Origin of the sequence: Streptomyces aculeolatus (genome assembly GCF_020400605.1) — a bacterium.
Lineage (GTDB): Bacteria > Actinomycetota > Actinomycetes > Streptomycetales > Streptomycetaceae > Streptomyces > Streptomyces aculeolatus.
In genome coordinates this window covers 56,674-112,997 of record NZ_JAINRD010000018.1, presented here as the reverse complement: position 1 = coordinate 112,997, position 56,324 = coordinate 56,674, and the positions used below count along the sequence as shown (strand labels likewise).

Below are 56,324 nucleotides of genomic sequence, written 5' to 3'. Positions count from 1 at the left end.
GGCGCCGGTCTCCACCTTCAGGTCGTCCGTCAGAGCCGCGGCGAACTCAATCTCGTGCTGCGGCCGCCCGGACGATGCCGGCGGGGTGGTTCCGTTCATGAGTATTCCGACAGCGAATCTGCACGGTTTCGGGAGACCGTCCAGCGAGCCGTGATCAGTGTTCACGCCGTCGCCGACTCGTCCGCCGTCAGCCGTCTGCGATCTCCAGGTCGACGAGCACACCGGACTCGGAGCGGTAGTGGTCGCCTGCGGCGGGTGCGCGCTTGCCGTACGGCGCCCTGCTGTCGAACCACTTCGGGCAGGCCGGCACCTCCCGGAGCCAGCGCTCCCCCGGCACCCGTACATACGCGGCCTCCGCCGGATCGAAGCGATAGCCGCTGGTCACCATCTGGATGCGGCGCACCGTGCCCGTGGTCGGCGGCAGCTCTCGCGGGCCGGGGCCGTGCCGGTCCACCTCCAGCAGCCCCGTCAGCCGCACCGGATTCGTGTCGACTGCCGTGCCCGCTGGCACCTCCCCCGGCCACAACGCCGCCAGACTGCCAGAGCGGATCACCCAGCAGATGCCCTCCATCTCCACATCCCGCCGTTCGACCGGCCCTTCGACCGTGCTCAAGTCCGTGTCCGCCGACTCCGGCTCCCGGAGGGACAGAGGCCAGGACACCTCATCGCCCACGGCGAAGGGATCCCCACAGCACTCCATCTCCCAATCCGCGTACATCACTTTCCACAGCGCCATCCCCCAAGTCTGCCGTCCCCGCCCGCGCGCACCCCGGAAACGCCGCCCCCAGCGGTGGCGTTCCCCTGGCGGAAGGTGTGGCATCATGCCGACGCGGCCGCACTGCGCTGCAGCGGCTGCCTGCTGATCGCCGAGGGCATGCCCGGGCACGTTCACCGCGACTGCTGGCTGATCGGGTTGGGCCGGCCGTCGCAGGCCCGGCAGAACGGCAGGCCGGCGCCGTCGCCGTCCGCCTCGCCCCGCTTGCGGCACAACGTGCTCACCGCCGGGCCCTCCCCGATGAGACGGGCGTAGTGCCGCACCCGGCCGCCGGGGAGTGCCACGACCAGCGGGTAGCGGGCGTTCTCGTGGTAGACCGGGTAGTTCGTGGCCACCATGGCTCCTCGACGGAAAGGCAAGTCAGGGGTCTGGGCGGAGTTGTCACGGCCCCTCCTTGCGTGTGCGGTCTTCGATCATTCTCCTGCGGTCCCGACAGCGAGGCATCCGGATTCACCTGGGCTCCCTGTGCCGCCGCAACTCCTCGGGCTGCTCGTACTGATCGCTGGGTGAGGTGCCGGTGGTGGCTGTGGAGGAGGTCCGCCGGCGGCGGCTCGGCCGTGCCCGGAGTGGCGGGGTCGTTCCGCGGGTAGGTGTCGGCAGGCATCGGGCGGGGTCTGTGAGGGGAGCGGATGACGTCCTCCGCACGCGACGGCGACAACGACGCGCTGCCGCAGCCGGATGGCGCCAGGACGGTGGATGACCTGGTGTCCCGGTTGCGGGAGTTACGCGCCTGGGCAGGTGTGTCGGAGCGCGAGGTGCACCGGCGGGTCTGCCGCGCCCGAGCCGATCGCCGGGTGCCCGAGGTGCCCGCCTTCGACACCGTGCACCGGTGCTTCCAGCCGGGCCGCCGACGGCTCGACGCGGACTTGCTGGCCGACGTGGCCGAGGCCCTGATGGTCGGGGGAGCCGCCCGGTGGCGGGCGGCCTACGCGCGGGTGGTCGGCGGGTCGGCTGACGCCGGGGTGGCCACGGTGGCGGGTGCGCCGCCCGACGACCTGCCCGGGTTCACCGGTCGTGCGGCCGAGTTGGCCGCGTTGCTGGCGCCGGGCGCGGCCCCGCGTGTGACGGTGGTGGAGGGGATGGCGGGGATTGGTAAGACCACCCTCGCCGTGCGTGCCGTACACCTGCTGCTGCGGCGCGAACGGTTCGGCGCGGTGCTCTGGGTCAACCTCCGCGGGCACGCTCCCGACCTGCCGCCGGCCGCCCCGGAGGCAGTGCTCGAAGGGTTCCTGCGGCGGTTGGGGATGTCCGCGGACCGCATCCGGCTGCTGGACGCGTCCGGATGCGTACGGGAGTTCCGCCGCCGGGCCGCCCGGCTGCGCACCCTGGTGGTGCTGGACGACGCGGGATCGGCGGCGCAGGTGGCGCCGCTGCTCCTCGGCGAGGGCTGCCGGACCCTGATCACCAGCCGCCACCGGCTGACCGGACTCACCGGCGTCGAGCGGCTGCCGCTTGAGGTGTTCAGCCCTCGCGAGTCGCTGGACCTGCTGCGCAGGACCGCAGGCGCGGAGCGGGTGGACGCCGACCCGGCGACCGCCGCGCTGATCGCCGGCTCGGTCGGCCACCTACCGCTGGCGCTCGGGGTAGTGGCCGGGCGGATCCGGGACAGGTTCGGCTGGACCCTCACCGACCACCTGGAACTCCTCACCGGGCAGCGGACCCGGCTGCGCTGCGAGGACAGCGTCGAGCTTGCGCTCCGGCTCTCCTACGAGAGCCTGGCGCCCGGCTGCCGGCGACTGTTCCGGCTGCTGGCCTGCCACCCAGGCCCCGACGTGGACTCCTGGACCGCCGCGGCGCTCACCGGGACCGGCCGGTCGGCTGCCGCGGCCGGGCTTGCCGCCCTGCACGCCGCCCACCTCCTGCGCCAACCGACACCCGGGCGATACGAGTTCCACGACCTGGTACGCCTCTACGCGACGGCCCGCGCCCACGACGAGGAACCGGCGCGAACCCGAAGAGCCTCGTTCGACCGGCTGCTGGCCTACCACCGGCACGCCGCTGCGCGAGCGATGGCCGTTCTGGCGCCCTACGAGCGCCACCGCCGTCCGGCGCCTGGTCCCGGTGGCCCAGACCTGCCCCCGCTGCCCGATCGACGGGCCGCCGCGGCATGGATGGACAGCGAACGGGACGGCCTCCTCGCCGCCGCCGTAGCCGCCGCCGAACGGAGTGGCGCGCAGCAAGGCGGCGCGCAAAGGGTCGGCGCCGGTCACGCAGGGGTGCTCTCCGGGCTGCTTGCCCGGTACCTCGACACCGCCGGCCACTATCGCCAGGCCGAGGCGCTGCACGGCCTGGCCGCCCGGGACCCGGACCCCGCCACCCGGGCCGTCGCGCTGGCCCGGCTCGGGGCGGTGCACTGGCGGTTGGGCCGCTTCCCTCGGGCCGAGGCCAGCTTCCGCCAGGCGCTGAAGGGTTTCCGCACACTGGGCGACCGGGCGGGCGAAGGCTGGGCACTGGGCAACCTCGGCGAGGTGCTTCAGCACCAAGGCCGATACCCAGAGGCCCGCCATCACTACACGTCGGCGCTGGCGATCGCCCGGGAGCTGGCCGCGTCACACGGCGGGCGGGAGCGGCTCGGTGCGCACGGGGTGCTGTATGAGCCGCTGGGCCGCTTCGCGGAGACGTTCGAGACCGGCGCCGAGATTCTGGCCATGAACCGGGAGATCCTGACGGTCGCGCGGACGGTGGGCGATCGGATCAGCGAGGCCAACGTGCTGGGCAGCATCGGCTCCATCGAACGGCACACCGGGCGTTACCCGGCGGCTCTGACCGCCATCCACCAGGCGCTTGAGGTGGTCCGGGAGATCGGCCACCGCAACGCCGAAGTGACGCTGCTCAACGAACTGGGCACCACACTGCGGGTCTCCAGCGGGGCAGCGCAGGCACAGCAGGCGCTGGAATGCCACCGGCTGGCCGCTGACCGTGCCGCGGAACTGGGCGACCGGTACCAGCAGGCGCGGGCCCTGGAGGAGACCGGCCACTGCCACCGGCTGCTGGCCCAGCCGGACGCGGCCCGCGCCTCTTGGCAACGGGCCCTGGAACTGTTCGGCGAACTCGGCACCCCCGAGACCGCCGCGCTCGGCACGCTGCTGTCCGAGGAAGCCGGCACGACCGCAGCGGGACCCCGTCATCCTGCGGCCCGGGGCGAACGGCGCGACCCATGACCAGGCGCCCAGCCATGGCCGCGCCTCACTCAGGGCGTCGCCAAAGCCGGGACGACCGCGCAGTTCCCCAGCCCGGACACCATCGATTTCGGCGCCGGGTCGAACCGCTCTCCCGCGGATGAACCCCGCGGGAGAGCGGTCGGGTGGCTGATTAGGGATGGGTGTAGATTCGGCACTTGAGGTGCCTGGCATCCCCGTCGTCAAGACAGACCCCGACCGTCGCAGCCCCACCAGGTATATCAGCTGGGATCGTCAGTTCGACGGGCTTCACCCCGTCGCACAGGGTGCTGGTGCTCCTGGCGCCCAACGGGTGGCCACCGGAGTCGTATGTCTCAATAAACACCCTCCGGCAGCCGCTGCTGGGGATGGCACGCCACGTTCCCGTGAAGCCGACCGACCTGTAGTACCAGGTCAGAGTGCCACGGACGTAAGTGTTCCCGTACGTGACATCGACAGGGCTAGTCGGGTAGGCGGCGGGAGCAGCAGGTGCCGCGGGGGCCGATGCGGCGAGAGCGGCAGGTACCGCGGTGACTGATGCGGACGCCGAGCTTTGGGCGTGGGCCGTCGTTCCAGTCGCCGCGGTCAGGGCCATCACGAGAGCGCCCACGCCGATGCCGGCACTTCTGATCGCTTTCATCTTTCCTCCCCATGCTGCCTGGACCCCCGGCTGAGATGATCCTGGCAGCCGGCCACCGGGCCGTCGTGCGCCCCGGTCAATGTCGGTCAATCGGCTTCGCCCCGCACCGGGCGCCTCACTCTGGTCACACCGGCGATCATCTCCCGCTGCCGAAGACGAACCTGTGCACGGCAGTGGCAGCCTCCCCGGCGTAACAGGCACGCGATATCGGCGGCGTCGAACCCGGCGCGCTGTGCTGGACAGCGGTCCACCGCCGACACTCGCCAGTCTCTAGCCATGGTTGGCGAAAGCGTCGAGGAGATCGCGCTGCTTCGCCCGCGGTTTCTGCAAGCATCTGCCTGATCGTCGCCACCGCTCGCCTGGCTGCGGGCGATACATCGTCGCCAGTGGGCAGCATCTTCGCCATGACGGTGAAGCCACCGTGCTTATCCCGGCCGAGGAACGCCGTCAGCCACCATCTGGCGCGCAGACTCGATCATGGCATCCGGCGAGGCTCCCAGATTGCATCCTGGCAGGATGTCAGGGGATTGCTGCAGGTAGCAGTCCCCGAGGCGAAGCAGGATTGTGCCGCTTCCTGAGGGCCGCCCCGTTGCCAGGCGACGGCATGCTTCCCCGCCCCGGGCGGCGGTGAGTGCGACGGGTCGGGAGCCGGGCGGGGCCGAGCCCCTGTGCTTCGACTGGGGCAGGCGTGTCCGGGTGCTCCGGCTGCGCGCCGGCCGGAACAATCGGTTCGTGATTCACGTGCGTACTCCGATCGCGACCGACGGCCGACTCGACACGGCCGCCAAGCACCCGGGCCTCAGTGACCCCGACTACCTTCTGCGGCGTCGGAGCATCGCCTCGCTGGCTCGCGGGCACCGGGTCGGTGACCCCTCACCACGAGTGGACTACACCGAGGCCGAGCACCGGACCTGGCGGACCGTCCACCAGCGGCTCTGGGAAGCCCAACATGAGCATGCCTGCCGTGCCGCCCTCGACGCCCGTGAACAGGCGCCCGTTCCAGCGGACCGCATCCCGCAGCATGCCGAGGTCGGGCAGCACTTGCGGAGGTTGACGGGCTTCGACTTCACCCTCGCGGGCGGTGTGGTCGGCAACAAGAGGTTCCTAGGGTCGATGGCCGACGGGTACTTCCACGCCGTGCAGTTCGTACGCCACCCGGCCGTACCGATGTTCACCCCCGAACCGGACGTCACCCATGACGTCTTCGGCCACGGGACCCACCTGGCCTCGCCGGCCTTCGCCGACGTGTACTGGTTCACCCTGGAGTATGGAGTCCTCGACGAGGGAGGGGCACCCAAGGCGTACGGGGCGGCTCTGCTCTCCTCGTACGGGGAGATCTGCCGCCTGAGACAGGCTCGGATCCGCCCGCTGGACATCCGCGCGATGCTGGCCACCGACTACGACATCTCCGGCTACCAGCCGGTGCTCTTCAGCGCCCGCAGCCTGGACGAGTCACCGACACTCCGGCCGGCTTCCTGTCGGCACTCAACGACGAGAGCGCGCCGCACTTCGGACTGGCCGCGGAGTCCTGAGAGCCGGGACTGGCCGGAGGCGGCGCCGGCCGTTCAACCGAAGAAGCGGAGCGTCTCCGTCATGGCTCAGGGGCGTTGGGCACAGCCTGACGCGTACGAAGCGGATCTTCGCTGCTGTCGCCCTCGCGGCCGGTGTCGGCGCCGCCGCCCCCTCTGCCGCCGCGCCTTCGCATATAAGTACAAACCAGTACAGGCGGGCCTGCAACTCGCTGCACCGACTCGCCGCCTGAGCCGTCCGTGGCGGAAGACATGGACCGTCGGGCAGCGCCGGTTCCGCCTGGACTGGACGAGAAATCGCAGTACGCCGACCGCGTCGCTGCAGCACTGGCGGATGCGGTGCGGCTTGGGCGGGATGACGGGGCCGAGGCCAAATCTCGGCCGCAGGGCCCTGCGCGCCGCGGGACGCCCCAAGACTCCCCATCATCTCCGCACCGCCGCGAACCGAAGCCGCCGAGAAGCCCGACCTCCTGCGCGTTCTCGCCTACGAGCAAGTCGCATCACCAGGACCCCTGATCAGCCAAGGAGGCATGGCCGGTCGATACTATGACTAAACAACCGAATCTATAGAATCCTGATTATTTAGAACATTCACGAGTTCGGTGCCCCGCCAGCGATCGTGGAGATGACCGTCTGCCGGATGGCCCTGCTCAGACACGCACGAAGGTAGGACCACCCCCATGCCTGAGACGATCGCCGGGATCACCGTCCCGGACACCGCCCTTGTCCGCGACGCGACCTCGCTGGTCCGCGGCGCCGCCGACGACACGATCTACCACCACTCCCGCCGCGTCTTCTTCTGGGGGATGCTCAAATCGAAGACCCGCGGCACCGATGTGGACCCCGAACTCGCCTACGTCGGCGGACTCTTCCACGACCTCGGGCTGACCGGCGCCTACCGCACCACGGACAGGCGCTTCGAGCTCGACGGTGCGCGGGCGGCCTACGGGTTCCTCCGGGACCACGGCCGCTCCGAGAAGGAAGCGCGCGACGTGTGGCTGGCGATCGCGCTGCACACCACGCCCGAGGTCCCGATGCACCTCGCCCCCGAGACCGCTGTCGTCACCCTCGGTGTCGAGACCGATGTCCTCGGATTCGGCCTCGATGAGATCACTGACCGGCAGCGCGCCGAGGTCGTCGCCGCGCACCCGCGTCCCGGCTTCAAGAACAAGATCATCCGCGCCTTCTACGACGGCATGGCCGACCGTCCCTCGACGACCTTCGGCACCATGAACGACGACGTCCTCGCACACTTCGACCCCTCGTTCCAGCGCGAGAACTTCGTGCAGATCATCCAGAACAACGCGTGGCCCGAGTGATGTCGCGATCTTCTACCCGCATCCGCGAAGAATCCGTCGGAAGGGGGCACGTAGCGCTTACTCGTGCGCATGATGCGCTCCGTGGTCGGTGGCGATCTCCGCGAACAGTCCGCGGGCCCTACTGAAGGGGATGCGACGTGGACGGTCGCGAGGACAGCGCCCCGGCGCAGGCGGCGGCGGCACGCCTCGACCAGGTACTTGACCAGGTCACGCATGCCGCGGGGGCGCATGTGGGTGGGCTGTACATCCAGATCCCGGGGGCGCTGCGGATGACGACGGTCACCGGCGTGTCCCGGAATCTGGCCCGGCCGTGGTCGCGTGTGTCCCTGGCCGCGCCGGTGCCGGTGGCCGAGGCCGCCCGTTCACAAGGCCCGGTGTGGCTTCCCGACCAGCAGGAACTGGCTCGACGGTTCCCCCGCACCGCGCTGGCCTTCCCGTACGCGGTGGCCATGTACGTTGTCCCGCTGGTGGCCGACGGGACCAGCCGGGGCGCCGTGTTGCTGCTGTGGCCGGACACCGGCTCCGCCCGGCCGTCCGATGACGACCTGGCGCAGGTCCGCACGGCGGCACAGCGGATGGCCGGGATGCTGAAGGAGGCCGCCGATCAGGGGCACCCGGTGCAACCGCGGCACGAGCCGCTTGCCGTCCAGCCGCCGCCCGCCCGCTACCAGGAGCCCGGCGCCGCCCTCACCGAACGCCTCGCCGAGGGCTTGGTCGCACTCGACTTGCGCGGCCAGATCACCTTCCTCAACACAACGGCTGCCGAACTGCTCGGCCACGACCGCTCCGAGCTGCTCCACCGCGAACCCTGGGAAGTGCTTCCGTGGCTGGGCGACCCCGCTCATGAGAACGCCTACCTCTCCGCGCTCTTCAGCCGCCTGCCCACCGGCTTTTCCACCCGACGGCCCGGCGGACCCCGGCTGTCCTTTCGGCTCTACCCGGATGCCACCGGTGTGACCGTACGGATCACGCCGCAGGACAGGCGTGAGAACGGATCCGAGCGGAGGCAGCCGGCCGACGAAGCGCCTCCCGGCGTCCCCGCACGCGCCGGCACCCTCTTCCACCTGCTGCACCTTGCCTCCGCCCTCACCGAAGCGACGAGCGTCCAAGAGGTATGGGAGTCGCTGGTCGAGCAGATGATGCCGGTCCTCGACACCCAGGGCCTCGCCCTGCTGATCGCCGACGAGGGCCGGCTGCGGGTGCTCGGCTCCCGCGGCTTCCCCCCGGGAATGGATGAATACTTCGACGGCACGCCGCTGGCCGCACAGACCGAGGGCGCACGGACCATCGCAACCGGCGTCCCCGGCTTCCACCCGACCAACACCGAACTGGTCCGCGCCTACCCGGAGCACCAGCACTATCGGGACATGGAGGCATTCGCCTTCCTGCCGCTGACCCTCTCCAGCAACACCTTCGGCTGCTGGGTACTCGGCTACGACAGACCACGGCAGTTCCCCCCGGACGAGCGCGCCGAACTCACCACACTGACCGGGATGATCGCGCAGGCCCTGGACCGCGCCCGGCTCTACGACGAGAACGCCCGGGTGGCCCGGGGGCTGCAGGACGGACTCCTGCCCAGCAGCCTGCCCCGCGTGGCGGGCCTGGAGGCCGCGGCGCGGTACCAGCCCGCGACGCACGCGCTGGACGTCGGCGGCGACTTCTACGACCTGATCGACCTCGGCGGCGGCCAAGTCGGTGCCGTGATCGGCGACGTTCAGGGGCACAGCGTCCAGGCAGCCGCCCTCATGGGACAGATCCGCACCTCCATGCACACCCAGGCCCGGGTGGGCGCCCGCCCCGAAGAGGTACTCGCCCACACCAACCGGATGCTCATGGAACTGAGCGGCAGGATGTTCTGCAGCTGCCTGTACGCCCACATCGACATGCCGGGAAGGCGTGCCCTGCTGGCGTCCGCCGGCCACCTGCCGCCGATCCTCCGCCACGCCGACCACCGCACCGAGGCCCTCGACCTGCCGCCCGGACTGCTGCTCGGCATCGAGGAGGACGTCCGCTTCGAAACGGTCGAGGTGCCCCTGCCACCCGGCGCGATGCTCGCGCTCTACACCGACGGCCTCGTGGAGCGGCCCGGCAAGGACCTGGGCACCTCTATCGACAGGCTCGCGGAAACGCTCGCCCAGGCCGGCGGCGAGCCGCTGGACGTGCTCGCGGACAGGATCGTGAAACGGGCGAAGGAGACGGTCGCCGCGGAAAACAACGACGACATCGCCCTCTTCCTCGTCTCCCGCACTCCCGCAGAAGGCCCTGGGTGACCTCCCCCTCATCCCGACTTCAAGAACAAGATCACCCGGGGCCCCTCCCCGAATACGGCAGAGCACATGAGCACCCGTCACCGTCCGCCCTCAACGAGGTCTCGAAAGGCGTCGAGCCGACCCCGGCCGCTGCACAGCTGATCGTTGCCCGTCCGGACGGCACCCCTCTATCCGGGCCGGCGCCGCGGGCGCACGCGGTTGTGCAGAGGAGGCCATGGGGCCAGGTTCCGCAGCCGATCTCCGTAGCTGTTTTTGATCCCCGGGTCTGACTAGGGCTTCTGCGCGGGCTTAGCGTCGCTGCCCGCGATCGTCCTGGTGAAGGTCACCTTGTCGCGCCAGGGCCAGGGCCAGGGCCAGGGTGCGAACGCCCAGACGAAGTGGAGGATGCCGATCACCACCAGGACGAGCGTGAGCAGGCATGGGACTGCGGTGCGGATCATCGGGGTCCTGCCTTCTTCGTCGGGCGGCGGCGCGCGCGGGACGCGGTGGCATCCGTACGGACATCCGCACACCGCGGCGTTTCGGCGGCCCTCTCAGCGCACGAGCCGCCGTGCGGCGGCGTTCGCCTGCCACTCGCGGCCTATGGAGCGCATCAGCGCCGGGTACACGCCGACGTAGCGAAAGGGTTTGATCCCGGCCATGTAGACGGCGCCGAGCAACCCGTTCGGCTTGACCAGGACGGCCATCCGGCCGCGGTAGCCGCCGGAGCCGTCGGGGACCCAGCCGATGTGCATCACCGCGTGCACGGTCTTGTTGCCCATCTCGGCGGCCCACTCGTCGTCCCTCAGGTAGAGGGAGGTGAAAGGGGACGTGCCGAGGTCGGGGCCCCGGGGGCCCTCGCGGAGGTCCGCCGGCAGCCGGTCGCGTAGGGAAGCCGTCCGAGCGCCCGGGCCGGTGGCAGCCTTGTCCCAGCCGAGCAGCGCCCCGAGCTTCCACCGGACGGCGAAGAGCACGCGGGAGACGAAGTCGTCTCCCTTCACTCCGGAGCTGATTCCTTCGGCGATCTGCCGCACCAGCCACACGAGATCGTCAGCTCCACCGGGAGTCGGCAGGGCCCACACGTCCTCGACCGTGAAGTCCCCGGCGATCTCGTGGATCCGCCACGGGCGGGAGGTGTGCACGGAAGTCGGCAGCCTCATGGTCACCACTGCTCCCCGGCAGACAGGCACCCGCATGGGAAAGCGGCGATGTCGAAGGACATCTCACCCACTCCCTTCATCTATACGGTAGCGTATAGATCCGAGGTTAGCCCATTTATACGCGACCGTATATTCATGGAGAGGTGAGGTGGGACACATCGTGGCCACGGCGCGCACGCCACGCGAGCGGTGGATCGAGGAAGGGCTGCGGGCGCTGGCCGCCGGCGGGCCGGACGCCGTCCGTGTCGAGGCGCTCGCCAAGCGGCTCGGCGTCACGAAGGGCGGGTTCTACGGGTTCTTCGCCGACCGCGGCGCGCTGCTGGAGGCGATGCTGGACACCTGGGAACGGGAGAGCACCGACGAGGTCGTCGAACGCGTCGAACTGGAGGGCGGCGACCCGAAGACCAAGATCCACCGGGCGGGCATGCTCACCTTCTCCGACGACCGCCTGCGCCCCATCGACCTCGCCGTCCGGGACTGGGCCCGCCGCGACGAAGCGGTCGCCGAGCGCCTGCGGCGGGTCGACAACGTACGCATGGACCTGCTGCGCGAGATGATCGGCACCTTCTGCCCGGACCCCGACGAGGTCGAGGCCCGCAGCCTGCTCGCCTTCTGCGTGGCCATCGGCGCGAACTTCCTCGCCGCCGACCACGGCCACCGCACCCGTGCCGACGTCCTCGCCCGAGCCGCCGACCTCCTTCTCGACCGCCCGCCCGGGACGAGCTGAGCCGCCCGGGGCGCCGGGCGGCGGCGGTCCGGCGCCGACTGCGTAACGCGCCCGAAAAGAGCGCGGGCTAGCGTGGCCGGACTCCGGGCCGGGACGGCCCCGGAGGACAGGAGCCGGAAGGGCGGTGGGACGCGTGCGACTGACTCCCCGGGAACAGGAACGGCTGCTCATCCACGTGGCCGCGGACGTCGCCGAGAAGCGGCGGGCGCGCGGGCTGCGGCTCAACCACCCGGAGGCGGTCGCGCTCATCACTTCCCATGTACTCGAAGGCGCCCGCGACGGCCGCAGCGTCGCCGAGCTCATGGCCTCGGGCCGTACGGTGCTCACCCGCGACGACGTCATGGACGGCATCCCCGAGATGCTGCGCGACGTGCAGGTGGAGGCGACCTTTCCGGACGGCACCAAGCTCGTCACCGTCCACGACCCCATCGCCTGACGGGAGACCGGCCGTGATCCCAGGAGAGATCCGCTACGGCGCCGGGGCCGTGCGCCTGAACGAGGGCGCGGACGTCATCCGGCTCACTGTGCTCAACGCCGCCGACCGGCCCGTCCAGGTCGGCTCCCACTACCACTTCGCCGAGGCCAACCCGGGCCTGGAGTTCGACCGCGCCGCCGCCCGCGGCAGACGCCTCGGCATCGCCGCGGGCACCGCCGTGCGCTTCGAGCCCGGCATGCCAGTGGAGGTCGAGCTGGTCCCACTCGCCGGCCGGCGCGTCGTGCCGGGGCTGCGCGGCGAGACGGGCGGGGCGCTCGATGGCTGAGCTGTCCCGCGCCGCGTACGCGGACCTCTTCGGACCCACCGCCGGCGACCGCATCCGGCTCGCCGACACCGACCTGCTGATCGAGATCGAGGAGGACCGCGCCGGCGGCCCGGGGCGCGCGGGCGACGAAGCCGTCTTCGGGGGCGGCAAGGTCATCCGCGAGTCCATGGGCGTCTCCCGCGCCACCCGGGCCGACGGCACGCCCGACACCGTGATTACCGGCGCCGTCGTCCTCGACCACTGGGGCGTCGTCAAGGCCGACGTCGGCATCCGTGACGGGCGCGTCACGGCCCTCGGCAAGGCGGGTAACCCCGACACCATGGACGGCGTCCACCCCGAGCTGGTCATCGGCCCGGAGACCGAGATCATCGCCGGCAACGGCAAGATCCTCACCGCCGGCGCCGTCGACGCCCACGTCCACTTCATCTGCCCCCAGCTCGCCGACGAAGCGCTCGCCGCCGGCGTCACCACCCTCATCGGCGGCGGCACGGGTCCCGCAGAAGGCAGCAAGGCCACCACCGTCACTCCCGGGCCGTGGCACCTCGCCCGGATGCTGGAGGCCATGGACGGCGTCCCCGTCAACGTCGGCCTGCTCGGCAAGGGCAGCACCGTCTCCAGCGAGGCGCTGCTCAGCCAACTGCGCGGCGGGGCGCTCGGCTTCAAGATCCACGAGGACTGGGGCGCCACCCCCGCCGTCATCGACGCCTGCCTCTCCGTGTGCGAGGAGACCGGCGCGCAGCTCGCCCTGCACAGCGACACGCTCAACGAAGCCGGCTTCGTCGGTGACACCCTCGCCGCCGTCGCCGGCCGCACCGTCCACGCGTACCACGCCGAAGGCGCCGGCGGCGGCCACGCCCCCGACATCATCACCGTCGTCTCCGCCCCGCACGTCCTGCCCAGCTCCACCAACCCGACCCGCCCGCACACCGTCAACACCGTCGAGGAGCACCTCGACATGCTGATGGTCTGCCACCACCTGAACCCCGCCGTGCCCGAGGACCTCGCGTTCGCCGAGTCCCGCATCCGGCCCTCGACGATCGCCGCGGAGGACGTCCTGCACGACCTCGGCGCCATCTCCGTCATCTCCTCCGACTCCCAGGCCATGGGCCGCATCGGCGAGGTCGTGCTGCGCACCTGGCAGACCGCGCACGTGATGAAGAAGCGGCGCGGCGCGCTGCCCGGCGACGGCCGCGCCGACAACCTGCGGGCGCGCAGGTACGTCGCGAAGTACACGGTCAACCCCGCCGTCGCCAACGGCGTCGACCACGAGATCGGCTCCGTCGAGCCCGGCAAGCTCGCCGACCTCGTCCTGTGGGACCCGGCGTTCTTCGGCGTCAAGCCGCAACTGGTACTCAAGGGCGGCCAGATCGCGTACGCGCAGATGGGCGACGCCAACGCCTCCATCCCCACCCCGCAGCCGGTCCTGCCGCGCCCCATGTACGGCGCCGCCGGCCGCGCCCCGCACGCCAACTCCGTCTCCTTCGTCTCCCCCCTCGCGCTGGACGGCCACCTCCGCGAACGCCTCGGACTGGGCAAGGCGCTGGTCGCGGCCCGCTCCACGCGCTCGCTGACCAAGGCGGACATGAAGCTGAACGACGCGACCCCCGATGTACGGGTCGACGCCGACAGCTTCACCGTGACCATCGACGGCGACGTGGTCGAGCCCGCCCCGGCGGCGGAGCTGCCCATGGCCCAGCGCTACTTCCTGTTCTGAGTCATGCCGCCGCCGTCGCTGCCGCCGCCCGCCGCCCGCGCCGCGCTGCTCGTCCTCGCCGACGGCCGCTTCCCCGCCGGCGGCCACGCCCACTCCGGCGGCGCCGAACAGGCCGTCGCCGCCGGGCGGATCACCGACGCCGCGGGGTTGGAGGCGTACTGCCGCGGCCGACTGCACACCGCCGGGCTCACCTCCGCCGCCCTGGCCGCCGCGGCCTGCGCCGGAGCCGACCCGCTGCGCCTGGACGAAGCCGCCGACGCCCGCACCCCCTCCCCCGCCCTGCGCGCCACCGCACGCCGGCTGGGCCGCCAGCTACTACGCGCCACCCGCGCCGCCTGGCCGGCCGCGGAGCTGGACGCCCTCGCCGAGGCCCGTCCGCGCGGCGTCCACCAGCCCGTCGTCCTGGGCGTCGCGGCGCGGGCCGCGGGCCTCGGCCCCGTGGACGCCGCCCACGCGGCCCTCTACGAGGCGGTCTCCGGGCCGACGACCGCGACCGTACGGCTCCTCGGGCTCGACCCCTTCGAGGCCACCGCCGTCCTCGCCCGCCTCGCCCCCGCACTGGAAGACGTCGCCGCGCGGGCCGCGGCGGCCGGTGGACGCGCCGCCGCCGACGGCCGCACCGGCGCCGACCCCGGCGAGCTGCTGCCCGCGGCGAGCGCCCCGCTCCTCGACATCGCCGCCGAGGAGCACGCCGTACGGGCGGGGCGGCTCTTCGCCTCATAGACAGACATCAGCGTCCTCGTACGAACAGGGAGACGGCATGCACCTCGACCACCCCGGGACACCTCCGCAGCGCTACACCTACGGACCCGCCACGCATCGCCCCGGTGCACCCCCGACACCGGCCCCGGCCCCGGCCGCGGCGCCCGGCCGCCGCGCCCTGCGCGTCGGACTCGGCGGCCCGGTGGGCTCCGGCAAGACCGCCACCGTCGCCGCGCTGTGCCGGCTGCTGCACGACGAGCTGTCGCTGGCCGTCGTCACCAACGACATCTACACCCGCGAGGACGCCGAGTTCCTGCTCCGCGAGGGCGTGCTGCCGCCCGAGCGGATCACCGCCGTGGAGACGGGCGCCTGCCCGCACACCGCCATCCGCGACGACATCTCCGCCAACGTCGAGGCCGTCGAGGACCTGGAGGCGACGGTGGGGCCGCTGGACGTGGTCCTGGTCGAGTCCGGCGGCGACAACCTCACGGCCACCTTCTCCCGCGGCCTGGCCGACGTGCAGCTCTTCGTCATCGACGTCGCGGGCGGTGACGACATCCCCCGCAAGGGCGGACCCGGCGTCACCACGGCCGACCTGCTCGTCGTCAACAAGACCGACCTCGCCCCATACGTCGGCTCCGACCTGGCGCGCATGGCGCGCGACGCGCGGGCCCAACGCGGCGAGAAGCCGGTCGTGTTCACCTCGCTGGCGCGGGAGGGCGGCGTACGGCCGGTCGCGGACTGGCTGCGCGAGCGCGTCGCCGCGTGGCGCACGGCGTGACGGACGGCAGGGCCGCGCCCGCCGCACGCGCGCCCGCCGGCGGAGTCCGCGCCCACGCCCGTATCACCGCCGCCCCCCACGCACGCGGCGGCACCGCGCTGCCGGAGCTGGCCGGGGACGGGCCGCTTGCCCTGCGCCGGATCCGGGCGGGCGCTGGGGAGGCGCGGGTATGTCTGGTCGGGGCCATGGCCGGGCCACTCGGCGGCGACCGGGTGCGGCTCGACGTGCGCGTCGAGTCAGGTGCCGCCCTGTGCATCACCAGCGCCGCCGCGACCCTGGCCCTGCCGGGCACCACCGGCGAGCCCGCCCGCTACGACGTGCGCCTCACCGTCGACGACGACGCCGAACTGCGCTGGCTACCCGAACCGCTGGTCTCCGTACGCGGCAGCCGGCTCCACGTCACGTACCGCGTCGACCTCGCCCCCACCGCCCGCCTGGTCTTCCGCGAAGAGCAGGTACTCGGCCGCACCGGCGAGCCGTCCGGCAGGCTCATCTCGCGCCTCACGGCACGCAGCGGCGGTCGGCCCCTCCTCAACCAGACCACCGACTACGGCCCCGGCGCCCCCGCATGGGACGGACCCGCCGTACTCGCGGACAACCGCGCATCTGGCCAACTGCTCGTTGCCGCTCCCGAGTTCGCCGACACCCCGGCGGAGGCGTACGTCCTCGCCCCCGGCCGCGCCGCGATCACCCCCCTCGCCGGCCCGGCCACCCTCACGACCGCCATGGCCCCGAACTCCCTGCTCCTGCGCACCCTGCTGGACGACGCCCACACCCGCACCACAGACACGCGAAGAAGCCCCTCCGGAGCTGATGGACCTGCTGTTTCGCGCGGCTGATGGTCATGGAGGTGGCACCGAAGAGTTGACCGAGGAGGCCCATGGTGGCGAGTTTGCGCAGGTGGAGCACGGTGGCCAGGATCCGCTCGGGTGGGGTGAACTTGGCTTTTGCGCCTGCGCCGGGTTGACCAGGCGCTCGTGACCGCCGCTTCTGCTGAAACGGCCACCAAGGAGCGCCTGTCGGCATCCGAGGCTTGCCCCACGGAGGAGTCGGCACGGGACTTGATCGATGCCCTCACCGCCGCAGCCTTGCGCGGTATCGACCCGGCAACGTACACGCAGCCGCTGGCTGTTTACGGCGAGGCCAACTTGCGACTGGCGTTGCGTGGCCTGGAGACCAGGACGCATGACCCGTATCTCGCGGGCTGGAAGCCGCGCGTGGTACCGAGTCTGGGACACATTCCCGTTCCGCTGGTCAGCAACGGCGCGGTGGACCGCAGCGTCTACGGGTGGATTGCCGACGAGGTCGGCCGGTCCTCGGTGAGGAACAGCCTCTCGGTACTGGTCCGGGTGATGGAGCAGGCTGTCCGTGACGGCATCATCGCCCTGAACCCGGCGGTGTCCGCGTCAAGGACATCGACCCGGTCAACTGGATCTGGACCGTCCGCCGCCAGACCACTCCCGCCCCGGGCGGACTGATCGACAAGGGCACCAAAGGAAAGATGGCCCGACGCGTCCCGCTGATCGGCAGCTTCGCCCCATGGTCGCCCAGCGCCTCCTGACCGCCGGCCCCGACCCCGATGCCCGACTGTTCACCGGACCCCGCGGCGGCCGGATCACCACCGCCGTGCTGCGGGACGCCACCCACTGGGACGACGTGGTCACCAAGCTCGCCTACGAGCACCTCCGCCGGCACGACCTCCGCCACACCGGCCTCACATGGATTGCCGGCGCCGGCGTTTCCCTGCACGTATTGCGGATCATCGCCGGGCACGGCTCACTGCTGACCACCCAGCGGTACCTGCATCCCGGTGTTCACGCCCTGAAGCGGGCGCGGCAGTCGCTCAGTGCCCATCTGTCGGGTGCACCGACGGCCTCGGAGGCTCTCTCGCAGCAACACTTCGAGCGTTGTAGGAATCATACAAATCAGATGTGATCTTGGTCCCCAAGAAAACGCTCTGACCAGGCTTCCTTCGGGAACCGTGATCCCCAAGCGGTGGTCCCCGAGGGTCTGACGTAGCGTCAGATTAACGGTGCGTCAGCGAATCGCGAAAGGCCCTCTGATCTGGGATTTCTCCCGCTCAAAGGGCCTCTTCAGCACCGTCGGGACGGCGGGATTTGAACCCACGACCCCTTGACCCCCAGTCAAGTGCGCTACCAAACTGCGCCACGTCCCGGTGCCCGGACGACCTGGGGTTTCTCCCTGGCCGATCGCGCACGAGAACCATACCGCATCCACCCCCTGGTCCCGCAAAGCCGATTGTCCGGCGGCCCCTGCCGGGTCAGAAGAGCCAGAGGGCCGTGATCGCGGTGTTGTGGAAGGTGTGGGCGACGATGCAGGGGACTATCGAGCGGCGCCACAGGAGCAGGGCCGTGGTGGTTGCCGCGAGGAAGGCGGCGAAGATCAGGTTGACCGGGCCGCCCAGCTCGTGGCCGGTGGTGAAGACCAGGGCAGAGAGGGCCGCGGCTGCGGTGAAGGCGGTGTGGCGGAGGAGGGGGGTGGGGAGTGTCTCGCGGGCTCGGGGGGTGGTGAGGAACGTCAGGAGGAGCAGGAGGGGGGCGCGGAAGAGGAGTTCCTCGTGGACCGGTGCCGACAGGGCGCCGTCGAGGAGGCGGACGGCGGTGGAGGTGTCGGCCACGGCCGTGTAGCGGGGGTCTTCCGCGGCCGGGGTGGACGACAGGCCGGGGACGCGGACGAGGAGTTCGGCGGCCGCCAGGCACAGGGCGCCGGCGGCGATGCCCGCGGCGAGGCTCACCGTGGCCGTGCGGCGGGTGCCGGGGCGCAGGCCCAGGGCCGTGGTGAGGCGGGCGGCGGCGGCTTTCAGGGACGTACGGGAGCCGGCGAGGAACGCGGCGACGAGGGCGAAGCCGGCGGCCAGGCCGAGGGCCGGGCCGAGGTCGCGGGTGGTGAACTTCCACGCCTCATAGCCGGGGAGCAGCGTGAGGGCGATCGGGATCAGCATGGCGGTGCACGTCAGGGCCACCCACAGGAACGTCACCGACAGCACCCGCAGCACCCCGGGGTCGAGGTCGAGGCGGCGTATCAGCGCTGCTGTGCGGGTGGTCACGCGGCGGGCTCCAGCGGTTCGGCACCGTTCCAGGGGACCGGTCAACCGTAGGGAGCAGCCGGGCGTGACCACCACGGTCTTAGGTCCCGACGTGCCCGCCGGCTACTCCAGGCGCGCCACCCTGCCCTGCTCCCCCGCCGCCCAGCAGCCCAGGTCCGCGGTGCAGTCCACGGTGTCGTACGAACCGGAGTCGAAGCCGTGCCACGTGCGCCCGCCGTCGAACGTGACGTCCGAGCCGGTCGGGCCCACGGCCAGGGCCGCGGTGCGGCTGTGCGGCAGCCAGGCCACGCCCGAGCGGTACTCCGGCGGCGGCTTGCGGGCGTCCGTCCAGCTCGCGCCGCCGTCGCCGGTACGGGCCGCCGCGTCCGGCGACGGGTTGCCGGGCTGGAAGTCGCCGCCGACCGCGAGGCCGTGGCGGGCGTCGCGGAAGGCCAGGGCGAAGACGCCGCGCGCCGGGTCCCCCGCCGGGATGCCGGACTCGGCGGCGGTCCACGTGCGGCCGCGGTCGGCGGAGTGCAGGACGCGCGCCGTCGCGCCGCCGCCGGTGGCGAACCAGGCGTCCGAGCGGCCCGCGCTCACCAGGCACTGCCCGCTCGCCGCGAACGCGGCGTCGCCCTGCTGCGCCGGCGGCATGCCGTCGTCGGGCAGGACCTTCCAGGAGCGGCCGCCGTCGGACGTCGACAGGATGCGGAACCGGCCGTCCACCGGGTCGCTCAGCGCGAGCCCGTCGCGGCCGCCGGCGAAGAAGGTGACGCAGTCGTAGAAGGCGTCGGGGTGGTCGTTGCGGAAGGTCTCGGTCCAGGTCGCGCCGGCGTCGTCGGTGCGGTAGATGCGGGAGTCCTCGCCCGGCCCGATGGACAGGATGACCGCGCTGCGCCGGCCCAGCGCCTCGATGTCGCGGAACTCCAGCGCCTCGGTCCCGGGCGGCGACACGTCCTGCCAGCTCCGGCCGCCGTCCGTGGTGCGCAGCACGGTGCCGCCGGAGCCGGAGGCCCACGCGGTGTCGCGGCCGACCGCGGACAGCCCGCGCAGCCGCGACTCGCTGCCCGTGTCCTTCAGCTTCCAGCCGGGCAGGCCCCGCTCCGGCCCGATGCGATCGGTACCGGCGCGCGTGCCCGGGTCCGTCTCGGCGTGGGCCGGGCCGCCGGCCAGGCCGAGGCCGGCGGCGAGCGCCGCCGCGCCGAGGCAGGCGACCGCTGTACGACTCAGAGTTCCCCGCAGCGTCATGGCGGAGGAACGTAGCACCCGCCGCACCGCTTGACGAGGGCGCCGGGAGAGCGCCCCGCCGCTGCCGTACGGACCGGGCTCACACCTGGTCCGGCCACGCCTCCGGCGACGGCGTCCGGCACGGTGCGGCGTCGAGGATGCGCGTCACCGCGTCCGTCAGCGCGGCGCGCTCGCCGGCCGCCAGGCCCGCGGCCATCCCGGCGATCCGGGCCGTCACCTCGGCGTGCGCGCGGCCGGCCAGCTCCTCCCCCGCCGGGGTCAGCGCGATCCGGCAGGCGCGCCCGTCGTCGGCGTCCGGCGTACGGGCCAGCAGGCCCCGCCGCTCGACGCGGTCCACCAGACCCGTCAGGCCCGACTTGCCCAGGCGCAGCCAGCGGCTCAGCTCGCTCATCCCCACCGGGCCGCTGCTGAGCGCGCACAGCAGCTGGACCTGCTGCGGGGTGAGGCCGTGCCCGCGCCCGGCCTCGGCGAGGACGTGCTGCAGCATCTGCGTCAGCCGTACCAGCGCGCTCGCCAGCCCGGCCGCGGCGGCGTCGTCGGCCTCCGCCGCCTTCACCGGTGCCGGTGCGGGTGCCGTCTGTTCTGTCGTCATGACACCTCCGGGGACACACCCAGTTTGACACTAGTTCGCGGCGCGAAATAATCTGGTTCGCATCACGAACTAAACCCCGTCCGCTGAGGAAGCGCCATGCCTGACTACGGCCACGATCTCCGCTTCGGCATCAACCCCGTCCCCTCCAGCCGGGACCCGCAGGCGACCGTCGCGCTCGCACAGCTCTCCGAGCGCGCCGGCGCCGATCTGGTCACCTTCCAGGACCACCCGTACCAGCCCGCCTTCCTCGACACCTGGACGCTGCTGTCCTACGTCGCCGCGCGCACGGACTCGATCACCCTGTCCGGCAACGTCCACCCCCTCCCCCTGCGCCCGCCCGCCCTGCTGGCGCGCAGCGCCGCGAGCCTGGACCTGCTCAGCGGCGGCCGGTTCGAGCTGGCGCTCGGCGCCGGCGGGTTCTGGGACGCCATCGCGGCGCTCGGCGGGCCGCGGCGCTCGCCGGGCGAGGCCGTCGAGGCGCTGGACGAGGGGATCCGGATCATCCGGGACACCTGGGACACCGACGCCCGCGGCGGGATCCGGTTCGACGGGCGGCACTACCAGGTGCAGGGCGCCAAGCGCGGGCCGCGGCCGGCGCACGACATGGAGATCTGGCTCGGCGCGTACAAGCCGCGGATGCTGCGTCTCGTCGGCCGCGCGGCGGACGGGTGGCTGCCCTCGCTGCCGTACTTCGACTCCCCCGCCGCGATCGCCGACGGCAACGCCGTGATCGACGAGGCGGCGGTGGCGGCGGGGCGAGCCCCCGGGGACGTACGGCGGCTGCTCAACCTCGGCGAGGAGCACCCGGCGGAGCAGCTCGCGGAGTTCGCGCTGTCGTACGGCACGAGCACGTTCCTCCTGCTGACCGGCGACCCGCAGGAGATCGAGCGTTTCGCCGGCGAGGTCGCCCCGGCCGTTCGCGAACTGGTCGCCGGGGAGCGTGGGCGCGGTGCCTGAGCGGGTGTACGACGAGCGGGAGGGGGCCCGGGTGCCGGCTCAGCCGAGTGACGGCGGTCCGCCCGGTACGGATGGTCGAGAGCAGCGGTCCACTTCGAGAGCAGTGCTCTGGAACGAGAGCACCCGCCCCACCGTGCCCGCGGCCCGTACGGCCGGCCCCGGCGAGGACGTCTCCGCGGGCCACCACCTGGTCGAGGTCCACGACCACCTGCGCGACGAGCTGGACCGGCTGCGCGAGCTGGTCGTCCAGGTGGCCGGCGGAACCCTCACCGCCGCCGCCGCCCGCTCGCACATCGCGACGATGACCCTGCGGCAGAACAACTGGTCCCTCGGCGCCCACTGCGCCGCGTACTGCCGGTTCGTCACCCTCCACCACACCACCGAGGACCAGCAGTTGTTCCCGCAGCTGCGCAGGTTCGACCCGCGGCTCGCGCCCGTGCTCGACCGGCTGTCGGAGGAGCACCTCGTCATACACGAGGTACTGGAGCGCGTCGACCGCGCGCTGGTCGCCTTCGTCGCGGACCCGGAGGGGACGGCGGAGCTGCGCGGCGCGGTCGACCTGCTGGCGGAGGCGCTGCTGTCGCACCTGTCGTACGAGGAGGACGAGCTGGTCGCGCCGCTGGGCAGGTTCATGGGCGGCCGCTGACCCGGGTCGGCGGCCGTCGCGGGGCGGATGTCAGCGGGGTGGGTGACGATGGGGACATGCTCTTCGCCGACATCGCCCGTACTTCGCGGGAGATCGCCGCCACCCGGGCCCGTACGGAGAAGACCGCGCTGCTCGCCGCGGTGTTCCGCGAGGCCGATCCCGCCGACGCGCCCCTCGTGGTCACGTACCTGGCGGGGCGGCTGCCGCAGCGCAGGACCGGGGTGGGCTGGAGCGCGCTGAAGGACGCGCCCGCGGCGGCCCGGCAGCCGCAGCTCACCGTGCGCGAGGTGCACGACGCCTTCGACGCCATCGCCGCCGTCTCCGGCAAGGGCGCGCAGGCCGAGCGGCGCCGGCTGCTGCACGAGCTCCTGGGCGCCGCCACCACGGAGGAGCAGCGGTTCCTCGCCGGGCTGATCGGCGGCGAGCTGCGGCAGGGCGCGCTGGACGCGCTCGCCGCCGAGGGTCTGGCCGCCGCGGTGGACACCGACCCGGCGCGGGTGCGGCGCGCGGTGATGCTCGCCGGTTCCGTGGGCACGGTCGCCGAGGCGGTGCTCGCCCGCGGTCCTGAGGCGCTGGCGGACTTCCGGCTGTCGGTCGGCAGCCCCGTGCAGCCGATGCTCGCGCAGTCCGCGAAGGACGTCGACGAGGCGATCGGCAAGCTCGGCCCCTGCGCGGTGGAGGAGAAGCTCGACGGCATCCGGGTGCAGGTGCACCGGGACGGCGACGACGTACGGATCTACACCCGCACGCTCGACGAGATCACCGACCGGCTCCCCGAGGTCGTCACCGCCGCCCACGAGCTGAGCACGGCCTCGGCCGTACTCGACGGCGAGGTGATCGCGCTCGGCGCGGGCGGCGACCCGCGCCCCTTCCAGGAGGTGGCGGGCCGGGTGGGCTCCCGGGTCGACGTGGCGGGTGCGCAGGAGACGCTGCCGGTGTATCCGGTCTTCTTCGACCTGCTCGCCGTCGACGGCCGCGACCTGCTGACCGCGCCGGTGCGCGAGCGCCAATCCGAGCTGGCCCGGATCACGCCCGCGCCGCGCCGCGTGCGGCGGATCGAGGTGGCCGACCCCGGGGACGCGGAGCAGCGGGCGGCGGCGCGGGAGTTCACCGTCGCGACGCTGGCGCGCGGCCACGAGGGCGTCGTCGTCAAGGCGCTGGACTCGGAGTACAGCGCGGGCCGCCGCGGCGCGGCGTGGCTGAAGGTCAAGCCGGTGCACACGCTGGACCTGGTGGTGCTGGCGGCGGAGTGGGGCCACGGGCGGCGTACGGGCACGCTGTCGAACCTGCACCTCGGCGCCCGGCGCGAGGACGGCTCGTTCGCGATGCTCGGCAAGACGTTCAAGGGGATGACGGACGCGCTGCTGGCGTGGCAGACGGAGCGGCTGCAGGAGCTGGCGGTGGCGCACAAGGACTGGGGCGTGGTGGTGGTCCCGGAGCTGGTGGTGGAGATCGCGTTCGACGGGGTGCAGCGCTCGCCGCGCTATCCGGAGGGGGTGACGCTGCGGTTCGCGCGCGTGGTGCGGTACCGGGACGACAAGACGGCGGCGGAGGCGGACACGGTGGCGTCGGTCCTGGCGCTGCTGCGCTGAGGACGGCGCACGGCCCGCTCTGGACGGGGCGTTCCCAACGGACTGTTCCCAGCGGACCGTTCCGAACGGCCCGCCCCGAGCGCCCGGCCCGAGGAGGCGCCCGCCCCGCGCCGGGCGGTGGCGCGGGGCGGGCCTTCGGGAGCGGTCGGTGTGCGGGACCAGGGGCAGCGGTCCGCGCGACCGCCGACCCCGGCCCCGTACCGGAACCGGACGCCCCGGCTCCGGCAAGCCCCGGCCACGCGCGCCGGTCCGCAGCATGTGCCGGCGCGTGTCCCCTGCCCGGGGCGGCTTGCGGGTCAGTAGTGGATGCGCGCCCCCACGGACCGGTGGTCGGAGTAGTCCATGTCCTGGTTGTCGCTGCCGGTCAGCTCCAGGTCGGCCGCGTCGCCCTCGTCGAAGGTCGGGACGACCGGGTTGCTCGTACGCGGCGGCGCGCCGGTCGCGTTGCGGGCGAGGAGGAAGTCGATACGGCGGGGCGTCGTCGTGTGCAGCGTCCACTTGTCGGCGAGGCAGTCCGGGATGGAGCCGCCCGCGTCGGCGCAGCCTGCGTAGACGGCGTCGCGGAAGCGGTGCTGGCCGCCGATGTCGGCGTTGGTGGCCTTGTACCAGGTGGTCCAGTTGTCCTGGCCGTTGGTGGAGCTGGCGGAGTGGTTGGTGTCGCCGCCCGCGACGAAGAGGTCGGCGACGCCGTAGCCGTCCTCGGTCAGCTCGTTGCTCAGCTCGCCGGCGTTGGAGACGTTGCAGTACGTGCCGCCGTGCTCCTGCGTCGGCCAGTGGAAGGAGGCGGCGGTGACGGTCTTGCCGGAGAGCTTGTCGAGGAGCAGGGCCTTGACGCCCTTGCTCCGCGGCTGGTCGTTGTTGACGCACTGCTTCGAGCCGGCGGGGTACTCGCGCTGCGCCTGCCACCGGTTGTCCGGCGAGGCGGACGTCTTCAGCGACAGCCGGTCGGTACGCCAGATGACGCCGTTGGTCTGCTTCACCTTGCCACTGCAGCCGTTGTCGTAGTCGGCGGGGTTGTTCTCGGCGAGGACGCCGGCGTAGCTCTCGCCGAAGTGCTCCTCCATCCGCGTCAGCAGCAGGTCGAGCTGGGCGCGGTTGCTGATCTGCTGGACGAGGTAGATGTCCGGCCGGTACTCCTGGAGACGCATGTAGTACATGAGGTCGTGCCAGTCGCCGGGGCAGGACTCCGTCGTGGTCGGCAGGTTCTCCACGTTGGCGTCGTAGACCTGCAGGAACGACGGGTCGTTGTTCGGCACCGCCTCCGCGGCGGCCGCCGTACCCGAGCCGCCGGCGGCCGCGCCGTCCGCGGGTGCCGAGGCGGGTGCCGGCGCCGCGAGGGCGAAGGGCGCCGCCAGCGCGGCGACGCCCAGGAATGTACGGGTCTGCCACGATTTCATGCTTGTCCCCCTGTGTTCCGGTCGTCACGGCAGGATCGCCCGGCGCGGCATGCCGGGGCCGGGGATTGCACCAGAACGCAAACAAGCGCGTGCCGCCGCGGCGGGGACCGGGGGCGGCTCAGGCGAAGACGCGGTCCTGGACGACCTTGCGGGCCAGCAGCCGCATGGGCCCGCGGAGTTCGTTCCCGATGGCCTCGGTTGCGGTCGCGTCCGGGGTGATCACCGCCGGCAGGTGCGGCGCCTGGAGCAGCCGGTCCACCCGCGCGCGGGCGGCGGGAAGGACGGTGCCGTCCGCGGCGGCAGCGCCGTCCGGCCCGGGCGTGCCCGCTTCCGCCGGCGCATCCCGTACGCGGTCGGACAGCCCTGCCGCGTGCGCGGCGAGCTTCTCCCAGAGGTCCTGCTCGCCTTCCCGGGTGCCGCCCGCCCGGCCGAAGGTGTACGCGGCCACCGCCAGACGGTGCACTTCAAGGGAGACGCTGTCCGCCAGCCCCTGCGCGCGTAGGGCGCGGACCGCCGCTTCGGTCGAGGCCGTCCGGGCGGCGAGCGCGTCGGCCCGGAACTCCGCGCGCCGCGTCCCCGGCCGGGTGAGCCGGAGCAGCAGCCGGCCCGTGCCGCGGGCGGCGAGCCGGGGGAGCCACAGGGCCCAGTTCGCCACCTGGCCCCGGGCGTTGAAGCGCGCCGCCGCCTGGGCCATGTCGTCCGCCCACCGGACGGTCGGGGAGGCGGCCAGGTGCGTGTCCCCCTCGCCCGACCTGCCCTCGGCCAGTTCGGCTCCCGCGGCAAGCGACGCGAGCGCCGTACTGACCAGCGCTGCCCGGCGCGGGTCACCGGAGGCGTGGCGCCCCAGTTCGTGCGCGACGGCGGCGACCCGCTCCTGCGGCGTGAGGGTCAGCCACAGCGGCAGTCCCACCTCCAGCTTCAGTCTGCGGCGGATGCCGCAGGCGTCGGCCCGTACGGTGAACTCCGTGCCGACCTGGACCGCGTCGAGCCGCCGGACGCCGACCGTGTCGGCGATCCGGTCGAGCAGTTCGTACAGCGCGGGCGCGTCCGCCCGGCGCAACGCGGGCAGGTCCGGATCGAGCCGCGCGAACGGCGGTCGCAGGCTGCCGGCCAGTGCGAGCATGACCAGGCCGACCACCGGCTGCACGACCGTCTCGAAGCCGAGCACGATCAGCAGCAGACCGCCGGTCAGCAGGCCTGCCGTCACCAGGTGCACCAGGCACGCGATGCCGTACGCCGCAGCCGTGGCCGCACCCGCGCGGCCGTGCGCGGCCCCGTCGGTCCGTTCGGATGCCCCACTCCCGCGCACTGCCTCTCCCCTCGGCCGGCCACGCGGCGAGGCGTGGCGTCGGGACCCTCCCCGGGACGTCGCACCCACCGGGATACACGGGGCGCGAAGATCGCCTCAAGTGCCGGGCGGGGGCGGGACATGTTTCGCGCCAGAGGGTGCTACTGACCAGTCACCCGTCCCGTACGTCCCATGGGACGTAAGCTGCCACTTCTTGGACACGTGATACGGGGCAGAGCATGCACATGGGGGACGGGGCGGAAGGGCCTGGGCGGGTACTCGCCGGGCGCTACCGGGTAGTGGGGCAGCTCGGACGCGGGGGCATGGGCACCGTGTGGCGGGCCGTCGACGAGCGGCTGGGGCGCGAGGTCGCGGTCAAGGAGCTGCGGGCGTTCAGCGATTCGGACGCGCGCGACCTCGCCGAGATGAGGCTGCGTACGGAGCGGGAGGCGCGCGCCGCGGCGCGGGTGCGCCATCCCGGTGTCGTCGCGGTGCACGACGTGACGGAGCACGAGGGCCGGCCGGTCATCGTGATGGAGCTGGTCGACGGGCCGTCGCTGGACGACGTGCTGCGCGAGCGCGGCGGTGTCACGCCGGCCGAGGCCGCGCAGATCGGGCTGAAGGTGGTCGACGCGCTCGGCGCCGCGCACCGCGCGGGGGTGCTGCACCGGGACGTGAAGCCGGGCAACATCCTGCTGGAGCGCGGCGGCCGCGTCGTGCTCACGGACTTCGGCATCGCCGCCATGGAGGAGCCGGCCGACGGCAACAGCACGCATCTGACGCGCAGCGGCGAGCTGGTCGGCTCGCTGGACTACCTGGCGCCGGAGCGGGCGCGCGGTGAGCAGCCGGGTCCGCCCTCCGACCTGTGGTCGCTGGGCGCGACGCTGTACGCGGCGGTGGAGGGGATCTCGCCGTTCCGCCGTACGTCCACGTGGTCGACGATCACCGCGATCATCGTGGACCCGCTGCCGGAGCCGCGCCGGGCCGGGCCGCTCGCGCCCGTGCTGCAGGCGCTGATGGCCAAGGACCCCGGCGAGCGCGCCGGCGTCGACCGGGCCCGGACCCTGCTGGAGCCGATCGCCGCGACGGCCGGGCCGCCGGCGGCCCAGGGGCCGGACACGGTGCGGCTGGGCCGGGTGCCGGCCGCGCCGCCGCCCGGCGCGTACGGGCCGGGGGCGCCCGCTGCGCCCGGGGGCAACGCCGCCCCGCAGGGCCAGTTCGGCCCGCCGCAGCTCGGGCCGGCGGGCACGGAGTCCCGTACGGCCGAGCAGACGGCGCCGCAACGGCGCCGCGGCGGACGCCGCTGGGTGCCGGTCGCCGCCGCCGCAGCGGCTGTGCTGCTCGCCGGCGGCGGCGTGACGTACGCACTGGCCGGCGGCGACGACGGCGAGAACACCGCGAGCGAGGAGACGGAGGAGCCCGCCGCCGGGGCCGCCTCCCCGTCGCCCGGGGAGGGCGGCGCGGACGGGAAGCGGGACGGCAGCGCCGAGAAGGACGGGAAGGGCCAGAAGGACGGCGAGGAGGAGAAGGGCGGGGAGAAGGAGGACGAGCCGGCCGCGGACGGCGGCGGCTCCCCCGCCGAGGAGGAAGGCGCGGCGGGCGGCGGCACCGGCGGTTCGGACGGCGGCGGCGACGGCGGCGGCACGGGCGACGGCAGCGGCTCCGGCTCGGGCGGCGGCAGCGGGGGCGACGACGGCAGCACCGGCGGCGGGAGCGGTGGCGGCGACGACGGCGGCAGCACGTCGGGCGGCGACGACAGCACCGGCGGCGGCTCGGCTCCCGACCCTTCGTGCACGCCCATCGGCGGCGGGAAGTACAACTGCCAGGTGTGGAAGACCGCCTCGTCGTACGACTCGGCGCACCGCCCGGCCGGCACGCTCTACGCCGGCACCAACTACTTCTTCTGCCAGGAGAAGAAGTCCTACCGGGAGACGTCCGGGGAGTGGACGAACGTCTGGTGGGGGAAGACCGACGACGACAGCGGCAACACCGGCGTATGGGTCAGCGTCGTTTACATCAAGGGCGGCGCCAACGACGCCCCCGTTCCGGGCCTGCCGGTGTGCTGAGATGATCGTGGCGTGACCGACCTGAACGCCGCCGCCGTCCGCGACCAGCTCGGCCTCGACGGCACCTACGCCCCGTGGACCGACGCCCTGGCAGCCGCCCACCCCGCGCCACCGCCCGCCGTCGTACCGCAGGGCGCGCAGCTGACCGCGCTGCTGCGCGCCGTCGGCGTCCCCGAGCGCGAGGACGCAGAACTGGCCGCCGCGCTGGCGGAGGTGACCGCCGGCGGCTCGGCGTACGCGTGGCTGCTGGACCGCGCCGTCGCCGCGCTGACGGCCGGGCTGGGGTCGGTCGGCGACGACCGGCGCGGTCCCGGCAGCGGGCCCGCGCTGCCGGCGGCGCTGGGCGCGGCGGGGCGCTGGTTCCACACTGCGGTCTTCCTCGCCGCCCTGCCGGAGGTACGGGCGTACCACGCGCGCCACGACGTGCCGGACGACGTGTCCTGGGCGACGCTCGCCGACCTGGGCAACAAGGTGGGGGTCCACCGGCGGATGCACGGCGCCGGCGGCATGGACAAGCAGTGGTGGATGGTGCTGCCGTACGGCGGCATCCTCTACCGGCTCGGCCGGCTGCAGTTCAACCTCGACCGGGATCCGGTCGCCGGCCGCGGGCTCGAGGTGCACGTCCCGGAGGGCGGTGCGCTGGACCCGCGGTCGTGCGAGGAGTCGTACGCGCGGGCGGCGGAGTTCTTCCCGCCCCGCTTCGGCGGGTTCCTGGGCGCGGCGGGCCTGGGCGCGCTGCGGCTGAACTGCGCGTCGTGGCTGCTGGATCCGCAGCTCGGGGAGTACCTGCCGGCCGAGAGCAACATCATGCGCTTCCAGCGCCGGTTCACGCTCGATCCGCGGGACCCGGCCGATGTGCCGCCGCCCGACGAGCACGGGCTGGCGGTGCCGGACCGCGGCATCGTGGAGTTCGTGTTCCGGCGCGTGGTGCGTACGCCCGCGGATGTCGCGGCGCTGCGGGCGCGTACGACGCTGGAGCGTGCGGTCGTCTCGCACATCGCGGACGGCGGGCACTGGGACTCGCCGCGCGGGTCGTTCACGCTCCCGGTCCCCGGCTGAGCCGGCCGCGTTCCTCCTCAGAACGCCCCGTGCCGCCCCTCCCCCGCGGCGAAGCGCCCGGCCCCGGCCGCCGCCTCGCCCAGCGCGGCGCTGCCGTGGCGCAGCTCCGCCTCCATCGCCTCCTCCTCCGGCAGCCCGTGCTGCTCCAGCGCCGAGGCGCGATCGGCGCGCAGGCAGGTCTGCGGGAAGCGGGCGATCTCCGCGGCCAGTTCCTCGGCCGCGGTACGCGCCCGGCCGGTGGGCACGAGGCGGTTGGCAAGGCCCATCCCGTACGCCTCGGGGGCCGGCACGGGGCGGCCGGTCAGGATGAGGTCGAGTGCCCGGCCGGTGCCGATCAGCCGGGGCAGGCGCACGGTGCCGCCGTCGATCAGCGGCACGCCCCAGCGGCGGCAGAAGACGCCGAACACCGCGTCCTCCTCAGCGACCCGCAGGTCGCACCAGAGCGCCAGTTCCAGCCCGCCGGCGACCGCGTGCCCGCTGACGGCGGCGATGACGGGCTTGGTCAGCCGCATCCGGGTGGGGCCCATGGGCCCGTCGCCGTCGGGGGCGACGCGGTTGCCGTCGGGAGTGCCGACCGCCTTGAGGTCGGCACCCGCGCAGAACGTGCCGCCCTCGCCCCAGAGCACGGCGACGCGGGCGCCGGGGTCGGCCTCGAAGTCGCGGAAGGCGGCGGCCAGTGCGGCGGCGGTGGGGCCGTCGACGGCGTTGCGGGCCGCGGGGCGGGCGAGGACGACGGTGGTGACGGGGCCGGTGCGCTCGGTGCGTACGTGTCCGCTCATGACCGGACGTTACCAATGCGTAGGGCGGTGGCACACGGGCCGCCGGCCCGCCCGGTCCGTACCGTACGCGGCGCCGCACCCGCCCGCCGGTACCGGCCCGTACGGTACGGACCGGCCGCCGCGCTCAGGCCGGCCGGCCCGCGACGAGGTCGAGCGGCCCGCCGCCGTCGGCCAGCGCGCCGAGGCCGGCCCGCGCGATGGCGGCGCCGCGCGGCGTGAGCAGGTCGTCGAACTCGTCCGGTGCCGCCAGCCGCCAGTCCACGATCTCGGTGCCGTCGACGCGGATGCCGGCCAGGTCGGCGGCGTCCAGCACGCCGCCGTCGTACGCGTAGATGACGAGCGCGGGCGCGGGTCTGCGCGAGGCGAAGTCGACGACGAGCAGCCGGCCCAGCGGCCGGTCGAGCCCGGTCTCCTCGCGCAGCTCGCGCCGGGCCGCGGGGCGCGGGGTCTCGCCGAGGTCGCTGTCCACGCCGCCGCCTGGGATCTGCCAGCGGTCGTCGCGGCGATAGCCGGCGCGTACGAGCAGCAGCCGGCCCGCGCCGTCGCGCACCAGTGCGCCGGCGCCGACGAGCACGCGCGGGCGCACGGCGAGGTACGAGGAGGGGTCGAGCGCGGCGGCGTGCTCCAGCTCGGCGCGGCGGCCCGCGGAGAGCGCGGCGGACGAGCCTGGCTGCGGTTCCCCGCCGACGAGGTGGGCGACGGCACCGGTGTCCCAGGCGTCCAGCGCGGCGCGCAGCCGGCCCGAGGCGGGGGCGGGCAGGGCGGCGAGGGCGGCGTCGCGCTCCAGCCAGCGAGGAGTGAGCCCGGCGGGCTGCCCGTCGCCGGCGGCGGTCGCCGCGCTCCGGGCCGCGGCCGGAGGCGGGGCGGCCGGGGGCGGGGCGGCGTAGAGGTGGACGATGCCGGCGGGTCCTTCGGCCGGGGGGACGCAGTCCACGGCGAGGAGCCGCCCGGCGGCCAGGTCGGTGCCGAGGGCGTCGCGCAGCGCGACGGTCAGCGCCTCCTCCGGGGTGTGCCGGCCGGAGACGGCGACGCCGGGCAGCACGGGCCCGGTGTCCGCGGCCGGCTCGGCGGGCTCCAGTACGAGCACCCGGCCCGCGCGGTCCTGCACGACGGCGGTCGCGGTCACGGCCGGCCCGTGGGCGGGGTCCGTGTAGGGGGGCGGGCTGTCCGGCTGGGCGGCGGTGCCGGCGGTCGTGAGCATGGGGCGCCTCCTCGGGTCGGGATGGGTGGCGGTGGCGGGCCGCCGGCGTCAGCCGGGGCCGGCCGCGTGCGTCAGGGTCTCCCAGGCGACGAACAAGTCGTCGGTGCCGCCAGGGCGCTGCCGTGCGAGCAGCCTCGCGGTCTGCGGCAGGTCCACGCCGCGCCGGTCGTGGTAGTGGTGGTAGGCCACCTCCAGGTCGGGGCCCATGGTGCGCTCCACCCGGCCGCCGCACAGCGACGCGGGCGGGCGTTCGCCGAGCTGGTAGCGGGAGTGCAGCTCCAGCGCGGCGGTGATCCGCGGCTGCACCTCGGCGTAGAGGTCCGTGCCCTGGAGCCGGGCGGTCTCGGCGATGTGCGCGGTGGCGGCGAGCGCGTAGCCGACGTGCATCAGGTTGCGGCACGCCTCCTGGGCCAGGCCCTCGGGGTAGGTGCGCTGTCCGAACCAGTAGGTGGTGATCTCCTCGGCGGTGTCGATCTCCCCGCCGGGCGGCGGCTTGGGCCGCGGGCCGTCGGCGTGTACGTAGAAGTACGCGGGCACGCGGGCGCGGAAGCGGCGCAGCGCCTCGTCGTAGGCGGGGCGGTCGTCGAGGAAGACGGCGATGCCGATGGCGGCGTCGGTCATCGCCAGGTCCCAGTTGCCGTTGTAGTCGGGGACGGCGCCGGTGACCTCGGGGAGGTAGGCGTCGCGCAGGAGCCGCTCGAAGCGGCGTACGCCGGCGCGCGGCCAGCCGTCGTAGGTGGCGCGCATCAGCTCGGCGGCCCGCGCCCAGGAGGAGCCCGCCCAGGCGGCCTGCAGCGGGGCGTTGCCCTCGGTGTGGTCGGTGAGCCGGGCGGACCAGGCGTCCATGATCTGCACGGCCTTCTCGGCGTGGGCGCGGTCGCGGGTGACGGCCCAGATCAGCGCGTGGGTGTACGCGGCGATGGCGTCCTCGCGCTCGTCCGTGCAGCCGACGCCGGGGTTGGTGTCGGGCGGGCACTCGACGACCGGGACCGGGTGGGGGACGTAGGAGAGCCGTCCGTAGCGGCTGCGGCGCATCGCGCGGAATGCCCGGAAGGGCCGGTCGCCGTCGTTCACCCGGGCGCGTACGGCGCGCAGTTGGGCGCTGCCGACGAGCACTCCGGGATGGCGGAAGGGGGCCGACGCGCGGTGCTGCTGCCCGCGGGGGAGCGTCTCGGCGGGGCCGCCGGCCGCGACGACGGTGAGCAGGGCGAGGAGCAGGACCGCGGCTCGGCGGGGGAATCGTCTGGGTGCCATGGCACACCTCCACCGTCAGCCTCGAACGCCCGCTGTCCGTACGCATCCAGAGTGGGGCCGAACGGGGGCGGCGGCAGGGCCCCGTTCGGCCCCGTACCGGGACGTGGCCCTTGGCCCCCGCTTCACCGCAGGTAGTTGTAGACCGTCGCCCGCGAGACCCCCAGCAGCTCGGTGACCAGCCGCACCGCGCTCCTGACCTCCAGCAGGCCGCGCTCGCGCAGCTCGCGGACCAGCTCGCGGCGGTCGGCGGAGGCCAGCGCCCGCGGGGTCTGGCCGCGGGCGGCGGCGAACTCCTCCACCGCCGCGCGCAGTTCGTCCGCGGTACGCGCCCGCAGGGTCTCGGTCAGCGGCAGCCCGGGGTCCTCGACCGCGGTGAGCGCCTGGAGGGTGCGGGCCGTGCGGTCGAGGACGGAGACGTCGAGGTTGAGGCAGAGGGCGGCGATGTACGCGCCGGTGGAGTTGCGGATGCCGATCGAGGTGCTCTTGGCGGGGCGGCCGTCGGGGAACCGGTTGGGGTAGTTCTGGATGACCTCGGGGTAGTCGGGGTCCTCGATGCGGGCGAGGCCCAGCTCGGTGGCCGGGGCGCCGGGGCCGCGACCGGAGAGCGGGTTCTCGACCGTGCGGACGGCGTGCCGCGGGTCGCGCAGGTCGTGCAGCACGACCTCGCAGACGCCGGGGAACATCCGGCCCAGGGCGGTGGCGATCTTCTCGGCCTCGCGCAGCAGCAGTTCGTCCTCGGCGCTCACGCCCCGCCCCCGAACAGCTCGGCCAGCACCGGAGCCGCCTTCAGCCCGGTGCCGGTGAGCAGCACGGCGGTCGTCTCGCCGGGCCGGATGGCGCCGCGGGCGCGGAAGACGTCGACGGCCGCGGCGGCGGTGGCGCTGGTCGGCTCGGCGTAGAGCCCGAGGGCGGCGAGGCCGGCGACGGCGGCGCGGATGCCGTCCTCGCCGATCGCCGCCATGTCCCCGCCGGAGCGGCGCACGGCGCGTAGCACCTCCGGCAGCCGGACGGGCTCGCGGATGGCGGTGCCCTCGGCGATGGTCGGGGCATAGTCGGTGGGTACGGGCCCGTCGGCACCGGCGCGGAAGCTCGCGTGGATCGGGGCGCAGTTGGCGGGCTGGGCGGCGAGGATGCGGGGGCGGCGGCGGATCTGCCCGGCGGCGTGGAGTTCGCCGAAGCCGGCGTCGAGGCCGAGGACGGTGCTGCCGGCGCCGGCGACGGTGACGACGCAGTCGGGTGCGGCGAAGCCGAGGTCCTCCCAGAGTTCGTAGGCGAGGGTCTTGGTGCCCTGGAGGAAGAGCGGGTGCCAGTTGTGGCCCGCGTACGGGACGGTGGCGGACCGGCGTACGGCCTCGGCGGCGGTGGCGTCCCGGCCGCCGGGCACGAGTTCGACCTCGGCGCCGTACGCGCGGGCCTGGAGCACCTTCGCCGGGGAGGTGCCCTCGGGGGCGAGGATGCGGGCGCGGATGCCGGCGGCGGCGCAGTAGGCGGCGACGGAGGCGCCGCCGTTGCCGGAGCTGTCCTCGATGACCTCGCGCACGCCGAGCTGCGCGAGCGCGGAGATCATCACGGTGGTGCCGCGGTCCTTGAAGCTTCCGGTGGGGCCGAACCACTCCGGTTTGAACAGCACGTCGATTCCGCCCCAGCGGCGGGCGAGCAGCGGGGTGCGGCCCTCGCCGAGGGAGACGGGCGCCTCGATGCCGAAGGGCAGGGCGGCGCGGTAGCGCCACAGGGAGCGCTCGCCGGTGTCGATGTCGTCCCTGCCGATGCCGGACACGCCGCCGACCTGGAGGGGGGTGCCGTCGTCTGCGCGCCAGCGGAGGGCGTCGAAGGGGTACGTACGGCCGGATCGCTCGTCCACCAGATGAGTCATAGCGTCCAACTCTAGACGATCCGTCCAACGACTTCGGTACCGATCTTCCGCGAACGGTCCGGCACGCCCCGGTGACGGCGCCCGTCGCGGTCACGACAATGGGCCGGGTCCTGACGCCCACCCGTCCGGGAGGCACCCATGCGGCCCAGCCCCGCCGTCCCACTCGCCCTCGCCGCGATCCTCGCCACCGTCGCGGCCGCCGCCCCGCCGACAGCCGCCGGGCCCGACGCGCCCGCACCGCCGAAGTCCCCGGTGGCGACGGGCTACGGCGGCGCCGTGGCCAGCGTCGACGCCGACGCCACCGCCGCCGGCATCGAGGTGCTGCGCGACGGCGGCAACGCGGTCGACGCCGCCGTCGCCACCGCCGCCGCGCTCGGCGTCACCGAGCCGTACTCGGCCGGCATCGGGGGCGGCGGCTACTTCGTGTACTACAGCGCGAAGAGCGGCCGTGTCGCCACCCTCGACGGCCGCGAGACGGCCCCGCGCTCCGCCGACGAGGAACTGTTCACCGAGGACGGCAAGGCCATCCCGTTCGACCAGGCGGTGACCAGCGGCCTGTCCGTCGGGGTGCCCGGCACGCCCGCGACCTGGGAGCAGGCGCTGCGGCAGTGGGGCACCTCCTCGCTGGGCGAGGCGCTGGCGCCGGCGACCCGGCTGGCGGCCGAGGGCTTCACGGTCGACGGGACGTTCCGGTCGCAGACCGCGGCCAACGAGGCGCGCTTCCGCGACTTCCCCGCCAGCCGGGAGCTGTTCCTGCCCGGCGGCGAGCTGCCCGAGGTGGGCAGTACGCTGCGCAACCCCGACCTGGCCGCCACCTACGGGCAACTGGCCGACGAGGGCGCCCGCGCGATGTACCGCGGCGACCTCGGCGCGGACGTGTCGGACACGGTGCGCCGCCCGCCCGTGGACCCGGCCGCCGACCGGGTCGTTCGCGCCGGCGACCTGCGCCCCGCCGACCTGCGCGCGTACCGGGTGGCGCCGCAGCAGCCGACCCGCGTCGGCTACCGCGGGCTCGACGTCTACGGCATGGCGCCGTCGTCGTCCGGCGGCACCACCGTCGGCGAGGCCCTGAACATCCTGGAGGGCACCGACCTCGGCGACCTGTCCGAGACGCAGTACCTCCACCGCTTCCTGGAGGCGTCACGCGTCTCCTTCGCCGACCGCGGCCGCTGGGTGGGCGACCCGCGCTTCTCGAAGGTGCCGACGCGGGAACTGCTCTCCCAGTCCTACGCGGACTCCCGGGCCTGCCTCATCTCCCCCGACTCCGTGCTGCCCAGCCCGCTCGCCCCGGGGGACCCGCGCAGCCCGGACGCCGGCTGCGAGGCGGAGCGCGCGCCGGAGGGCACGTCGTACGAGGGGCCGAGCACCACGCACCTGACGACCGCCGACAAGTGGGGCAACGTCGTCGCGTACACCCTCACGATCGAGCAGACCGGCGGCAGCGGCATCACCGTGCCCGGCCGCGGGTTCCTGCTCAACAACGAGCTGACGGACTTCTCCTTCACCCCGTCGGTGCCGGGCGTGCCGGATCCGAACCTGCCGGGGCCGGGCAAGCGGCCGCGTTCCTCGATGTCGCCCACCATCGTCCTCGACGACGGCGAGCCCCTGCTGGCCGCCGGTTCGCCGGGCGGCTCGACGATCATCACCACCGTGCTCCAGGTGCTGACCGGCCGGCTGGATCGCGGGCTGACCCTGCCGGAGGCGATCGCGGCGCCGCGCGCGACCCAGCGCAACACCGCCGCGACGTCGGCGGAGCCGGCGTTCCTCGGGCTGCCGGAGAGCGGGGAACTGGCCGCGCTGGGGCACGAGTTCGCCGACGGCGGCGAGATCGGCGCGGTGACCGGCGTCGAGCGGCTGCCCGACGGGCGCTGGGTCGCGGCGGCGGAGCCGGAGCGCCGCGGCGGGGGCGCGGCGGCGGTGGTACGGCCGGCCGGCCGGGACTGACCGCTGGGGCGGGGCCGGGCCCCACACAGGCGGATGACGACCGGGACGGGGCGAGGCGCGCCCCGTCCCGGTCGTCGCGTGTGCGGGTCATGTCCCGGCCCTTGACGCGCAGTTGGTACGTACCTAAGGTCCCCGACTGTCACCGTGTTCATGTGAACACTCAAAGTTCATATACGCGAACGGATGGACCCCACCATGCAGGGCACCCCCACACCCGCACGCCATCGCCGCAGACCGCGCGCCGCGCTGTTCGCCACCCTCGTGGCGGCCGTCACGGCCCTGGTCGCCTCGCTCCTCGGCTGGCCGGGCACCGAACGCGCCGACGCCGCGCCCGCGAGCTTCACCCACCCGGGAGTGACCGTCTCCCGGGGCCAGTTGGACTTCACCCGTGAAAAGGTCAACGCCGGCGCCCAGCCCTGGAAGGGCGCCTACGACCAGATGATGGGCAGCAAGTACGCGAGCCTGAGCCGTACGCCGAAGCCCCGCGCGATCGTCGAGTGCGGCTCGTACTCCAACCCCAACTACGGCTGCACGGACGAGCGCGAGGACGCGATCGCCGCGTACACCACCGCACTCGCCTGGTACCTCACCCGCGACGAGCGCTACGCGCGCAAGTCCATCGAGCTGATGGACGCCTGGTCCGCGACCATCAGGGACCACACCAACAGCAACGCGCCGCTGCAGACCGGCTGGGCCGGCTCCTCCTGGCCGAAGGCCGCCGAGATCATCAAGTACACATACGACGGCGGCTGGGCGAACGAGGGCCGCTTCCGGACCATGCTGCGCGACGTCTACCTGCCGAAGATCATCGGAGGCTCCAACTCCAACGGCAACTGGGAGCTGACGATGATGGAGGCGGCCGTCGGCATCGCCGTCTTCCTGGAGGACAAGGGCGCGTACGACAGGGCGATGCAGACGTTCCGCACCCGCGTGCCCGCGTTCATCTACCTGGAGTCGGACGGCGAGCTGCCCCGGACGGTGCCGAAGCAGAACCTCGACACCCGGCAGAAGATCATCAACTACTGGCAGGGGCAGTCCACGTTCGTCACCGGGCTGACCCAGGAGACCTGCCGCGACTTCACCCACACCGGATACGGCCTGGCGTCGATCTCGCACGTCGCCGAGACCGCCCGGATCCAGGGCGAGGACCTGTACCGGACCGACGTAGGCGAGCGGCTGCGGCACGCGCTCGGCTTCCAGTCCCGCTACGAGCTGGGCGAGGCGCCGCCCGGCTGGCTCTGCGGCGGCAGCGTCGACCGCGGCCTCGGCCCGGTCACCGAGATCGGCTACAACGCCCTGCACCACCGCATGGGCATCGCCATGACCAACACCGGCCGCTACACCGAGCAGAGCCGGCCCGCCGGGTCGAACAACCTCTTCGTGGCCTGGCAGACCCTGACCCACGCGGAGAACCCGGCCTGACGCGCCACCGGCCCGCACGCAGGGGGGCGCGTGCGGGCCGGGGCGGGGGGAGGCCGCGGCGGGCGGCGGCAGTGACGGTGCCGCCGCGTGCCGCGGCCGGGAGGGCCGCGGACCCGACGGGGGGACGGACCCGCGGCCGGCTGCGGATCCGCGTCAGCTGATGCGGTGGGAGCGGAAGAACCACGCCTGCTGCTCGAGGTCCTGCGTCGCGGTGATGAGCAGGTCCTGCGTGATGAGGTCGGTGTCGTCGGTGTCCGCGACCCGCTGCCGCATGCGTACGGACGCCTTCTCCAGCATGTCGGTGACGTCGTCGATGACCTTCTGGTCGGAGATCTTCCCCGGGCCGATGTCGGGCAGCGGGCTGCCGGCGGCGATGGTCTTCGCCCGGCCGTCCGGGCTCACGCCCAGGGCCGCGGCCCGCTCGGCGAGCGTGTCGGCGTGCCCGCGGGCGAGCTTGACCATCTTGTCGAGCTGCAGGTGCAGCTCGCGGAAGAGGGGACCGGTGAGGTTCCAGTGCGCCTGCTTGCCCTGCAGGGACAGATCCAGCAGATCGACCAGCGCGCCCTGCAGCGCCTCGCCGGTGACGTCCAGGGCCTTCTTGTCGAGGATGGTGGTCATGTGTGGGCGCCTCCTTGCTCGTGCTTATGGAACCCATCCTACATTAGACTTTGTCTAACTTCCTGTCGGGCTAGGCCATCCGGGGAACGGGCGCCGCGGCAGGCTCCGGGAGCCGCCCGGGACGGCTGCAACGTACGAGGTCACGGAGACGGCGGCGGACGCCCCCTTGTCCAACCGGACGGGCACTTCTATCGTTCGCTCAGGTCTCGGCGCACGGAAAGTGACTCAGTCATGTCAGAGCGCACAGGGCGCGGTCGGCACCGCCGCTACCGCCCCGGCCCGGTGTCGCGGGCCTCCCTCACCGTCACCGCGAGCGGCGCGGGACTCGCGCTGCCGCTGGTCGCAGGCGCCGTCACGCCGGCCGCGGGCGCCCCCGCGGACTCCGTGCACAGCCCGGCGAAGGGCCGGGCGCAGGAGAACCCGGCGCCGCCGTCCGACGGCGCGTTATCCGACCGGGCCGACGTGGAGACGGCCGCCGAGGGCAGCGCCGCCGCACCGCAGGGCGGGCGCGCCGGCACCGTCGGCAAGAAGCCCGGCCACCACGAGGTCGCCGCCGGGGAGACCCTCTCCGGCATCGCCGACCAGCACCGCGTACGCGGCGGGTGGCCCGCGCTGTACGAGCGCAACCGCGGCGTCGTCGGCGCCGACCCCGACCTCATCCTCCCCGGCCAGCGTCTCAGCCTCCGCGGCGGTGCCGCCGCCCCGCCCAGGCCCCGCGCGGACTCCCCCGACACGGCGACGAAGAAGACCGGGGGCGACGGGGCGAAGCCGGCCGGGACGAAGCCCCAGAAGCCCCGGGACAAGGCGAAGTCCGGCGGGAAGGCGAAGCCCGACAAGGCCAAACCCCGCAAGTCCGAGCCGCAGCGGGCCAAGCCGGACGGCACGAAGCCGGACGGGAAGAAGGGCACCCCCGCGCGCCGGGGGGAGGCCGAGGCCAAGCCGAAACCGAAGCCGAAACCCGAGGCCAGGCCCGCCGCCGACTACACGTCCCCGCTCGCCGGCGCCGCCACCGGCACGCCGTACGGCGCCAGCGGCAGCAGTTGGTCCAGCGGCTACCACACGGGGGTCGACTTCCCCGTCTCGGTCGGCACCGGTGTGCGCTCCGTCGCGGACGGCGAGGTCGTCAGCGCCGGATGGGCGGGCGCGTACGGCTACGAGGTGGTCATCCGGCACCGCGACGGCCGCTACAGCCAGTACGCGCACCTCTCCGCGATCACCGTGAGCGCGGGCCGGCCGGTCAACGCCGGGCAGCGCATCGGGCGCTCCGGCTCCACCGGGAACTCCACGGGCCCGCATCTGCACTTCGAGGTCCGCACGGGTCCCGGCTACGGGTCCGACGTCGACCCGTTGCGCTATCTGCGTTCGCACGGGGTGCGCATCTAGCCCACAGGCGCACCGCGCTGACCTGGGACTTGACGATTCGTCAGGAGACTTCACGCACGAGGGCTTGACCCTGCCGCGCTCCGGGTGCTTAAACGTATCATCATGCCGAAGAAGACGCGTCCCACGGTCCGCGACGTCGCCGCCCTCGCGGGGGTGTCCGTCGCGACGGTGAGCTACGTGGTCAACGGGCGGGACAACCGCATCGGCGCCGACACCCGCGAACGGGTGCTGGCGGCCGTACGGGATCTCGGCTACGTGCCGAACAGTTCCGCGCGCGGGCTGCGCAAGCGCCGCACCGAGCGGGTCTGCCTGGTGATCGGCTCGCTGGGCAGCCCCGTGCAGGAGCAGCTCGTACGCGACCTGCACGCGGCGGCCGAAGCCGACGGCTACGGCGTCCTCACCCTCATCGTCGACTCCCCCGCGCACGCCGCGCACGCGGCCCGGCTGCTCCGGCAGGGCCTGGCCGACGGCGCCGTCTTCTTCGACTCCGCGCGCCACTTCGGCGACTTCGGCGAGCTGGCCCGCGGCCGGCTGGCGATGGTCGTGGTCGACAACTCCGTGGCGCCGGACGGCTTCGACGTCGTGCGCACCCCGGAGTACGAGGCGTGCGGCGAGGCGCTCGACCACCTGCTGAGCGCCGGGCGCCGCCGGGTCGCCTTCCTGGGCCACCGGCACGACCTGGAGCTGGACGACCGCTCCGCGCGGCTGGCGGCGTACCGGGACGCGCTGCGGCGGCACGGCCTCGAACCGGACGGCCGGCTCGTCGGCACCGGCGCCGACAGCCGGGTCGAGGGCTACCGCGCCACCGCCGCGCTCATGGCCCTGCCCGAGCCGCCGGACGCGCTGTTCGTAGCCTCCGACCGGGCGGCCATCAGCGCCATCTGGGCGGTCCGCGACACCGGCCGCACGGTGCCCGGGGACGTGGCGGTCCTCGGCGTCGGCAACCTCGAGGAGGGCTCGGTGATCCATCCGGCGCTCAGCACCGTGGGCCAGCGGCAGATCGACTTCAGCCGCGTCGCCCGGCTGCTGTTCGAACGGCTGGCGGCGGCGGAGCCGCCGGCGGCCCGGGAGATCGTCCTGCCCTGGTCCTTCATACCCAGGGAGTCGACGTGAACGAGCGCGTGTCCGACGAGCGCGTGACCAACCGAATGCACGGCGAGAGGAGCACCCGCATGTCAGCAAGGCCAGCCATCAACGGTCAGTGGATGACCCGGCGCAGGATGCTGGGCGTCGCCGGCGGTGCCGCCGCGGCGCTCCCCCTGGCCGCCTGCGGCTCCGGGGCGCCCGAGGCCGAGTCGGGCGGCGGCGGGGGCGGCGGCACGTTCCTCGCCTACTGGAACAACGCGCACGAGTACGAGGCGTACAAGGACGTCGTCGCGCAGTTCGAGAAGGACCACGGCGTCACCGTGGAGCTGCAGAAGTTCCAGTGGGAGGACCTGCGCACCAAGCTCGTCTCCGACTTCCAGTCCGGGAACGTGCCGGACGTGGTGGAGGAGCCGGGCAGCTGGGTGCAGGAGTTCGCGCTCAGCGAGGACGCGCTGTCGCTGCAGAAGTACATCGACAAGGACGGCGCGAAGATCGGCTTCCCGGACGACTGGCTGGACGTCGCCGTCTCGGACAACACCCACGAGGGCCAGGTGTACGGCATCCAGATGCACTACACCTGCACGCTGCTGTTCTACAACCGCAAGATGCTCGACGAGGCGGGCATCGAACCGCCCGCCACCTGGGACGACTTCCTGGCCGCCGCCCAGGAGCTGTCCTCCGGCGACGTGAGCGGCACGGTGCTCAACGACAACCTCAGCTACTCCTACCCGTGGATGCTCCAGAACGGCGTCCACGAGTACGACGCGGACAGCGGCGAGCTGCTCCAGCCGCGCGCCGCCGCCATGGAGGCGATGCAGTTCCAGCGGGACCTCGTGCACCGGCACAAGGTCTCCCCCAAGCCGACGACCTCCCTGGACGTGACGCGCGCCGCGAAGTTCTTCGCGGCCGAACGGACCGCGATGATCCTCACCGGCCCCTGGGACATCCCGATCATCAAGGAGTCCAACCCGGACCTGGAGTACGGGATCGCCCCCGCGCTGAAGGGCAAGCGGCAGGCGACGGTCGCCGGCGGCACCACGCTGTTCGTCCCGGCGAAGGCGAAGAGCCCCGACCTGTCGTGGGACTTCATCAAGCGGATCACGGCGCTGAAGACCGAGACCGCGGCGACCGAGGAGTCCAGCATGCTGATGCCGCGCAAGTCGTGGGCGAAGGAGTCGGCCGTCCAGGAGAACCCCGACGTCAAACCCTTCACCGAAGGGCTGCCGTACGCCGAGGAGTTCCGCACCGGCATCTACACCACCGGCAAGGCGGGCGAGCTGGAGGACATCTACAAGACGCTCTACGAGAGCATGCTGATCGAGGGGGCGGACGCGGAAGAGGCGTTCGCGGCCTACGACGACGCGGCCAAGAACATCCTCAAGGGCTAAGTGCACATGGCGACGTCGGCGGAAGCCCCCCAGCGCCCGGAGCCCGTGGAGCTGCCGAAGCGCGGCAAGCGCGCCAAGCGCTCCCCGATCGCCCGGCGCCAGGCGCGTACCGCGTACGTGTTCCTGGCGCCGGCGCTCGTCTTCTTCGCGATCTTCTTCTACTACCCGATCGCCGACATCCTCAACACCAGCATGCTGACGGGCCAGCGGACCGACGAGTTCGCCGGGATGGACAACTACACCAACGCCTTCGAGGACCCGCAGGCGCGCAACGCCTTCAAGGTCACGCTCCAGTTCGCCGTCGCCACCACGGTCGGCGCCATCGTGCTGGGCATGGGCCTGGCGGTGCTCATCAACCAGAAGCTGCGCGGCAGCCTGGCGTTCAAGCTCGCGCTCCTGGTGCCGTACCTGACCTCGATCGCCGTGGTCGGCCTGATGTGGCGCAACATCCTCGACCCCGAACTCGGCATCCTCAACCGGATACTGTCGGACACCGGCCTGCCCACCCAGGAGTGGCTGAACACCCACCCGGTGGCCACCATCGTCGCGGTCACGCTGTGGATGACGACCGGTTACACGATGATCCTCTTCCTGGCGGGACTCCAGGGCATCCCCGACGTGTACTACGAGGCCGCCAAGGTCGACGGCGCCAACCGCTGGCAGCAGTTCCGGCGGATCACGGTGCCGCTGCTCACCCCGACCACCCTGTTCGTCTCCGTGATGGCCGTGATCACCGGGCTGCAGGCGTTCGGGCAGGCGTACATCATCACCCGCGGCGGCCCGGGGGAGGCGTCGGACCTCTTCGTGTTCCACATCTACGAACTGGCGTTCCGCTCCCGCAACTTCGGCTACGCCTCCGCGCTGTCGGTGCTGCTGCTGCTCGTCATCGTCGCGTTCACGCTGGTGCAGTTGCGCATCGGCAGGAAGAGGGAGGTGCAGTACTGATGACCGCCGGAACGTCCAAGGCGATCGCCTACGTGCTGCTCACCATCGCCAGCCTGATCACCATCGTGCCGCTGCTCTACACCGTCTCGCTGTCGCTGCAGACCGAGAAGGAGATGCTGTCCGCGGAGTCGGTGCTCTGGCCGGATTCGCCGCAGTGGGGCAACTACTCGACGCTGTTCGAGGAGGCGCCGTTCGGCAGCTTCATCCTCAACAGCCTGATCGTCGCGGGTGCGATCGCGCTCTCCCACCTGATCTTCGATCCGCTGGTGGGCTACGTGTTCGCGAAGTTCGACTTCCCGTTCAAGAACACGCTGTTCGTCGCGATCCTCGCGACGCTGATGATCCCGCTGTTCGTCCGCATGATCCCGCTGTACGTGATGATGTCGGACCTCGGCTGGCTGGACAGCTACCAGGGGCTGATCGTGCCGTTCCTCATGGACGGCTTCGGGATCTTCCTCATGCGGCAGTTCATCCAGCCCATCCCGGACGACCTCATCCACGCGGCCCGGGTGGACGGGGCGAACGAGTTCACCATCTACTGGCGGATCATCCTGCCGCAGTGCAAGCCGGCGCTGGCCGTGCTGGGCCTGTTCACGTTCGTCTTCCAGTGGAACGAGTTCCTCTGGCCGCTGGTGGCGACGACCTCGGAGAAGATGCGGACGATCCCGGTGGGGCTGACCCAGTTCAGCCAGGAGCAGTTCCAGCTCTGGCACCTCACCGCCGCGGGGTCGGTCATCATGTTCGTGCCGACGGCCCTGCTGCTGATCTTCAGCCAGCGCTACTTCGTCCGCGGTATCACCCTGACCGGCCTGAAATGACTCCCCACTCCACCGTGCCGAAAGGACCCCGATGCCCGACCGGCGGCCCCATGTCATCGTCGTGTTCACCGACCAGCAGCGCTGGGACACGACGGGCGCGGGCGGCAACCCGCTCGACCTCACGCCCGCGTTCGACCGGATGGCCCGCTCGGGCACGTACGCGTCGGCGGCGATCACCCCGCAGCCCGTCTGCGCGCCCGCCCGTGCAGCGCTGCAGACGGGCCGGTGGCCCACCGACACCGGCTGCTACCGCAATGGGATTCCGCTGCCGCGCGACGCCCGTACGCTCGCGCACCACTTCGGCGACGCGGGGTACACCACCGGGTACATCGGCAAGTGGCATCTGGCCGGCGAGGACCCGGTGCCGCCGGAGGACCGCGGCGGGTACCAGCACTGGCTGGCCGCCAACGTCCTGGAGTTCACCTCGGACGCGTACCGCACGGTGATGTACGACGAGGACGGCGACCCCGTGCGGCTGCCCGGCTACCGCTCGGACGCGCTGTTCGACGCCGCGATCCGGTTCGCCGCCGACCACCACGAGGAGCCGTTCTTCCTCTTCCTGTCCCTCATCGAGCCGCACCACCAGAACGAGGTCGACGACTACCCGGCCCCCGACGGCTACGAGGAGCGCTATACCGGGCGCTGGCTGCCGCCGGACCTGGCCGCGCTGTCCGCCGCCGCGCCGGGCAGCACGGCGCACCGGCACATCGCCGGCTACTGCGGCCAGATCCGGCGCGTCGACGAGGGGCTGGGCCGGCTGCTGGACGCGCTGCGCAGCATGGACCTGCTCGACGACACGATCGTGGCGTTCACCTCCGATCACGGCAGCCACTTCCGTACCCGCAACTCCGAGTACAAACGCTCCTGCCACGACGGTTCGATCCGGGTCCCGCTGGCCCTGCGCGGCCCCGGCTTCGCCGGCGGCCGGGTGCTCGACGCCCCGGTCAGCACCCTGGACCTGCCGCCGACCCTCCTGGACGCCGCGGGGCTCGACGTCCCGGAGGAGATGCACGGACGCTCCTTCCTGCCGCTGGTCCGCGACCCCGGGGCCGACTGGCCGGAGGACGTCTTCGTCCAGGTCAGCGAGTCCGAGTGCGGACGGGCGCTGCGCACCTCACGGTGGAAGTACTACGTCGTCGACCCGGCGGCCGACGGCTGGCGCACCCGCTCCGGCAGCAGGTACGTCGAGACGGCGCTGTACGACCTGGCCCACGACCCGTACGAGCTGGACAACCTTGTCGGGCTCGCCTCGCACCGCGCGCTCGCCGACGGGCTGCGCGCGCGGCTGCTGGCGCGGATCACCGCGGCGGGCGAGCCGGAGCCGGTGATCGAGGCGGCTCCGGAGCGGCGCGCGGCGCAGCGCCGGGTCGATCCCACCGTGCACGGATTCAAGCTGGACGGCGTGCGCTTCGGGCACCAGCGCAAGCACCCCTGAACCCCGGTGGGGCGAGCCCATGGCGGCCGCTCAGGCGGCCGCCATGGGCGGGCAGATACAGCGCACGCGACCGCAGCGCGGGCACACCGGCACGAGCGCGGTGGCGTGCTGCTGGTCGGGGTGGTGTCTGGTCATCTCGGATCCTCCGCCCGGCTGTGAGAACGTGATCTCCTACTCGTTAGACGCAGCGGGGAGCGATCAGGTTTATGGACAGCGGTGCCTGGGACGAACGCTATGCCGCGAAAGACCTCGTTTGGGGCGGTGAGCCCAACCGCTGGGTGGCCCGCGAGGTGGCGGAGATCACGCCCGGGCGGGCCCTCGACCTGGCCGCGGGCGAGGGGCGCAACGCGCTGTGGCTCGCGGACCGCGGCTGGCGGGTGACGGCGGTGGACTTCTCGGAGGTCGCGCTGGAGCGGGCCCGGCGACGGGCGGCGGAGCTGGCGCCCCGGGCCGCGGAGCGGATCCGGTGGGTACGGGCCGACCTGCTGGAGTACGTGCCGGATCCGGCCGCGTACGAGCTGGTGGTCGTGGCCTATCTGCACCTGCCCGGCGCGGAGCGGCGCCGGGTGCTGCGGCGGGCCGCCGCGGCGCTCGCCGCCGGCGGCGAGCTGCTGGTCGTCGGGCACGACTCGGCGAACCTCACCGAGGGCACGGGCGGACCGCAGGATCCGGGGGTGCTGTTCACCGCGCAGGACGTGCTGGCGGACCTGGCGGACGAGCCGCTGGAGCCCGTACGCGCCGAGCGGGTGCACCGGCCCGTGGCCCAGGAGGCGGGGCCGCCGAAGGAGGCGATCGACGCGCTGGCCCGGCTGCGCCGGGCGCCCTGAGAGCGTCGCGGACCGCCGGTCGCCCCTGTGACCAGCCGTTGTTGACTTGAACCATTCTTCAAGTTGCACGGTGGGACACATGACGACGACCACTTCCGCACCGCAGCGCTCCCCCGCCGGCTACGCCGATCTGCCGCACCTGATGGGCCTGATGACCGGCGACGAGAAGCACGGCCCCGCCGCCACTTCGACCCTCGACGCCCTGTGGGTCCTCTACGACCGGGTGCTGCGGGTGACCCCCGCGACCGCCGAGGCGGCGGACCGCGACCGGTTCCTGCTCTCCAAGGGCCACGGCCCGATGGCGTACTACGCCGTGCTCGCCGCCAAGGGCTTCCTGCCCGCCGACTGGCTGCCCGGCTTCGGCGCGTACGACTCGCCGCTGGGCCACCACCCCGACCGCACGCTCCTGCCCGGCGTCGAGATCGGCAGCGGCTCGCTGGGCCACGGCCTGCCGCTGGCCGTCGGCACCGCGCTCGGGTTGCGCGCCCGGGGGCTGTACGGCCGGCCGGGCCAGGACCCGCGGGTCTGGGTGCTCGTCGGCGACGCGGAGCTGGACGAGGGCAGCAACCACGAGGCGATCGCCTACGCCGGCGCCGCCGGGCTGGACTCCCTGCACACCGTCGTGATCGACAACTCCTCCGCGACCCACGCGCTGCCCGGCGGCATCGCCGCCCGCTTCGAGGCCGCCGGCTGGTCCACCGCCACCGTCGACGGCCACGACCACGAGGCGCTGTACGCCGCCTTCACCGCCCCGCACCCCGGGCGGGCGCGCGCCGTCGTCGCCCGGGTCACGCCCGCGTACGCCTGACCGCCCCGCGCCACCTCCCGCCTGGAAAGGACCCCCGACCATGGACACGATGCGCGAGCGCTTCGCCTCCGTCACCTCCCGGCTGCTGGACGAGGACCCCCGGCTGGCCGTCGTGCTCGCCGAGATCGGCACCGACGGCTTCGCCGCGGCGGCCCGGCGGCACCCGGACCGCGTGCTCAACGTCGGCATCCGCGAGCAGTTGCTCGTCGGCGTCGGCGGTGGGCTGGCGCTGGCCGGGATGCGCCCGGTGCTGCACACCTTCGCCAGCTTCCTGGTGGAGCGGCCCTTCGAGCAGATCAAGCTCGACCTCGGCCACCAGGACGCGGGCGCGGTGCTGGTGAGCGCCTACGGCTCGTACGACTGGCCGGCCGGCGGCCAGACGCACATGGCGCCCGGCGACGTGGCGCTGCTGGACACCCTCGACGGCTGGACGGTGCACGTGCCGGGGCACCCGGACGAGGCCGGGACGTTGCTGCGGCACGCGGTCGCCGCGGGCGACGACAAGGTGTACGTGCGGCTGTCGCAGCAGTCGAACGCGGTGGGCATGCCGGACACCGGGGCCGGGTTCCTGACCGTGCGCGAGGGCGCCGCGGGCGTGGTCGTGGCGGTGGGCCCGCTGCTGGACGACGTGCTGGCGGCGACCGAGGGCCTGGACGTCACGGTGCTGTACGCCACGACCGTGCGCCCCTTCGACGGGGCCGCGCTGCGGGCCGCGGTGGGGGCGGGGCGCGCCGCGGACGTCGTCCTGGTCGAGCCGTACCTCGCCGGCACCTCCACCGCGTACGCGAACGACGCGCTGGCCGACGTGCCGCACCGGGTGCTGGGGCTCGGCACCGCGCGGCGGGAGCTGCGGCGCTACGGCACGGTCCCGGAGCACCTGCGCGCCCACGGCCTCGACCCGGCGTCGCTGCGCGAGCGGATCGCGGCGTTCACGGGCGCGCGGGCCGGGACGCGGGCCGCGGCCTGAGGGTGCGGCCCGCGGGGTGCGGGCGGCAGGTCCGTCAGGACTCGCCGGCCAGCTCCGGGTGCTCGGCGAGCAGCCGGGGCGGGGCCGCCTGGCGCCAGGAGTCCGCGACGATGATCTGCAGCTCGTCGCGGTCCTCGAGCGCCGCGATCCGCACCCGCACCCAGGCGAACGGCGCCTCGTGGTCGGCGATCCAGAACTTCTCCGGCTCCGCCAGCGCCAGTTCGTCCCGCTCCACCTTGGGGCAGCGCACCGCGAACGACGTCTCGTCCTCCGGCAGGGTGAGGAACATCTTCCCCTTCACCCGGAAGGTGGGCATGCCCCAGGCCAGCTTCTCCGCGGTCTGCGGCAGGGCCAGGGCGGTCTTGCGTACGTCCTCGGCGGTGAGGGTCACCGGTGCTCCCCCGTCGGTCACACGTGCTTGTCGAGCCAGCCGAGCAGGTCGGCCTGGACCTCGTCGCGGTTCGTCTCGTTGAGGATCTCATGGCGGGCGCCGGGGTACGCGCGCCAGGTCGGCTCGCGCAGGCCCGCGTAGCGGAAGTCCTCCAGCAGCTCGGCGACGTGCGTGAGGCCCTGGTTGCAGGGGTCCCGGTCGCCCACGGCGATGTGCACGGGCAGGTCGACGGGGATCCGGGCCACGTTGTACGGGTCGTTGATCTTCCGGGTGCCGAGCACCCAGCCCAGCGACAGCGCGACGTCGAACGGGAAGCCGCAGCGCTCGTCGGCGACGTAGGCGTCGACCTCGGCGGTGTCACGGGAGAGCCATTCGAAGCCGGTGCGGTGCTCGTAGGGGTCGTTGAACGACGCGAAGATCTCCGGCACGAAGTCCGAGAGCCCGCCGCGCCCGCGCCCCTCGGCCTCCCCCGCCAGCCGGCGCACGGCGGTCTCGGTCTCCACGCCGGGCAGACTGCGCAGGATGCCGGTCAGCACGAGGCCGGCCAGGCCGTCGCCGTGCTCCTGGGCGTAGTCGCGGGCGAGCATCGAGCCCATGCTGTGGCCGAGGAGGACGAAGGGCAGCCCGGGGTGGTCCGCGCGCAGCCGGTCGCCGACCGCGGTGAGGTCGTCGACCACGGCCCGCCAGGGGTCGGCGTCGCCGGTGCCGGTGACGCCGTAGCCGCCGGTGGCGGCGGCGGTGGCGCCGTGGCCGCGGTGGTCGGAGGCGGCGACGCCGTAGCCGTGGGCGGCGAGGAAGCGGGCGAACCGGTCGTAGCGCAGGGCGTGCTCGGCGGCGCCGTGCACGATCTGCACCAGCGCCCGCGGCCGGCCGCCCTCGGGCAGCCAGGTGTACGCGGCGACGGGGGTGCCGTCAGCGGCCTGGAGGTGGTCGGGGTGCATGCGGCTCGCCTTCCTCGCGATCGGTCTGCTGTCCGGGTCCACCCTCTCCCGCCGGGGCGCCGGAGACCAGATCGGCCGGCGGAGGAGATCGGAGGAAGGGAGCAGGAGTCAGGAAGAAGCAGTCAGGAGGAGGTCCGGCCGGAGAAGGAGATCACGAGGTGGTCCTCCACGGGTGCGTAGCCGAGGCGCTGGTACAGCGCGTTGCTGGTGGGGTTGGCCAGGTCGGTGAAGAGGAGCACCTCCCGGGCGCCGGCGGCGGACGCCGCGCTGCTGACGGCGGCGGTGACCGCGGCCGCGTAGCCGCGGCGGCGCAGCGGCGGCGGGGTGTAGACGGGTGCGACGCGGACCATGCCGGCGACGGTGCGGGTGACGCCGGCGTACGACACGGGCCGGCCGCCGTCCTCCCAGAGCGTCGCGCCGCCGTAGGCGAGCCGGTCGGCCACGGCGCGTTCCGGGTCGCCGGAGCCGCCGCCGCTCTCGGCGCTGAACTCCCGGGTCCAGTCGACGAGCAGGTCGCGGTCGTCCTCGGTGGCGGGCCTGGCCCGCCCGGACGGCGCGGGATCCGGCGGGACCAGCTCCCCCAACCGGTAGAGCCGGTGCCGCTCCTCCACGGTGCCGGCCGCGCCGGTCCGCGCGGTCCAGGCGGCGGCGAACGCCTCGGCCGCCGCCCGGCCGGCGTTGACGCCGGACACCGGCAGCCCGCCCGCCGCGCGCAGCTCCGCCAGCTCCGCGGCGGCGGCGTCCGGCATCCGGGCCAGCACCAGCGGGAACGGCGGGGTGTACAGGAACGCCCCGGCCACCCCACCGCCGGGCCCCCGCCACCACCCGAACTCCGGTGTCCCGTCTCCGTACCGGTCGAGGCCGGCGGCGTCGAGGGAGGCGGTCACCGTCAGCAGGACGGTGTGCGGCGCGGGCTCCGCCCGCAGGAAGGGCCCGGCGGCGGCGGTGAAGGCGTCGAGGTCGTGCGTCGTGATCCAGCTCATGCCCCAGCCTGCACCGCCGCCGCGTACGAAGGCACCCGCATTTCCGCACCGCGCCGCGGAGTTCGGGACGCGCTCCCCCGCCCGGCGCGCGGATCAGGGCCGCGGGACGCCCGGCTGCTCCACCTCCTGTATGCCGGGGCGGCCCGCCGCCACGTGGACGCGGGCGCGGGTGGCGACGGCGGCCCCGGGGCTGGTGACGTGGGAGACGACGCGGTAGTCGGTGCGCCAGCTCTCGCGGGTCACCTCGCAGACGCCGTAGCCGCGCTGGACGTTGTGGAACTTCATGTGCGGGTTCTCCTGGAGCCAGACCCGGCCCCACTCGTCCTGATCCGAGCCGTTGCCGCCCGAGCTGATGGAGGTCCCGAGGAACTCGACGCCGACGGTGGCCGAGGCGGGGTCGTCGAAGTCGTGCTTGAGGTCGGCGGCCACGCTGCGGTGGGCGTCGCCGGTGACGACGACGAAGTTGCCGATGCCGCGCTTCTCCACGCCGTCGAAGAGGCGCTGCCGCGCGGCGGCGTAGCCGTCCCAGGTGTCCATGCCGAACGCCTGCTCGATGCCCTCGGCGGAGTCGCCCTGCATGGTCATGATCTGGTTGGCCATCACGTCCCAGGTGGTGCGCGACCGGGTGAGCCCGTCGAGCAGCCACGCCTCCTGGTCGGCGCCGAGCATGGTGCGCTCGGGGTCGAGGCGCTCGTCGCAGTCGAACTGCCGCCCGTCGCCGCACGCCTGGTTGTCGCGGAACTGGCGGGTGTCGACGACGTGGAACTGGGCGAGCGTGCCGTAGGGCAGCCGGCGGTAGAGCTGCATGTGCGGGCCCGCGGGCAGGGAGGAGCGGCGCAGCGGCAGGTTCTCGTAGTACGCCTGGAAGGCGGCGGCGCGCCGGGCCGCGAACTCGGCGCCGCCGACGTCGTCGCCGTCGAGGCCGTCGGCCCAGTTGTTGTCGACCTCGTGGTCGTCGAGCACCACGATCCACGGGTGGGCGGCATGTTCGGCCTGGAGGTCGGGGTCCAGCTTGTACTGGCCGTAGCGCACCCGGTAGTCGGAGAGCGAGTGGAGTTCGCCGGCGGGCAGGTGGCCGCGGCCGATGGTGCCCTGGGCGCCGCCCTCGTAGATGTAGTCGCCGAGGTGGACGACGACGTCGACGTCCTCCTCGGCGAGGTGGTGCAGCGCGGTGAAGTGGCCGTCCGGGTAGTTCTGGCAGCTGACGAAGGCGAAGGCCATCGAGGCGATGGCGGCGTCCGCGGCGGGCGCGGTCCTCGTGCGCCCGGTGGCGCTGACGTGCCGGCCGACGCGGAAGCGGTACCAGTACTCCCGGTCCGGCTCCAGCCCCCGGACCTCGGCGTGCACCGAGTGGCCCAGCTCGGGCACGGCCTGCTCGACCCCCGAGCGCCGGACCCGGCGGAACCACGGGTCCTCGGCGACCTGCCACCGCACGGGCACCCGGTACCCGGGCATTCCGCCCCGGCCGTCGGCCGCCAGCGGGTCGGGCGCGAGCCGGGTCCACAGCACGACACCGTCCGGCGCCGGGTCGCCGGAGGCGACGCCGAGGGCGAACGGGTCGCCGCGGAAGCGGGGTTCGGCCCACGCGGGCGCGGCGGACAGGGCGGCGACGGGCAGCGCGGCGGCCAGGGTCACCCCGGACGCGAGCGCGAGGAAACGGCGGCGGCTGAAACCCGGGGTGCTGGTGAAGCGGGACAAGGGGCCTCCCAGTGAGCGGTGCCTGAGTCCTGAGCGACGCGTGGGGGGCCGCCCCAACATAGGGGCGTACGGGCACAGTTGAAACCTCTTGCGGCTACCTCGGGGCCCGATCGGGCGTCAGGACGCCTCCGTGGTCAGGGCGATGGAGTGCAGGAACCGCACCAGGGACTTCAGGACGCTGCGGGAGGAGTCCCGGTCGCGCGCGTCGCAGGTGATGAGCGGCACGTGCTCGGGCAGGTCGAGCGCGGAACGTATCTCCTCCAGGGAGTGGTACGGGGCGTCCGGGAACCGGTTGACGGCGACGAGGAACGGCACCGCGCCCTCCTCCAGCCGGCCCAGCACGTCGAAGCAGGCTTCGAGCCGCCGGGTGTCGACCAGGACGACGGCTCCGAGCGCGCCCTCGAAGAGGCCCTGCCACAGGAACCAGAAGCGCTGCTGGCCGGGCGCGCCGAACAGGTAGAGCACCATCCGCTCGTTGAGGCTGATCCGGCCGAAGTCCATGGCGACGGTCGTCTCGCTCTTGTCCGGGACGCCGGCGAGGTGGTCCACGCCCTCGCCGGCCCGGGTCATCGTCTCCTCGGTCGTCATCGGCTCGATCTCGCTGACCGCGCCGACCATGGTCGTCTTCCCGACGCCGAACCCGCCCACGACCACGACCTTGACCGACGTCGTGGCCGACGCCGGCAGGAGGTCCTCGCTGCGCGGACCCACGACTGCGTCAAAGCTGTTCGAGTCCATCCATTACTTCCTCGAGGAGTCGCAGGTCTGCCACGGGCGGCACGGAGGAGCGGATCTCGACCGCACCCTCCGCCATCAGGTCCGCGACGAGCACCGCCACCGCGCTGAAGGGCAGGCGCAGATAGGCGGTCAGCTCGGCGACGGACAGCGGCGCACGGCACAACCGGACGATGGCCGCGCGCTCGGGCTGCATCCCGGGCGCCGGCTGCGCCCGGGATATGACGAGGGTGACCAGGTCGAGTGCGCCCTGGGCGGCGGTTCCGCTGCGTCCGCCGGTGATGACGTAGAGCCGTTCGGGACCGTCGTCGTGCCACTCGTGGTCCGCTTGGTTCATATGGCCTGTCCGTCGCTCCGCGGTGGGCTTGTCAGGTGTGCCCCGATGCGTGCCACGAGATCGCGCATGCGCTGGCCCATCAGGCCCGCGTCGACTCCTTCGTCGGCCGCGACCGCCAGATACGCGCCGGCGCCCGCGGCCATGAGATAGAAGAAGCCGCCGCTGACCTCGATGACCAGCATCCGCATCTTGCCGTTGCTGTCCGGGAACACGCTCGCGATCGACTTCGCCAGGCTCTGCAGCCCGGCGCAGGCGGCGGCGAGCCGGTCGGCCGTGTCCGGCTCGGTGCCGTGCTGTGCCATCCGCAGCCCGTCGGAGGACAGGACCACGACGTGCCGGGTCTCGGGGACGCTCTCGGCCAGATCCCGGAGCATCCAGTCCATGTCCGCTCGCTGCGCCACGTCAGTTCTCCTCGCCCGATGATGGATTGGCCGGTTCCGCTGCTCCGCCGCCCGGCCCGCGGTGGGCGGGGCCTTCCGGGGCCGTCGCCCCGGGCGCCCCGGCCGTGCCGGGGGCGGGCGCGTCCGGCTCTTTCGGCTCCGCCGCGTCGTCCGCACCCCCGGTCTGCGGCTCGCCCTCCAGGCCGCGGGTGAAGTCCCCGAGCCACAGGCCCGGTTCGACGCCGCGGCCCTCCGCGGCGCCGTTCTCGGTTCCGGCCGGGTACGCGGTGGCCGTACGCCGTCCGGACGCCTGCTTGCCGGCCGCCGGGGCGGCGGGCGGCGCGACCGGGGCCCGGCGGCGGCGCTGCGGCAGGCTGCCGGCGGTCTGCTCGGCGTGCGCGGGCGGCGACGGCTGGGGGCCCGCCTGCCGGGTGGGCGGCACCCGGTCCCGGCTGCGCGTGAGGCCCGCGCGCGCGTCGGCGCTGCCCTCGATCCCGGCCGGCGGCGGGGGGGTGCGCAGCGGCCGCGGCCCGGAGGTGGCGCCGATGCCGTGGGCGGTGCCGGTGGCCGGCGTGGTGGTGAGCAGGACCTGGGGCACGACGAGCACCGCGCGTACGCCGCCGTACGCGGACGGGCGCAGCGAGACGCGGAAGTCGTAGGTCTGCGCCAGCCGGCCGACGACCGCGAGCCCGAGCCGCGGGGTCTCGCCGAGGTCGTTGAGGTCGATGCCGGCCTGCGCCTCGGCGAGCATGCGCTCCGCGCGCTCGCGCGCCTCCTCGCTGAGGCCCACGCCGCCGTCCTCGATCTCGATGGCGACGCCCGACTGCACCTCCGTGGCGGACAGGTGGACCTTGGCGTGCGGCGGCGAGTACCGGGTGGCGTTGTCGAGGAGTTCGGCGACGGCGTGGATCAGCGGCTCGACGGCCGAGCCGACGACGGCGACCTCGGCCACCGGGTGCAGTTCGACGCGCTGGTAGTCGATGATCCGGGACATGCCGCCGCGCAGCACGCTGTAGAGCGCGATGGCCTTGCCCCACTGGCGGCCCGGCCGGTCGCCGCCGAGCACGGCGATGCTGTCGGCCAGCCGGCCGACCAGCGCGGTGCCGTGGTCGAGCTTGAGCAGGTCGGCGAAGAACTCGTGCCGGCTGCCGTGCCGGTCCTCCATCTCCCGCAGGCTGCGCGCCTGCTGGTGGATGATGGCCTGCACCCGGCGGGCGATGTTGACGAAGCCGCGCTCTGCGGAGACGCGCAGGTCCTCGGCGTTCTGCACCGCTTCGACGACGGAGCGCAGCGCGGCCGCGTGGGCGGCGCGCACCTGCGGGGTCAGCGACTTCTCCGCCTCTATGTCGGCGAGCACGTCCTCTGCGTACTCGCCCTGCTGCAGCCGCGCGACGGCCTGCGGCAGCAGGCCCGCGAGCCGCACCATCTCGGCTTCCTGGGCGGCGAGCCGGCGCTCCCACGCGGCCTGGTGGTCCGCCTGCCCGGCGTACCGCTCGCTGGCGGCGCGCCCGCGGCGCTCGGCCGCGGCGGTGGCGACGGCGACCACGAGGGCGGCCACGACGCCGCATACGGCGACGGGCGTGCGCGCGTCCGCGGAGACGAGCGGCAGCGCGATGGCCGTGCTCACGACCACGACGGCGGTGGGTATCAGCCACCAGCGGACGAATTCCGTCCGCCGGCCGCCGGAGGCGGGTCCCGCTGGATCCATGAGCATCCTCAGGGTCGAACGACTGTGTGATGCCGAGCGATCACGCTGAGCATCGCAAGCAGCTTAGTGGGCTCCGCTTGCCGCTGGCATAGGTTCTCAGCATGTCCAACCAACGGCTGTTTCACGTTAGTTGACGGGCATTCAGCAGGCTGGTTCCGACCGCTTTTCAGCCAGTTCCGAGCAGTTCGAGCACGTCGGCATCCGTCAGCTGCTCGAAGTCGTCGTACCAGAGTCCGACCGCGCCGAAGTCCCCCGGCGCGTACAGGCACGTCACGTCGTCCGCCTCGCTCCGTACCGCCCTGAGCCCCTCCGCCGCCGCCACGGGCACGGCCAGGGTGAGCCGGGCGGGCCCCGCCGTCCGGGCCGCGCGCAGCGCCGCGCGGGCGGTCGCGCCGGTGGCGAGCCCGTCGTCCACGACGACGGCCCAGCGCCCGGCGAGCGCGGGCGCCGGGCGGCCGCCGCGGTAGACCGCGGCGCGGCGGCGCAGCTCGGCGCGCTCCCGCTCGGCGGTGGCCGCGAGGTCGGCCTCGGTGAGCCCGGCGCCGGCGAGGGCGTCGGGGTCGTAGAGCGGCGGGGCGTCGCCCGCCACCGCGCCGAGGCCGTACTCGGGGTGGTGCGGGTGGCCGATCTTGCGGACGAGCAGCACGTCGAGCGGGGCGCCGAGGGCGCGGGCGACCTCGTACGCGACGGGCACGCCGCCGCGCGGCAGCGCGAGCACCACGGCCGCGGGCGCGGAGCCGGCGGCCGGCGAGCCGGCCGCGGGGCTACCGTCCCGCAGCCGCCGGGCGAGCGCGCGGCCCGCCTCCGTACGGTCGTGGAAGCGCATGGTCCCGCTCCGTCGGGGTCGGTCCCCCCGGTCACGTCACATTGTGCGACGGTCCGCGCGAAGGCGCATCCCGCGCGGGCACGCGTGCGGTCCGTGGCGTACGGCTCCGGCGGCCCCTGGAGGGCCGTCAGCGGCGCCGCAGGTGCACCACCGTGGCGTCGAGGTCGCCGT

The 56,324-nt window shown here is 73.6% G+C and carries 54 protein-coding genes, 1 tRNA gene and 1 pseudogene (1 of these 56 running past the window's edge); 29 read left to right on the top strand and 27 right to left on the bottom strand.

From position 1 onward, the window contains the following. Positions 1-187 precede the first annotated feature (187 nt). Entirely contained in the window at positions 188-718 is a 531-nt protein-coding gene (locus LG396_RS26435; protein ID WP_308190129.1) for a DUF6578 domain-containing protein, read from the bottom strand. Between the two features lie 170 nt (positions 719-888). Further along, a complete protein-coding gene (locus LG396_RS26430) occupies positions 889-1,113 on the bottom strand; it encodes a hypothetical protein (protein ID WP_225796666.1) in 225 nt (74 codons plus the stop codon). 291 nt (positions 1,114-1,404) lie between these two features. Here LG396_RS26430 and LG396_RS26425 point away from each other — a divergent pair, with 291 nt between their 5' ends. From LG396_RS26425 to LG396_RS26410, 4 genes are all read left to right on the top strand, one after another. After that, positions 1,405-3,936, top strand: coding sequence for a tetratricopeptide repeat protein (locus LG396_RS26425; RefSeq protein ID WP_225796665.1), 2,532 nt, complete (start codon positions 1,405-1,407; stop codon positions 3,934-3,936). 1,201 nt (positions 3,937-5,137) lie between these two features. Further along, the gene (locus tag LG396_RS26420; RefSeq protein ID WP_308190126.1) at positions 5,138-6,652 is read left to right on the top strand and encodes a hypothetical protein; all 1,515 of its coding nucleotides are present in this window, start codon (positions 5,138-5,140) and stop codon (positions 6,650-6,652) included. Positions 6,653-6,782: 130 nt separating this feature from the next. Continuing rightward, on the top strand, positions 6,783-7,421 hold the full coding sequence (locus tag LG396_RS26415) for an HD domain-containing protein (RefSeq protein WP_225796664.1): 639 nt from the start codon (positions 6,783-6,785) through the stop codon (positions 7,419-7,421). Positions 7,422-7,558: 137 nt separating this feature from the next. Continuing rightward, positions 7,559-9,691 carry a SpoIIE family protein phosphatase gene (locus tag LG396_RS26410; RefSeq protein WP_225796663.1) on the top strand — a complete coding sequence of 711 codons (2,133 nt, stop codon included), beginning with the start codon at positions 7,559-7,561 and terminating at the stop codon, positions 9,689-9,691. Positions 9,692-9,960: 269 nt separating this feature from the next. Here the strand turns inward: LG396_RS26410 and LG396_RS26405 are convergent, their stop codons facing one another. Together LG396_RS26405 and LG396_RS26400 are read right to left on the bottom strand one after the other, a co-directional pair. Continuing rightward, a complete protein-coding gene (locus tag LG396_RS26405; RefSeq protein WP_225796662.1) occupies positions 9,961-10,131 on the bottom strand; it encodes a hypothetical protein in 171 nt (56 codons plus the stop codon). A 93-nt stretch (positions 10,132-10,224) separates the two neighbouring features. Further along, positions 10,225-10,830 (bottom strand): DUF2867 domain-containing protein, encoded by a 606-nt coding sequence (locus tag LG396_RS26400; RefSeq protein WP_225796661.1) that lies wholly within the window; start codon positions 10,828-10,830, stop codon positions 10,225-10,227. A gap of 148 nt (positions 10,831-10,978) precedes the next feature. Between LG396_RS26400 and LG396_RS26395 the strand changes: the two genes are divergently transcribed. The 7 genes from LG396_RS26395 to LG396_RS26365 all read left to right on the top strand — a co-directional run bounded on the left by LG396_RS26395 (position 10,979) and on the right by LG396_RS26365 (position 16,354). After that, entirely contained in the window at positions 10,979-11,557 is a 579-nt protein-coding gene (locus tag LG396_RS26395; RefSeq protein ID WP_225796660.1) for a TetR/AcrR family transcriptional regulator, read from the top strand. Between the two features lie 133 nt (positions 11,558-11,690). Continuing rightward, positions 11,691-11,993 carry an urease subunit gamma gene (locus LG396_RS26390; protein WP_225796659.1) on the top strand — a complete coding sequence of 101 codons (303 nt, stop codon included), beginning with the start codon at positions 11,691-11,693 and terminating at the stop codon, positions 11,991-11,993. 13 nt (positions 11,994-12,006) lie between these two features. Further along, a complete protein-coding gene (locus tag LG396_RS26385) occupies positions 12,007-12,318 on the top strand; it encodes an urease subunit beta (RefSeq protein ID WP_225796658.1) in 312 nt (103 codons plus the stop codon). Then, positions 12,311-14,032 carry an urease subunit alpha gene (locus LG396_RS26380; protein ID WP_225796657.1) on the top strand — a complete coding sequence of 574 codons (1,722 nt, stop codon included), beginning with the start codon at positions 12,311-12,313 and terminating at the stop codon, positions 14,030-14,032. The genes LG396_RS26385 and LG396_RS26380 overlap by 8 nt, the downstream gene beginning before the upstream one ends. A gap of 3 nt (positions 14,033-14,035) precedes the next feature. Further along, on the top strand, positions 14,036-14,755 hold the full coding sequence (locus LG396_RS26375; RefSeq protein ID WP_225796656.1) for an urease accessory protein UreF: 720 nt from the start codon (positions 14,036-14,038) through the stop codon (positions 14,753-14,755). Between the two features lie 37 nt (positions 14,756-14,792). Then, positions 14,793-15,515 carry an urease accessory protein UreG gene (ureG, locus tag LG396_RS26370; RefSeq protein WP_225796655.1) on the top strand — a complete coding sequence of 241 codons (723 nt, stop codon included), beginning with the start codon at positions 14,793-14,795 and terminating at the stop codon, positions 15,513-15,515. Then, on the top strand, positions 15,500-16,354 hold the full coding sequence (locus tag LG396_RS26365) for an urease accessory protein UreD (RefSeq protein ID WP_225796654.1): 855 nt from the start codon (positions 15,500-15,502) through the stop codon (positions 16,352-16,354). Before ureG ends, LG396_RS26365 begins: the two co-directional genes overlap by 16 nt. On the opposite strand, the pseudogene LG396_RS40025 reads toward LG396_RS26365, so the two are convergent. Next, positions 16,323-16,498: pseudogene (locus LG396_RS40025) on the bottom strand (ISAzo13 family transposase); the annotation flags it as partial. The gene LG396_RS26365 and the pseudogene LG396_RS40025 overlap by 32 nt on opposite strands. 78 nt (positions 16,499-16,576) lie before the next feature. Here LG396_RS40025 and LG396_RS26360 point away from each other — a divergent pair. Next, positions 16,577-16,993 carry a hypothetical protein gene (locus tag LG396_RS26360; RefSeq protein ID WP_225796653.1) on the top strand — a complete coding sequence of 139 codons (417 nt, stop codon included), beginning with the start codon at positions 16,577-16,579 and terminating at the stop codon, positions 16,991-16,993. Positions 16,994-17,054: 61 nt separating this feature from the next. Continuing rightward, entirely contained in the window at positions 17,055-17,450 is a 396-nt protein-coding gene (locus LG396_RS26355; protein ID WP_225796652.1) for a tyrosine-type recombinase/integrase, read from the top strand. Positions 17,451-17,617: 167 nt separating this feature from the next. Here the strand turns inward: LG396_RS26355 and LG396_RS26350 are convergent. The 4 genes from LG396_RS26350 to LG396_RS26335 form a co-directional block, all read right to left on the bottom strand. Continuing rightward, a tRNA-Pro gene (locus LG396_RS26350) sits at positions 17,618-17,691 on the bottom strand. 105 nt (positions 17,692-17,796) lie between these two features. Then, on the bottom strand, positions 17,797-18,582 hold the full coding sequence (locus LG396_RS26345) for a CPBP family glutamic-type intramembrane protease (protein ID WP_225796651.1): 786 nt from the start codon (positions 18,580-18,582) through the stop codon (positions 17,797-17,799). A 102-nt stretch (positions 18,583-18,684) separates the two neighbouring features. Beyond that, positions 18,685-19,809, bottom strand: a complete 1,125-nt coding sequence (locus tag LG396_RS26340) for a WD40/YVTN/BNR-like repeat-containing protein (RefSeq protein WP_225796650.1) — start codon at positions 19,807-19,809, stop codon at positions 18,685-18,687. A gap of 79 nt (positions 19,810-19,888) precedes the next feature. Beyond that, positions 19,889-20,401, bottom strand: coding sequence for a MarR family winged helix-turn-helix transcriptional regulator (locus LG396_RS26335; RefSeq protein WP_225796649.1), 513 nt, complete (start codon positions 20,399-20,401; stop codon positions 19,889-19,891). A gap of 96 nt (positions 20,402-20,497) precedes the next feature. Here LG396_RS26335 and LG396_RS26330 point away from each other — a divergent pair, with 96 nt between their 5' ends. The 3 genes from LG396_RS26330 to LG396_RS26320 all read left to right on the top strand — a co-directional run bounded on the left by LG396_RS26330 (position 20,498) and on the right by LG396_RS26320 (position 23,596). After that, the gene (locus LG396_RS26330; protein ID WP_026276499.1) at positions 20,498-21,358 is read left to right on the top strand and encodes an LLM class flavin-dependent oxidoreductase; all 861 of its coding nucleotides are present in this window, start codon (positions 20,498-20,500) and stop codon (positions 21,356-21,358) included. 103 nt (positions 21,359-21,461) lie between these two features. Beyond that, complete coding sequence (locus LG396_RS26325; protein WP_225796648.1) at positions 21,462-22,004, top strand: hemerythrin domain-containing protein; 543 nt, start codon at positions 21,462-21,464, stop codon at positions 22,002-22,004. A 56-nt stretch (positions 22,005-22,060) separates the two neighbouring features. Then, entirely contained in the window at positions 22,061-23,596 is a 1,536-nt protein-coding gene (locus tag LG396_RS26320) for an ATP-dependent DNA ligase (protein ID WP_225796647.1), read from the top strand. Between the two features lie 296 nt (positions 23,597-23,892). Here LG396_RS26320 and LG396_RS26315 read toward each other — a convergent pair whose 3' ends face one another. Beyond that, entirely contained in the window at positions 23,893-24,993 is a 1,101-nt protein-coding gene (locus LG396_RS26315; RefSeq protein ID WP_225796646.1) for a hypothetical protein, read from the bottom strand. A 118-nt stretch (positions 24,994-25,111) separates the two neighbouring features. After that, the gene (locus LG396_RS26310; protein ID WP_225796645.1) at positions 25,112-26,302 is read right to left on the bottom strand and encodes a M48 family metallopeptidase; all 1,191 of its coding nucleotides are present in this window, start codon (positions 26,300-26,302) and stop codon (positions 25,112-25,114) included. Positions 26,303-26,526: 224 nt separating this feature from the next. Between LG396_RS26310 and LG396_RS26305 the strand changes: the two genes are divergently transcribed. Continuing rightward, entirely contained in the window at positions 26,527-28,347 is a 1,821-nt protein-coding gene (locus LG396_RS26305; RefSeq protein ID WP_372483571.1) for a serine/threonine-protein kinase, read from the top strand. A gap of 12 nt (positions 28,348-28,359) precedes the next feature. Continuing rightward, positions 28,360-29,406, top strand: coding sequence for an acyltransferase domain-containing protein (locus LG396_RS26300; protein WP_225796643.1), 1,047 nt, complete (start codon positions 28,360-28,362; stop codon positions 29,404-29,406). A gap of 17 nt (positions 29,407-29,423) precedes the next feature. Here the strand turns inward: LG396_RS26300 and LG396_RS26295 are convergent, their stop codons facing one another. From LG396_RS26295 to LG396_RS26275, 5 genes are all read right to left on the bottom strand, one after another. After that, a complete protein-coding gene (locus LG396_RS26295; RefSeq protein ID WP_225796642.1) occupies positions 29,424-30,185 on the bottom strand; it encodes a crotonase/enoyl-CoA hydratase family protein in 762 nt (253 codons plus the stop codon). A gap of 124 nt (positions 30,186-30,309) precedes the next feature. Continuing rightward, a complete protein-coding gene (locus LG396_RS26290) occupies positions 30,310-31,386 on the bottom strand; it encodes an NUDIX hydrolase (RefSeq protein WP_225796641.1) in 1,077 nt (358 codons plus the stop codon). 48 nt (positions 31,387-31,434) lie between these two features. Beyond that, a complete protein-coding gene (locus LG396_RS26285; protein WP_225796640.1) occupies positions 31,435-32,640 on the bottom strand; it encodes an alginate lyase family protein in 1,206 nt (401 codons plus the stop codon). Positions 32,641-32,762: 122 nt separating this feature from the next. Then, positions 32,763-33,386, bottom strand: coding sequence for a helix-turn-helix transcriptional regulator (locus LG396_RS26280; RefSeq protein ID WP_225796639.1), 624 nt, complete (start codon positions 33,384-33,386; stop codon positions 32,763-32,765). Continuing rightward, positions 33,383-34,513 (bottom strand): pyridoxal-phosphate dependent enzyme, encoded by a 1,131-nt coding sequence (locus tag LG396_RS26275; protein WP_225796638.1) that lies wholly within the window; start codon positions 34,511-34,513, stop codon positions 33,383-33,385. The genes LG396_RS26280 and LG396_RS26275 overlap by 4 nt, the downstream gene beginning before the upstream one ends. 138 nt (positions 34,514-34,651) lie before the next feature. On the opposite strand from LG396_RS26275, the gene ggt reads away from it, so the two are divergent. Both ggt and LG396_RS26265 read left to right on the top strand, forming a co-directional pair. Next, positions 34,652-36,457 carry a gamma-glutamyltransferase gene (ggt, locus tag LG396_RS26270; RefSeq protein WP_225796637.1) on the top strand — a complete coding sequence of 602 codons (1,806 nt, stop codon included), beginning with the start codon at positions 34,652-34,654 and terminating at the stop codon, positions 36,455-36,457. A gap of 183 nt (positions 36,458-36,640) precedes the next feature. Beyond that, on the top strand, positions 36,641-37,879 hold the full coding sequence (locus LG396_RS26265; RefSeq protein ID WP_018838674.1) for an alginate lyase family protein: 1,239 nt from the start codon (positions 36,641-36,643) through the stop codon (positions 37,877-37,879). Positions 37,880-38,032: 153 nt separating this feature from the next. Here the strand turns inward: LG396_RS26265 and LG396_RS26260 are convergent, their stop codons facing one another. Beyond that, positions 38,033-38,497, bottom strand: a complete 465-nt coding sequence (locus LG396_RS26260) for a Dps family protein (protein ID WP_037751086.1) — start codon at positions 38,495-38,497, stop codon at positions 38,033-38,035. Positions 38,498-38,779: 282 nt separating this feature from the next. Between LG396_RS26260 and LG396_RS26255 the strand changes: the two genes are divergently transcribed. The 9 genes from LG396_RS26255 to LG396_RS26215 all read left to right on the top strand — a co-directional run bounded on the left by LG396_RS26255 (position 38,780) and on the right by LG396_RS26215 (position 48,154). Next, the gene (locus tag LG396_RS26255) at positions 38,780-39,880 is read left to right on the top strand and encodes a M23 family metallopeptidase (RefSeq protein WP_308190128.1); all 1,101 of its coding nucleotides are present in this window, start codon (positions 38,780-38,782) and stop codon (positions 39,878-39,880) included. 102 nt (positions 39,881-39,982) lie between these two features. Beyond that, a complete protein-coding gene (locus LG396_RS26250; RefSeq protein WP_225796635.1) occupies positions 39,983-40,993 on the top strand; it encodes a LacI family DNA-binding transcriptional regulator in 1,011 nt (336 codons plus the stop codon). A gap of 59 nt (positions 40,994-41,052) precedes the next feature. Further along, the gene (locus LG396_RS26245) at positions 41,053-42,354 is read left to right on the top strand and encodes an ABC transporter substrate-binding protein (RefSeq protein ID WP_225796634.1); all 1,302 of its coding nucleotides are present in this window, start codon (positions 41,053-41,055) and stop codon (positions 42,352-42,354) included. Between the two features lie 6 nt (positions 42,355-42,360). Continuing rightward, positions 42,361-43,299, top strand: coding sequence for a carbohydrate ABC transporter permease (locus LG396_RS26240; RefSeq protein WP_225796633.1), 939 nt, complete (start codon positions 42,361-42,363; stop codon positions 43,297-43,299). Further along, positions 43,299-44,117: a carbohydrate ABC transporter permease gene (locus tag LG396_RS26235; RefSeq protein WP_037751093.1), complete on the top strand. Its 819-nt coding sequence runs from the start codon at positions 43,299-43,301 to the stop codon at positions 44,115-44,117. The genes LG396_RS26240 and LG396_RS26235 overlap by 1 nt, the downstream gene beginning before the upstream one ends. A gap of 31 nt (positions 44,118-44,148) precedes the next feature. Next, entirely contained in the window at positions 44,149-45,552 is a 1,404-nt protein-coding gene (locus LG396_RS26230) for a sulfatase family protein (protein ID WP_225796632.1), read from the top strand. A gap of 206 nt (positions 45,553-45,758) precedes the next feature. Further along, complete coding sequence (locus tag LG396_RS26225) at positions 45,759-46,379, top strand: class I SAM-dependent methyltransferase (protein ID WP_225796631.1); 621 nt, start codon at positions 45,759-45,761, stop codon at positions 46,377-46,379. A gap of 79 nt (positions 46,380-46,458) precedes the next feature. After that, on the top strand, positions 46,459-47,187 hold the full coding sequence (locus LG396_RS26220) for a thiamine pyrophosphate-binding protein (protein ID WP_225796630.1): 729 nt from the start codon (positions 46,459-46,461) through the stop codon (positions 47,185-47,187). Between the two features lie 40 nt (positions 47,188-47,227). Then, positions 47,228-48,154, top strand: coding sequence for a transketolase family protein (locus LG396_RS26215; protein WP_225796629.1), 927 nt, complete (start codon positions 47,228-47,230; stop codon positions 48,152-48,154). Between the two features lie 34 nt (positions 48,155-48,188). Here LG396_RS26215 and LG396_RS26210 read toward each other — a convergent pair whose 3' ends face one another. The 10 genes from LG396_RS26210 to LG396_RS26165 all read right to left on the bottom strand — a co-directional run. Further along, positions 48,189-48,545, bottom strand: a complete 357-nt coding sequence (locus LG396_RS26210) for an MmcQ/YjbR family DNA-binding protein (RefSeq protein WP_018838685.1) — start codon at positions 48,543-48,545, stop codon at positions 48,189-48,191. Between the two features lie 17 nt (positions 48,546-48,562). Next, positions 48,563-49,486, bottom strand: coding sequence for an alpha/beta fold hydrolase (locus tag LG396_RS26205; protein WP_037751101.1), 924 nt, complete (start codon positions 49,484-49,486; stop codon positions 48,563-48,565). 122 nt (positions 49,487-49,608) lie between these two features. Continuing rightward, complete coding sequence (locus LG396_RS26200) at positions 49,609-50,469, bottom strand: GNAT family N-acetyltransferase (protein ID WP_225796628.1); 861 nt, start codon at positions 50,467-50,469, stop codon at positions 49,609-49,611. Between the two features lie 93 nt (positions 50,470-50,562). Continuing rightward, positions 50,563-52,167 (bottom strand): alkaline phosphatase D family protein, encoded by a 1,605-nt coding sequence (locus LG396_RS26195; RefSeq protein WP_037751105.1) that lies wholly within the window; start codon positions 52,165-52,167, stop codon positions 50,563-50,565. 117 nt (positions 52,168-52,284) lie between these two features. After that, complete coding sequence (locus LG396_RS26190) at positions 52,285-52,905, bottom strand: GTP-binding protein (protein WP_026276505.1); 621 nt, start codon at positions 52,903-52,905, stop codon at positions 52,285-52,287. Then, a complete protein-coding gene (locus tag LG396_RS26185) occupies positions 52,886-53,239 on the bottom strand; it encodes a DUF742 domain-containing protein (protein WP_018838690.1) in 354 nt (117 codons plus the stop codon). The genes LG396_RS26190 and LG396_RS26185 overlap by 20 nt, the downstream gene beginning before the upstream one ends. Beyond that, complete coding sequence (locus LG396_RS26180; protein ID WP_018838691.1) at positions 53,236-53,622, bottom strand: roadblock/LC7 domain-containing protein; 387 nt, start codon at positions 53,620-53,622, stop codon at positions 53,236-53,238. The genes LG396_RS26185 and LG396_RS26180 overlap by 4 nt, the downstream gene beginning before the upstream one ends. Before the next feature lie 19 nt (positions 53,623-53,641). Then, positions 53,642-55,327 carry a sensor histidine kinase gene (locus LG396_RS26175; RefSeq protein WP_037751107.1) on the bottom strand — a complete coding sequence of 562 codons (1,686 nt, stop codon included), beginning with the start codon at positions 55,325-55,327 and terminating at the stop codon, positions 53,642-53,644. A 166-nt stretch (positions 55,328-55,493) separates the two neighbouring features. Further along, positions 55,494-56,153, bottom strand: coding sequence for a phosphoribosyltransferase (locus LG396_RS26170; protein WP_225796627.1), 660 nt, complete (start codon positions 56,151-56,153; stop codon positions 55,494-55,496). A 127-nt stretch (positions 56,154-56,280) separates the two neighbouring features. After that, positions 56,281-56,324 carry the final stretch of an alpha-galactosidase gene (locus tag LG396_RS26165; RefSeq protein WP_225796626.1) on the bottom strand. 2,074 nt of this gene lie beyond the right edge of the window, so only the last 44 of its 2,118 coding nucleotides appear in the window; its start codon lies off the right edge, out of view — the gene reads right to left on this strand; it ends in the stop codon at positions 56,281-56,283.

Coding starts and splice junctions, on each gene's coding strand:
- LG396_RS26435 (WP_308190129.1), bottom strand. CDS start 718: ATGTACGCGGATTGGGAGATGGAGTGCTGTGGGGATCCCTTCGCCGTG.
- LG396_RS26430 (WP_225796666.1), bottom strand. CDS start 1,113: ATGGTGGCCACGAACTACCCGGTCTACCACGAGAACGCCCGCTACCCG.
- LG396_RS26425 (WP_225796665.1), top strand. CDS start 1,405: ATGACGTCCTCCGCACGCGACGGCGACAACGACGCGCTGCCGCAGCCG.
- LG396_RS26415 (WP_225796664.1), top strand. CDS start 6,783: ATGCCTGAGACGATCGCCGGGATCACCGTCCCGGACACCGCCCTTGTC.
- LG396_RS26405 (WP_225796662.1), bottom strand. CDS start 10,131: ATGATCCGCACCGCAGTCCCATGCCTGCTCACGCTCGTCCTGGTGGTG.
- LG396_RS26400 (WP_225796661.1), bottom strand. CDS start 10,830: ATGAGGCTGCCGACTTCCGTGCACACCTCCCGCCCGTGGCGGATCCAC.
- LG396_RS26380 (WP_225796657.1), top strand. CDS start 12,311: ATGGCTGAGCTGTCCCGCGCCGCGTACGCGGACCTCTTCGGACCCACC.
- LG396_RS26375 (WP_225796656.1), top strand. CDS start 14,036: ATGCCGCCGCCGTCGCTGCCGCCGCCCGCCGCCCGCGCCGCGCTGCTC.
- ureG (WP_225796655.1), top strand. CDS start 14,793: ATGCACCTCGACCACCCCGGGACACCTCCGCAGCGCTACACCTACGGA.
- LG396_RS26355 (WP_225796652.1), top strand. CDS start 17,055: ATGGTCGCCCAGCGCCTCCTGACCGCCGGCCCCGACCCCGATGCCCGA.
- LG396_RS26340 (WP_225796650.1), bottom strand. CDS start 19,809: ATGACGCTGCGGGGAACTCTGAGTCGTACAGCGGTCGCCTGCCTCGGC.
- LG396_RS26335 (WP_225796649.1), bottom strand. CDS start 20,401: ATGACGACAGAACAGACGGCACCCGCACCGGCACCGGTGAAGGCGGCG.
- LG396_RS26330 (WP_026276499.1), top strand. CDS start 20,498: ATGCCTGACTACGGCCACGATCTCCGCTTCGGCATCAACCCCGTCCCC.
- LG396_RS26320 (WP_225796647.1), top strand. CDS start 22,061: ATGCTCTTCGCCGACATCGCCCGTACTTCGCGGGAGATCGCCGCCACC.
- LG396_RS26315 (WP_225796646.1), bottom strand. CDS start 24,993: ATGAAATCGTGGCAGACCCGTACATTCCTGGGCGTCGCCGCGCTGGCG.
- LG396_RS26305 (WP_372483571.1), top strand. CDS start 26,527: ATGGGGGACGGGGCGGAAGGGCCTGGGCGGGTACTCGCCGGGCGCTAC.
- LG396_RS26295 (WP_225796642.1), bottom strand. CDS start 30,185: ATGAGCGGACACGTACGCACCGAGCGCACCGGCCCCGTCACCACCGTC.
- LG396_RS26290 (WP_225796641.1), bottom strand. CDS start 31,386: ATGCTCACGACCGCCGGCACCGCCGCCCAGCCGGACAGCCCGCCCCCC.
- LG396_RS26285 (WP_225796640.1), bottom strand. CDS start 32,640: ATGGCACCCAGACGATTCCCCCGCCGAGCCGCGGTCCTGCTCCTCGCC.
- LG396_RS26275 (WP_225796638.1), bottom strand. CDS start 34,513: ATGACTCATCTGGTGGACGAGCGATCCGGCCGTACGTACCCCTTCGAC.
- ggt (WP_225796637.1), top strand. CDS start 34,652: ATGCGGCCCAGCCCCGCCGTCCCACTCGCCCTCGCCGCGATCCTCGCC.
- LG396_RS26265 (WP_018838674.1), top strand. CDS start 36,641: ATGGACCCCACCATGCAGGGCACCCCCACACCCGCACGCCATCGCCGC.
- LG396_RS26260 (WP_037751086.1), bottom strand. CDS start 38,497: ATGACCACCATCCTCGACAAGAAGGCCCTGGACGTCACCGGCGAGGCG.
- LG396_RS26250 (WP_225796635.1), top strand. CDS start 39,983: ATGCCGAAGAAGACGCGTCCCACGGTCCGCGACGTCGCCGCCCTCGCG.
- LG396_RS26245 (WP_225796634.1), top strand. CDS start 41,053: ATGTCAGCAAGGCCAGCCATCAACGGTCAGTGGATGACCCGGCGCAGG.
- LG396_RS26240 (WP_225796633.1), top strand. CDS start 42,361: ATGGCGACGTCGGCGGAAGCCCCCCAGCGCCCGGAGCCCGTGGAGCTG.
- LG396_RS26235 (WP_037751093.1), top strand. CDS start 43,299: ATGACCGCCGGAACGTCCAAGGCGATCGCCTACGTGCTGCTCACCATC.
- LG396_RS26230 (WP_225796632.1), top strand. CDS start 44,149: ATGCCCGACCGGCGGCCCCATGTCATCGTCGTGTTCACCGACCAGCAG.
- LG396_RS26225 (WP_225796631.1), top strand. CDS start 45,759: ATGGACAGCGGTGCCTGGGACGAACGCTATGCCGCGAAAGACCTCGTT.
- LG396_RS26220 (WP_225796630.1), top strand. CDS start 46,459: ATGACGACGACCACTTCCGCACCGCAGCGCTCCCCCGCCGGCTACGCC.
- LG396_RS26215 (WP_225796629.1), top strand. CDS start 47,228: ATGGACACGATGCGCGAGCGCTTCGCCTCCGTCACCTCCCGGCTGCTG.
- LG396_RS26205 (WP_037751101.1), bottom strand. CDS start 49,486: ATGCACCCCGACCACCTCCAGGCCGCTGACGGCACCCCCGTCGCCGCG.
- LG396_RS26200 (WP_225796628.1), bottom strand. CDS start 50,469: ATGAGCTGGATCACGACGCACGACCTCGACGCCTTCACCGCCGCCGCC.
- LG396_RS26190 (WP_026276505.1), bottom strand. CDS start 52,905: ATGGACTCGAACAGCTTTGACGCAGTCGTGGGTCCGCGCAGCGAGGAC.
- LG396_RS26185 (WP_018838690.1), bottom strand. CDS start 53,239: ATGAACCAAGCGGACCACGAGTGGCACGACGACGGTCCCGAACGGCTC.
- LG396_RS26180 (WP_018838691.1), bottom strand. CDS start 53,622: ATGGACTGGATGCTCCGGGATCTGGCCGAGAGCGTCCCCGAGACCCGG.
- LG396_RS26175 (WP_037751107.1), bottom strand. CDS start 55,327: ATGGATCCAGCGGGACCCGCCTCCGGCGGCCGGCGGACGGAATTCGTC.
- LG396_RS26170 (WP_225796627.1), bottom strand. CDS start 56,153: ATGCGCTTCCACGACCGTACGGAGGCGGGCCGCGCGCTCGCCCGGCGG.